The 50,531-nt window shown below is 34.4% G+C and carries 49 protein-coding genes, 8 tRNA genes and 1 pseudogene; 44 read left to right on the top strand and 14 right to left on the bottom strand.

The genetic code is table 11. The features are described from left to right. Positions 1–31: 31 nt before the first annotated feature. Positions 32–559 carry a YceI family protein gene (locus tag D1606_RS10750; protein WP_119416010.1) on the bottom strand — a complete coding sequence of 176 codons (528 nt, stop codon included), beginning with the start codon at positions 557–559 and terminating at the stop codon, positions 32–34. A gap of 93 nt (positions 560–652) precedes the next feature. Then, complete coding sequence (locus D1606_RS10745; RefSeq protein WP_119416009.1) at positions 653–1,519, bottom strand: VOC family protein; 867 nt, start codon at positions 1,517–1,519, stop codon at positions 653–655. 145 nt (positions 1,520–1,664) lie between these two features. On the opposite strand from D1606_RS10745, the gene D1606_RS10740 reads away from it, so the two are divergent. The 6 genes from D1606_RS10740 (at position 1,665) to crcB (ending at position 7,128) form a co-directional block, all read left to right on the top strand. After that, positions 1,665–1,970: a winged helix-turn-helix transcriptional regulator gene (locus D1606_RS10740; protein WP_119416008.1), complete on the top strand. Its 306-nt coding sequence runs from the start codon at positions 1,665–1,667 to the stop codon at positions 1,968–1,970. Between the two features lie 79 nt (positions 1,971–2,049). Next, a complete protein-coding gene (murB, locus tag D1606_RS10735; protein WP_119416007.1) occupies positions 2,050–2,982 on the top strand; it encodes a UDP-N-acetylmuramate dehydrogenase in 933 nt (310 codons plus the stop codon). A 105-nt stretch (positions 2,983–3,087) separates the two neighbouring features. After that, entirely contained in the window at positions 3,088–3,840 is a 753-nt protein-coding gene (locus tag D1606_RS10730; RefSeq protein WP_119416006.1) for an exodeoxyribonuclease III, read from the top strand. Between the two features lie 110 nt (positions 3,841–3,950). Then, positions 3,951–6,311, top strand: a complete 2,361-nt coding sequence (locus tag D1606_RS10725) for a penicillin acylase family protein (RefSeq protein WP_119416005.1) — start codon at positions 3,951–3,953, stop codon at positions 6,309–6,311. Between the two features lie 95 nt (positions 6,312–6,406). Next, complete coding sequence (locus tag D1606_RS10720) at positions 6,407–6,781, top strand: fluoride efflux transporter FluC (RefSeq protein WP_233548079.1); 375 nt, start codon at positions 6,407–6,409, stop codon at positions 6,779–6,781. Continuing rightward, the gene (gene crcB / locus D1606_RS10715) at positions 6,778–7,128 is read left to right on the top strand and encodes a fluoride efflux transporter CrcB (RefSeq protein ID WP_119416004.1); all 351 of its coding nucleotides are present in this window, start codon (positions 6,778–6,780) and stop codon (positions 7,126–7,128) included. Before D1606_RS10720 ends, crcB begins: the two co-directional genes overlap by 4 nt. Before the next feature lie 34 nt (positions 7,129–7,162). On the opposite strand, the gene D1606_RS10710 is transcribed toward crcB, so the two are convergent. Further along, positions 7,163–8,152 (bottom strand): P1 family peptidase, encoded by a 990-nt coding sequence (locus tag D1606_RS10710; protein ID WP_119416003.1) that lies wholly within the window; start codon positions 8,150–8,152, stop codon positions 7,163–7,165. 306 nt (positions 8,153–8,458) lie between these two features. Here D1606_RS10710 and D1606_RS10705 point away from each other — a divergent pair, with 306 nt between their 5' ends. The 6 genes from D1606_RS10705 to D1606_RS10680 all read left to right on the top strand — a co-directional run bounded on the left by D1606_RS10705 (position 8,459) and on the right by D1606_RS10680 (position 13,193). Next, complete coding sequence (locus tag D1606_RS10705; protein WP_119416002.1) at positions 8,459–9,568, top strand: GNAT family N-acetyltransferase; 1,110 nt, start codon at positions 8,459–8,461, stop codon at positions 9,566–9,568. 110 nt (positions 9,569–9,678) lie between these two features. After that, a complete protein-coding gene (gene mntR / locus D1606_RS10700; protein WP_119416001.1) occupies positions 9,679–10,101 on the top strand; it encodes a transcriptional regulator MntR in 423 nt (140 codons plus the stop codon). A 28-nt stretch (positions 10,102–10,129) separates the two neighbouring features. Continuing rightward, the gene (locus D1606_RS10695) at positions 10,130–10,987 is read left to right on the top strand and encodes a CvfB family protein (RefSeq protein WP_119416000.1); all 858 of its coding nucleotides are present in this window, start codon (positions 10,130–10,132) and stop codon (positions 10,985–10,987) included. Between the two features lie 216 nt (positions 10,988–11,203). Beyond that, positions 11,204–12,145: a DUF1002 domain-containing protein gene (locus D1606_RS10690; RefSeq protein ID WP_119415999.1), complete on the top strand. Its 942-nt coding sequence runs from the start codon at positions 11,204–11,206 to the stop codon at positions 12,143–12,145. A gap of 102 nt (positions 12,146–12,247) precedes the next feature. Next, positions 12,248–12,529, top strand: a complete 282-nt coding sequence (locus D1606_RS10685; protein WP_119415998.1) for a GNAT family N-acetyltransferase — start codon at positions 12,248–12,250, stop codon at positions 12,527–12,529. 181 nt (positions 12,530–12,710) lie between these two features. Then, a complete protein-coding gene (locus tag D1606_RS10680) occupies positions 12,711–13,193 on the top strand; it encodes a DUF4064 domain-containing protein (protein ID WP_119415997.1) in 483 nt (160 codons plus the stop codon). Between the two features lie 62 nt (positions 13,194–13,255). On the opposite strand, the gene D1606_RS10675 is transcribed toward D1606_RS10680, so the two are convergent. Then, the gene (locus tag D1606_RS10675; RefSeq protein ID WP_158582360.1) at positions 13,256–13,855 is read right to left on the bottom strand and encodes a TetR/AcrR family transcriptional regulator; all 600 of its coding nucleotides are present in this window, start codon (positions 13,853–13,855) and stop codon (positions 13,256–13,258) included. 226 nt (positions 13,856–14,081) lie between these two features. Here D1606_RS10675 and D1606_RS10670 point away from each other — a divergent pair, with 226 nt between their 5' ends. Further along, a complete protein-coding gene (locus tag D1606_RS10670) occupies positions 14,082–14,423 on the top strand; it encodes a hypothetical protein (protein ID WP_119415995.1) in 342 nt (113 codons plus the stop codon). Between the two features lie 58 nt (positions 14,424–14,481). On the opposite strand, the gene D1606_RS10665 is transcribed toward D1606_RS10670, so the two are convergent. Together D1606_RS10665 and D1606_RS10660 are read right to left on the bottom strand one after the other, a co-directional pair. Beyond that, positions 14,482–15,996: a succinyl-CoA:acetate CoA-transferase ScpC gene (locus tag D1606_RS10665; protein ID WP_119415994.1), complete on the bottom strand. Its 1,515-nt coding sequence runs from the start codon at positions 15,994–15,996 to the stop codon at positions 14,482–14,484. Positions 15,997–16,244: 248 nt separating this feature from the next. After that, positions 16,245–16,895, bottom strand: a complete 651-nt coding sequence (locus tag D1606_RS10660; protein ID WP_119415993.1) for a LytTR family DNA-binding domain-containing protein — start codon at positions 16,893–16,895, stop codon at positions 16,245–16,247. Between the two features lie 365 nt (positions 16,896–17,260). Here D1606_RS10660 and D1606_RS10655 point away from each other — a divergent pair, with 365 nt between their 5' ends. The 4 genes from D1606_RS10655 (at position 17,261) to D1606_RS10640 (ending at position 20,334) form a co-directional block, all read left to right on the top strand. Next, positions 17,261–18,046, top strand: a complete 786-nt coding sequence (locus tag D1606_RS10655) for a helix-turn-helix transcriptional regulator (RefSeq protein ID WP_119415992.1) — start codon at positions 17,261–17,263, stop codon at positions 18,044–18,046. Between the two features lie 104 nt (positions 18,047–18,150). Further along, positions 18,151–19,002 carry a membrane protein insertase YidC gene (gene yidC, locus D1606_RS10650; protein WP_233548078.1) on the top strand — a complete coding sequence of 284 codons (852 nt, stop codon included), beginning with the start codon at positions 18,151–18,153 and terminating at the stop codon, positions 19,000–19,002. Between the two features lie 178 nt (positions 19,003–19,180). Next, positions 19,181–19,426, top strand: coding sequence for a hypothetical protein (locus tag D1606_RS10645; RefSeq protein WP_119415991.1), 246 nt, complete (start codon positions 19,181–19,183; stop codon positions 19,424–19,426). Positions 19,427–19,569: 143 nt separating this feature from the next. Further along, a complete protein-coding gene (locus tag D1606_RS10640) occupies positions 19,570–20,334 on the top strand; it encodes a M15 family metallopeptidase (protein WP_119415990.1) in 765 nt (254 codons plus the stop codon). Positions 20,335–20,388: 54 nt separating this feature from the next. Here D1606_RS10640 and cls read toward each other — a convergent pair whose 3' ends face one another. Then, a complete protein-coding gene (gene cls, locus D1606_RS10635) occupies positions 20,389–21,846 on the bottom strand; it encodes a cardiolipin synthase (protein ID WP_119416011.1) in 1,458 nt (485 codons plus the stop codon). Positions 21,847–22,084: 238 nt separating this feature from the next. On the opposite strand from cls, the gene D1606_RS10630 reads away from it, so the two are divergent. After that, complete coding sequence (locus D1606_RS10630) at positions 22,085–23,437, top strand: L-cystine transporter (RefSeq protein WP_164489540.1); 1,353 nt, start codon at positions 22,085–22,087, stop codon at positions 23,435–23,437. 74 nt (positions 23,438–23,511) lie between these two features. On the opposite strand, the gene D1606_RS10625 is transcribed toward D1606_RS10630, so the two are convergent. Then, positions 23,512–24,753 carry a helix-turn-helix domain-containing protein gene (locus D1606_RS10625; protein ID WP_119415988.1) on the bottom strand — a complete coding sequence of 414 codons (1,242 nt, stop codon included), beginning with the start codon at positions 24,751–24,753 and terminating at the stop codon, positions 23,512–23,514. A 126-nt stretch (positions 24,754–24,879) separates the two neighbouring features. Here D1606_RS10625 and D1606_RS10620 point away from each other — a divergent pair, with 126 nt between their 5' ends. Beyond that, positions 24,880–26,175, top strand: a complete 1,296-nt coding sequence (locus D1606_RS10620) for an MFS transporter (protein WP_119415987.1) — start codon at positions 24,880–24,882, stop codon at positions 26,173–26,175. 24 nt (positions 26,176–26,199) lie between these two features. Here the strand turns inward: D1606_RS10620 and D1606_RS10615 are convergent, their stop codons facing one another. Next, positions 26,200–27,369, bottom strand: a complete 1,170-nt coding sequence (locus D1606_RS10615) for an MFS transporter (RefSeq protein WP_119415986.1) — start codon at positions 27,367–27,369, stop codon at positions 26,200–26,202. Positions 27,370–27,777: 408 nt separating this feature from the next. On the opposite strand from D1606_RS10615, the gene D1606_RS10610 reads away from it, so the two are divergent. Further along, positions 27,778–28,071 (top strand): hypothetical protein, encoded by a 294-nt coding sequence (locus tag D1606_RS10610; RefSeq protein ID WP_119415985.1) that lies wholly within the window; start codon positions 27,778–27,780, stop codon positions 28,069–28,071. 80 nt (positions 28,072–28,151) lie between these two features. Here the strand turns inward: D1606_RS10610 and D1606_RS10605 are convergent. From D1606_RS10605 to D1606_RS10595, 3 genes and pseudogenes are all read right to left on the bottom strand, one after another. Further along, a pseudogene (locus D1606_RS10605) lies at positions 28,152–30,314 on the bottom strand (heavy metal translocating P-type ATPase); the annotation flags it as partial. Between the two features lie 122 nt (positions 30,315–30,436). Continuing rightward, positions 30,437–30,646: a copper chaperone CopZ gene (gene copZ, locus D1606_RS10600; protein WP_119415983.1), complete on the bottom strand. Its 210-nt coding sequence runs from the start codon at positions 30,644–30,646 to the stop codon at positions 30,437–30,439. 14 nt (positions 30,647–30,660) lie between these two features. After that, positions 30,661–30,969 carry a metal-sensitive transcriptional regulator gene (locus D1606_RS10595; protein WP_233548077.1) on the bottom strand — a complete coding sequence of 103 codons (309 nt, stop codon included), beginning with the start codon at positions 30,967–30,969 and terminating at the stop codon, positions 30,661–30,663. 305 nt (positions 30,970–31,274) lie between these two features. On the opposite strand from D1606_RS10595, the gene D1606_RS18965 reads away from it, so the two are divergent. Next, entirely contained in the window at positions 31,275–31,412 is a 138-nt protein-coding gene (locus D1606_RS18965) for an Lmo0850 family protein (RefSeq protein WP_164489537.1), read from the top strand. Positions 31,413–31,554: 142 nt separating this feature from the next. Here D1606_RS18965 and rodA read toward each other — a convergent pair whose 3' ends face one another. After that, the gene (rodA, locus tag D1606_RS10590; protein WP_119415981.1) at positions 31,555–32,745 is read right to left on the bottom strand and encodes a rod shape-determining protein RodA; all 1,191 of its coding nucleotides are present in this window, start codon (positions 32,743–32,745) and stop codon (positions 31,555–31,557) included. Positions 32,746–32,972: 227 nt separating this feature from the next. Between rodA and D1606_RS10585 the strand changes: the two genes are divergently transcribed. The 7 genes from D1606_RS10585 (at position 32,973) to D1606_RS10555 (ending at position 41,419) form a co-directional block, all read left to right on the top strand. Further along, the gene (locus D1606_RS10585; protein ID WP_369973796.1) at positions 32,973–33,734 is read left to right on the top strand and encodes a hypothetical protein; all 762 of its coding nucleotides are present in this window, start codon (positions 32,973–32,975) and stop codon (positions 33,732–33,734) included. Between the two features lie 408 nt (positions 33,735–34,142). Continuing rightward, the gene (locus D1606_RS10580) at positions 34,143–35,213 is read left to right on the top strand and encodes a D-alanine--D-alanine ligase (RefSeq protein ID WP_119415979.1); all 1,071 of its coding nucleotides are present in this window, start codon (positions 34,143–34,145) and stop codon (positions 35,211–35,213) included. 22 nt (positions 35,214–35,235) lie between these two features. Next, positions 35,236–36,606, top strand: a complete 1,371-nt coding sequence (locus D1606_RS10575; protein ID WP_119415978.1) for a UDP-N-acetylmuramoyl-tripeptide--D-alanyl-D-alanine ligase — start codon at positions 35,236–35,238, stop codon at positions 36,604–36,606. A gap of 91 nt (positions 36,607–36,697) precedes the next feature. Next, entirely contained in the window at positions 36,698–37,393 is a 696-nt protein-coding gene (locus D1606_RS10570) for an alpha/beta hydrolase (RefSeq protein ID WP_119415977.1), read from the top strand. A gap of 337 nt (positions 37,394–37,730) precedes the next feature. Then, positions 37,731–39,245, top strand: coding sequence for a degradosome RNA helicase CshA (gene cshA / locus D1606_RS10565; protein WP_119415976.1), 1,515 nt, complete (start codon positions 37,731–37,733; stop codon positions 39,243–39,245). A 196-nt stretch (positions 39,246–39,441) separates the two neighbouring features. Further along, a complete protein-coding gene (locus tag D1606_RS10560; protein WP_119415975.1) occupies positions 39,442–39,921 on the top strand; it encodes a PH domain-containing protein in 480 nt (159 codons plus the stop codon). After that, a complete protein-coding gene (locus D1606_RS10555) occupies positions 39,914–41,419 on the top strand; it encodes a PH domain-containing protein (RefSeq protein WP_158582359.1) in 1,506 nt (501 codons plus the stop codon). Before D1606_RS10560 ends, D1606_RS10555 begins: the two co-directional genes overlap by 8 nt. Positions 41,420–41,456: 37 nt before the next feature. Here the strand turns inward: D1606_RS10555 and D1606_RS10550 are convergent, their stop codons facing one another. After that, positions 41,457–42,065: a rhomboid family intramembrane serine protease gene (locus tag D1606_RS10550; protein ID WP_119415973.1), complete on the bottom strand. Its 609-nt coding sequence runs from the start codon at positions 42,063–42,065 to the stop codon at positions 41,457–41,459. 68 nt (positions 42,066–42,133) lie between these two features. Between D1606_RS10550 and acpS the strand changes: the two genes are divergently transcribed. From acpS to D1606_RS10470, 16 genes are all read left to right on the top strand, one after another. Continuing rightward, positions 42,134–42,487 carry a holo-ACP synthase gene (acpS, locus tag D1606_RS10545; RefSeq protein WP_119415972.1) on the top strand — a complete coding sequence of 118 codons (354 nt, stop codon included), beginning with the start codon at positions 42,134–42,136 and terminating at the stop codon, positions 42,485–42,487. 55 nt (positions 42,488–42,542) lie between these two features. Further along, positions 42,543–43,826 carry an outer membrane lipoprotein carrier protein LolA gene (locus tag D1606_RS10540; protein WP_119415971.1) on the top strand — a complete coding sequence of 428 codons (1,284 nt, stop codon included), beginning with the start codon at positions 42,543–42,545 and terminating at the stop codon, positions 43,824–43,826. Between the two features lie 68 nt (positions 43,827–43,894). Next, complete coding sequence (gene alr / locus D1606_RS10535) at positions 43,895–45,013, top strand: alanine racemase (protein ID WP_119415970.1); 1,119 nt, start codon at positions 43,895–43,897, stop codon at positions 45,011–45,013. A gap of 211 nt (positions 45,014–45,224) precedes the next feature. After that, positions 45,225–45,512 (top strand): transcriptional regulator, encoded by a 288-nt coding sequence (locus D1606_RS10530; RefSeq protein ID WP_233548075.1) that lies wholly within the window; start codon positions 45,225–45,227, stop codon positions 45,510–45,512. A 4-nt stretch (positions 45,513–45,516) separates the two neighbouring features. Then, a complete protein-coding gene (locus D1606_RS10525; protein ID WP_119415968.1) occupies positions 45,517–45,867 on the top strand; it encodes a type II toxin-antitoxin system PemK/MazF family toxin in 351 nt (116 codons plus the stop codon). Positions 45,868–46,197: 330 nt separating this feature from the next. After that, the gene (locus D1606_RS10520; RefSeq protein ID WP_119415967.1) at positions 46,198–46,596 is read left to right on the top strand and encodes an anti-sigma regulatory factor; all 399 of its coding nucleotides are present in this window, start codon (positions 46,198–46,200) and stop codon (positions 46,594–46,596) included. Positions 46,597–46,840: 244 nt separating this feature from the next. Further along, positions 46,841–49,012 (top strand): Tex family protein, encoded by a 2,172-nt coding sequence (locus D1606_RS10515; protein WP_119415966.1) that lies wholly within the window; start codon positions 46,841–46,843, stop codon positions 49,010–49,012. Positions 49,013–49,101: 89 nt separating this feature from the next. Then, the gene (locus D1606_RS10510) at positions 49,102–49,557 is read left to right on the top strand and encodes a SprT family protein (RefSeq protein ID WP_119415965.1); all 456 of its coding nucleotides are present in this window, start codon (positions 49,102–49,104) and stop codon (positions 49,555–49,557) included. A gap of 101 nt (positions 49,558–49,658) precedes the next feature. Beyond that, positions 49,659–49,735: transfer RNA gene (locus D1606_RS10505), tRNA-Asn, on the top strand. 1 nt (position 49,736) lies between these two features. Further along, a tRNA-Glu gene (locus D1606_RS10500) sits at positions 49,737–49,808 on the top strand. Positions 49,809–49,816: 8 nt separating this feature from the next. Then, positions 49,817–49,893, top strand: a tRNA-Asp gene (locus tag D1606_RS10495). Between the two features lie 7 nt (positions 49,894–49,900). Continuing rightward, positions 49,901–49,975 (top strand) — tRNA-Gln (locus D1606_RS10490). A 24-nt stretch (positions 49,976–49,999) separates the two neighbouring features. After that, positions 50,000–50,075: transfer RNA gene (locus D1606_RS10485), tRNA-Lys, on the top strand. 62 nt (positions 50,076–50,137) lie between these two features. After that, a tRNA-Leu gene (locus D1606_RS10480) sits at positions 50,138–50,223 on the top strand. Between the two features lie 23 nt (positions 50,224–50,246). After that, positions 50,247–50,323, top strand: a tRNA-Arg gene (locus D1606_RS10475). Positions 50,324–50,350: 27 nt separating this feature from the next. Beyond that, positions 50,351–50,424, top strand: a tRNA-Gly gene (locus tag D1606_RS10470). Positions 50,425–50,531: the final 107 nt, after the last annotated feature.

Genomic DNA, 50,531 nt, shown 5'->3' with positions numbered 1-50,531 from the left:
CCTAATGTGAGAAGGCTAAGAGGCTCTTGTATTATTGAGCTGGATTAAGTTCTAATTCAATTTTGATTTTGATGTCTTCCCCAACAAGTACGCCACCAGTTTCAAGAGCTGCGTTCCAAGTTAAGCCGAATTCTTTACGGTTGATTTTTCCAGTTGCTTCAAATGCTACAACTTCTACACCCCATGGGTTAGTACCTTTACCACCGTATTCAACATCAAAAGTAACAGATTTTGTTACGCCTTTGACTGTGAAATCACCAGTTAATTTGTATTCGCCAGCCCCTTCTGATTTGATATCAGTTGCAACGAAAGTCATTTTAGGGAATTGTTCTGCATCAAAGAAATCAGCTGATTTTAAATGATTATCACGATCTGCATTGTTTGAGTTGATGCTATTTACATCAATGTCAAATTTGATAGAAGCAGATGTTAAATCTTCTGGGTTCATATCAATATCTGCTGTAAATGTATCAAAACCACCTTTTACTTTTGAAATCATCATATGTTTTACTTCGAATCCTAAGCTAGAGTGTGCTACGTCAACATTAAATTTTGTCATTTTAAATTCCTCCTAGAGTTAAATTTTTCTTTGTTTAATCATATTACATTATTATCTTGAAATCAAGATTTATTAATTAAAGATATTTAGTTGTTAAATATCTTTAACTGTAAATATCATTCCATTGTGATTAAAGTCTTTCACAATAATTTTCTTGTCAGTCTCTTCGTGTGAAATATCGTGTTCAACTAGATTTTGCTTTAACTTCTTCAATTCATCCATTGAAGAAAGGTTCAATGAATAGCTGATTAATCCATTAGCAACTGACGGTGCAAGTGGGGCACCAATACCATTCCATACATTTGTAGCAATATGGTGATGATAATCTCCTGCTGACATGAAATAAGCTGAACCCATAAAATTGGTTTTTAAATCTAAGCCGAGTCCATCTATATAGAAGCGACGTAATTCATCACTTAGGTCAGATACAGTTAAATGCATATGACCTAAAATAGTACCTTTAGGGAAGCCAGTCCATTCTCGATTTGGATCATACAATGCCATAATACTATTGAAATCGACTGGAATTGTATCGGTATCAATTGTACCGTCATCATGAATAGTCCATTCGTTACGAGGTCTATCTCTGTATATTTCAATACCGTTTCCCTCAGGATCTGTTAAATAGAAAGCTTCTGAGTATAAATGATCGCCTGCACCACTAAATGGTGCTTTTATCTTCATTAAATTTCCAATCATATACGCTAAATCTTCTCGACTTGGGACTAAAATAGCGAAATGATACAGTCCGGTAGTTCGAGGCGGTCTTTGAATTACATCTTTATCTGCGGTTAGGATTAAAATCGGTTCAGAGCTGCCTGCCCCGAAAATCACCGCTTGAGAGCTTTCTTCTATAATACTGAAACCTAATGCTTGATAGAACTTTTTTTGAGTTTCAAGTGATTGAACGCGCAATTGTACATATCCCAACTGCATCTTAGGGTCTAATTTAAATGTCATAGTGATTCCTCCTTTCAAAAAGTATTTAACTTACTTTTCGTAACTTACTATAAAACAGTAAATTGATTACGTCAAGTAATTAAGTTACGAAAAGTTTACTTTTAATCGAATTGTCGTTAAAATGTATTTATTAGAGGTGAAATTTATGAAAGAAAATGCATTATGTCCACGATTATCAAAAGCAATGGATTTAATCGGTAAACGGTGGGTTGGTTTAATCTTGTATGAATTATTAGAAGGTCCTAAACGGTTTAACGAAATTGAATCTTCACTTCCTATTAGTGGCCGTTTACTATCAGAGCGTTTGAAGGAATTAGAAAAAGAAGGACTTGTAGAAAGACAAGTTTACACAGAAGTTCCTGTTCGCGTTGAATATAGTCTTACAGAAATGGGTTTAAGCTTAAAAGATGCAATTGATGCAATTGAAATGTGGTCAAAAAGATGGCTTTAAGTGATTTTCACTTGTAAAATAGCCGTTGTATATTCATACTTAATGAAGGAAAAGAAAGTATGAAAGGAATGGACTTTCCATTATGAAAGAACAATGGGTCAATGATTTATATAAGATTGTAAATTCTAAAGATATTAAAATAGATGAACCACTAAAAAATTACACAATGACAAAACTTGGAGGTAATGCAGATATACTTGTAATGCCTTCAACAGAAGATGAGGTAGCTGAAGTTGTAAAATATGCACATCTCAATAATGTTCCGATTTTCTTATTAGGAAATGGCTCGAATATGGTGATAAGAGACGGTGGTATTAGAGGGATTGTATTAAATCTTTCTAAACTCGATGAAATTCGTATTGAGGGTACAACGGTGTATGCACAATCTGGTGCACTTATTAAAGACGTGTCAAAGGCTGCTGCTGCTAAGTCGCTAACAGGCCTTGAATTTTCTTGTGGAATTCCAGGTTCTATTGGTGGTGCGATGGCTATGAATGCTGGTGCATATGGCGGAGAGATTAATGATGTTATTGTTAGTTGTAAGGTATTGACTAAAGCAGGTGAAGTATTAAATCTTTCAAAAGAACAATTAGAACTTGGCTATCGTAAAAGTATTATCGCTAAGAATGGTTATTATGTTTTATCATCTATTTTCAAATTGGAAAATGGGGATAAAGAAACGATTGATGCTACAATTGCAGATTTAACATTTAAGAGAGAATCTAAACAACCACTTGAATATCCTTCAGCGGGAAGTGTCTTCAAACGTCCTCCAGGTTATTTTGCCGGAAAGCTAATCCAAGATAGTGGTATGCAAGGAAAAGGTGTCGGTGGCGCCGAAGTTTCAACAAAACATGCAGGCTTTATTATTAATAAAGGTAACGCTACTGCTACTGACTATATTGAAACCATTCATATGGTACAAAAAGCTGTAAAAGAAAAATTCAATGTAGATCTTGAAACAGAGGTGAAAATTGTTGGAGAAGATTTAGCTACTGATAAAGTAGATTAAACCTTCTATTACTGTAGGATAGTCTAAAATACAGAAGCATTTTTTATTAGCGCCTTTCGTTCGTATAGACGGAAGGTGTATTTTTACATATAGGAGATTTTGAATATGAAATTCATATCATGGAATGTAAATGGTATTCGTGCATGTTTGAAAAAAGGCTTTCAAGATTATTTTGATGAAATGGATGCGGACTTTTTTAGTATTCAAGAAACAAAATGTCAGGCTGGACAAGTAGATTTAGAAATTCCAGGCTATTATCAATTTTGGAATTATGCTGAACGGAAAGGGTATTCAGGTACAGCAATTTTTACAAAACATGAGCCAATATCAGTAAAATATGGAGTTGGGGATTGTGATACACAAGAAGAAGGCCGAATTATTACACTAGAATATGAAACCTTTTATTTAGTAAACGTTTATACGCCAAATTCCAAAAGAGATTTGACGCGTTTGGAATATCGTGTTGTTTGGGAAGACGAATTACGTGCTTATTTAAAATCATTAGATAAAGTAAAACCTGTTATATATTGCGGAGATTTAAATGTTGCACATGAAGAAATAGATTTAAAAAATCCAAAAGCAAATATAGGGAATTCTGGTTTTACAGATGAAGAAAGAGGAAGAATGACTAGACTGCTAAATTCCGGATTCACCGACTCTTTTCGTTATCTATATCCAGATGTAACCGATCGTTACACCTGGTGGTCTTATATGAATAAAGTACGTGAAAGAAATATTGGTTGGCGTATAGATTACTTTATCGTATCGAATCGCTTACAAGAGAAAATCATTAATGCTGAGATTCACGACAATGTTTTAGGTAGTGATCATTGTCCAATCATGTTAGAAATAAAATAGACATATTATCTGAGAGGGCTTATCCAATGAATGGATGAGCCCTTTTATTTATTTGGATTTAGGGATAAATTGAGAGGCCTTGGAATATAGAGAGTGTAGGGGGGATATGTATGATGAAAAGAAAAAGACGACTGTGGAAATGGGTTTTAAGTATACTCGGAATTCTTGTACTAATCGTAATAGCATCTGCCCTTTATGTGAATTATTATATCGACAAAACTTTACCTGACATTGAAGGGAAGGTCATCGTTAAAGGCATGGATGAAGATGTTAAAGTTACAAGAGACGAGAAGGGTGTACCTCATATACATGCAAAATCTGATGCAGATCTTTATCGTGCACAAGGGTATGTTCAGGCACAAGATCGCTTATTCCAGATGGATTTATCAAGGAGACAAGCAAGTGGAACATTATCAGAAGTAGTGGGATCTTCCACGATTAAGACCGACAAATTTTTTAGAACGTTTAGTCTTAGAGATGCTGCAAAAAAGTCATATGATGGTTATTCAAAAGAAGCTAAACAGGTTTTAGGTTGGTATGCAGAAGGGGTGAATGCATATATAAAACAAGCTAAAAAAGAAGGAACATTACCTTATGAGTTTAAGGTGTTAGGATATGAACCAACGCCATGGACAGCAGTAGACTCTTTAACAATTGGTAAATATATGGCATACGATTTAGGTGGAAATTGGAGTATGCTGGCATTTAGACATTGGGCATTAGCAAATCTAACCGCAGATGAAGTACAGGAATTAATGATACATTACCCTGAAAATGCTAAATCTATTATTGAAGAGAATATCGAAAATACCGTAAAAGTTTCAGGTCAATTTGATGCGTCCCTGATTCCAAATGAATTCAATGGAAGTAATAACTGGGTCCTATCTGGAGATAAAACACAAAGTGGTAAACCGCTCTTGGCGGATGATCCACATTTAGGATTGAGCACGCCATCTATATGGTACCAGATGCATCTGACTTCGCCTTCTCAAAATGTGAGTGGTGTAATTTTTGCTGGTATTCCAGGTATTATATTAGGACATAATGATCACATTGCTTGGGGTGTTACGAATGTAGGGCCAGACGTGCAAGATTTATATATTGAAATACCAAATCCAGATAATCCGACACAGTTTAAATATGAAAATAAATGGGAGCAGGCAGAGGTCCGCAAAGAAAAGATTAAAGTAAAAGGGGAAAAAACGATTGATTATAAGGTTGTTGTGACAAGACATGGTCCAATTATCTCGGACTTAGCCTTTAAAAAGGAAAAACCTACTGCAGTATTTTCGATGCAATGGACAGCGCTACAATCTACACAAGAGTTGCAAGCTATATTAAATTTAGATAAAGCAAAAAATTGGCATGAATTTGAAACGGCTTTAACGGATTTTAAAGCACCTGCTCAAAATTTTGTATTTGCATCAACCGACGGAACAATTGCATATAAAGCGAATGGTCTAATTCCAATACGTAAAAGAGGGGATGGACAATTCCCTGTACCAGGATATTCTGCAGATTATGGCTGGAAAGGATATATTGATTTTAATCAATTGCCGAAAGTAGTTAATCCAGATAGCGGTTATATTGCAACTGCGAATAATAAGGTAGTGGGTAGCGGGTATCCTTATCATATTACTGATTTTTGGGCACAACCATATCGTTATGAACGAATAGTTGAAATGCTAGAGGAGAAAGATGATTTTACAGTTGAAGATATGGAGAATATGCAATTAGATACAGAAAACCTATATGCAAAAGAATTCTTGCCAAACCTAATTGAATCTGTAAAAAAACAAGGGAAACTTGAGGATGTTATAAAGATGATGGAAGAGTGGGATTACCAAGATTCTGTATCAGAAGGTGCACCGCTCATATATAATCTGTGGATGATTAAAATACAACAACAGCTCTTTAAGAAATCAATGCCTGCGGATGTTTATGATATGATGCCCGGAAAGTATAATATTACAGATGAAATACTTCGCCAAGCGTATAAAGGAAAACCTGGTGAATTTGTCGATAAGGCTGGTGGGATTGACGAACTTGTTACGAAAGCTTTACAAGAAACTGTAAAGGATATAAAAGAATCTCATGGTGAAGATTTATCAAATTGGCGATGGGGTGATTATCATCAAGTAGTATTCAAACATCCACTATCATCTGCATCTCCAATACTCGCCAAACTATTAGATTCGAAGAAGACTCCAGTTTCTGGTTCAAAGGTAACTGTTCGAGCAGCTGCTTCCGATAAAACAGGCATTGTTAATCATGGAGCATCATGGAGATTTGTAGCTGATTTAAGTGATTTATCGAAAGCTTATCATATTGTTGGGCCTGGTCAATCTGGGCATGTAAGATCACAGTGGTACCATGATCAAGTAGACGATTGGGTGAACGGAACGTACCATGAAACAGTGATTAATGGTAAAATTTCAGATGGCTATACATTAATATTAAAAGCAAAATAAAACTGTTAGAAAGCGAGTTAGGAAAATTCTAAAAAAATATTTAGATGGAATGAAATAACTATTTCGTTTTAGCAGTTCAATTGAAGGTGTATTTTGTGTTAAAAAACGTAGTAGCGGTTACAATAGGTGGAATGTTGGGGACATTGATGCGGTATGGCGTTATAGTTATTGTTCCAACTGAGTGGATGCTGTGGATTGTAAACAGTGTAGGAAGTTTTTTGATGGGTATTTTAAATGGTTTATTCACACGTTTTCCACAGTATTCTGGGTGGAAGGTATTTTTGACAACTGGATTACTAGGTGCCTTCACGACATTTTCTACATTTTCAGCTAGATGGCTTCAACTAATGCAAACCAATGTGTTTATGGCAATTATTTACGCAATTATGATGACGGTACTTTGTATTGTATTGGCATCATTCGGCTTTTTACTTACAAGTCCTAAAAAGAAAGCAGGTGAGCGTTCGTGAACTGGCTCGCACTTGCTATTGGTGGAGGACTTGGAGCGTTAGCACGATTTAGTATTATTAAATGGATGGTGTATAAAGCTCAACCATATTATGTAGCAACATTTATCGTAAATAGTGTAGGTTCATTATTTATGGGAATGGCACTACATATATCAGTGAATCATCAAGAGTTATTGACAGCGTTCGTTGTGACGGGGTTTTTAGGAGCGTTTACAACATTTTCTACTTTTGCGTTCGATACTGTCCGTTTAATACAGGAAAAGGATGTACGTGGAGTATTTTTATATCCTGTTTTAACGTTATTTGTGGGTATTATCTTCGTCACTTTAGGATGGCAAATCCTATAAAAAGATTGGCTTTAGTAGCCAATCTTTTTATTTTTTACGTCAAATTTGCCTTTTCTACAATTCGATTTTTACGTCCAACTGTTGTTTCGGCATGTAGCAATGATTGATAGACAGATTCTTCTGTAGCCTCAATGGTTGCTTGAAAGAGATCATTCATTAGCTTCGAATCATCTCTCACAAATGCTACCGCATCTCCAATAGATGAACTAGATTGGTGTGGGATTGTGTATGCAGTTGAAAATGCAATAATAATATCGCCACTGCCATTATGGATGTGTGTACCTGTTCTTCCAAGTCCGATAGTTGCCCTTTTAGCTAGTCTTTTTAGTTGCCGATCACTAACGGGTGCATCTGTTGCGATTACGATGATGACAGAGCCATCAGGTTTTTCGATAGGTGAATCTTGTTGCCAACTGGCGAAACGACATTCACTAGCGTTACCAAAATTTGTGAGCAATAAAGCACCTACTGTAAAAATTTCATCATCTTGTTCGATAATTCTAGAAGATGAACCAATACCTCCTTTTTGTTCATAGCAGATCATGCCTTTTCCGGCACCGACTGCGCCTTGTTCAAAGGGTGCATGCTTTGCATTATGTATAGCGGAAACAGCATGTTCAGGTTTTACAGCGCGAAGCCTCATACTATTAAGATAGCTATCATTACATTCACCAACAACAATATTGAGGGAACTAGTAGAGTCGCCGATACTAGGATTTTGATGAAGTAAATAATCTAAAGTTCCTTCTAAAACGGACGCAACACTGAATGTATTTGTAAGCATAAGCGGGGACTCCATCAAACCTAATTCTTCTACTTGAACAAGCCCTACTGATTTTCCAAATCCGTTCAATACAAAGCATGCTGAAGGTACCTTCTGCTCAAACAGATTGCCTCCATGTGGTAATATAGCTGTTACACCTGTACAAATTGTATCTTCCGCATTTAATTTCTCATATAACGTAACGTGACCAACATGAACATCCGAAACATCTGTAATCATATTCCAACGCCCTTTTTTCATAAAACCACCCCTTCAGTTGATAGTATTTCCCTTAAATGTTTTAAAGGGATTAAGCATTTCTTTAAAGTTTCTAGTGAACATTAGAAGAATCTTTCTATGTAAGGTTCACTTTATACAAATATACAAAAATAGTAAAAAATTCTCAAATTGAATTTAGGATAGTATATTGAGGAATAAATGATTAACAAAACTACTAATTATTCCGGTATGATAGGGAATATAGAATTTATGATTTATGTATGAATAAGGAATCGTTGGACGATTGATATAGTACTTGTAGTGATTATGGTAATGGAGGCGAATAATATGAAACTAATTGAATGGACTATAGAAGAACAAGAACAACTAATCGAATTTATGACAACAAATGTATGGCCTTATCATGAGAATACACATCCTGCAAGAGAAATTATCGAAAAAGCAATTGATGAAGGTGGTTATGAATCAGATCAAGCAAAAACTTTTTGGTTAGTAAATGATGAGAACTTACAAGTAGGAATGGTAAAAATATACGATTTGCAGGATGAAATTCCATTGTTTGACTTACGTATAGCAGAAAAATGGCGAGGATTAGGCTATGGCACAAAAGCATTAAAATTAGTAAGTGAATATGTATTCTCGTTGCCAAATAATAAAATACGTATAGAGGGCCATACTAGACAAGATAATATTGCCATGAGGAAAACGTTTGAGAAAGCGGGGTTTGTCAAAGAGGCGCATCTTCGTCAAGCTTGGTACGTACCGAAGGAAAATTCATACTACGATGCGGTTACATATGGAATTACGCGTCAAGATTATTTGGAGGGAAAAACCACTCCTGTTAGCTGGGAAGACGAAGAAAAAAATGAAAATATAAATTATAAAGATAGATGGGATTTCCCAAGTAGCTTTGATTCAGAAAGATTAATCATTCGTATGCCACATATAGAAGATGTCGATTCTGTTTGGGAAGCTATTGCACATTCGGCGAAAAACTTAAAGCCCTTCATGAATTGGGCGCAGACAATGCCTAAGAAAGAGGAGACGAAAGAAAATCTTCGTCAAGCTATTGGTGATTTTATAACAAGGAAAGACTTACGATTACATGTATTCCTAAAGGAAAGTGGAGAATTTATCGGTTCTTCAGGATTGCATAATATTGACTGGACTATTCCTAAGTTTGAAATCGGCTATTGGGTAGATGCAAGACATGAAGGAAACGGTTATATGACAGAAGCTGTACAAAGAATTTCTCAATTTGCATTTAAAGAATTAGGTGCAAAACGGCTGGAAATTCGTTGCGATAGTGATAACATAAGAAGTCGGGCTGTCGCAACTAGAGCGCAGTTTGAATTAGAAGGAATATTAAAACAAGATAGTCGCTCAGCAGATGGAAAGAAGCTACGTGATACATGTGTATATGCAAAAATTCAATAATTTAGGCGATATATTATGAATTAAATTTAACGCTTTTACACTACAGGTTACGTTTTATAGTTTCATGTAGTAAACTAGAGAGATAGGAAATCGAAAGAGAGGGAATTGAGATGCCGACACCGAGTATGGAAGATCACATCGAACAAATCTATTTACTAATTGACCAGAAAGGTTACGCGCGTGTATCGGACATAGCCGAAGCATTGTCAGTTCTGCCTTCTTCAGTTACCAAAATGGTACAGAAACTTGATAAAGATGGTTATTTAGTTTACGAACGATATAGAGGACTATCTTTAACGCCAAAAGGGTTAAAATTAGGTAAACGACTAGTAGAGAGACATAGCTTATTGGAACAGTTTTTAAGACTAATTGGTGTAGATGAAGAAAGAATTTACAATGATGTGGAAGGGATTGAGCATCATTTAAGCTGGAATTCTATTGATCGAATAGCAGATCTTATCCAAGTACTAGAAGAGAATCCCGACTTTATCCACAAACTAGAAGAGTTAAAAGATACTCATTCCGGTGAATGATAGATGTCATATGAAAGGAGTTTGCATTATGACAGAGTTGCAATCAGGTGACGTAGTAAAATTAGTAGTAAAAGAAGAACAAGAGTCAAAATATGTATTAACAAATGATAATGTAGATATCCCGTTGAATATTTCGGAAGTAACGGAACCTTTAAAGGTTAATCAAAAAATTGAAGTATTTTTATATGCAGATCGAAGAGGTAATTTAGCTGCAACAACGGCCTTACCACATATTCTTAAAGGTGAATATGGATGGGCACGCGTGTTACATGTTAAAGACCGTGAAGGCGCATATGTAGATATCGGTACTTCAAGAGAAGTTCTAGTGCCAGCTGAAGACTTACCTAAGTTAAAATCACTATGGCCTGAACCAGGAAACCATTTGTATGTAACGTTACGTACAGACCGTGAAGGCGGATTATTTGGTCGTTTAGCTACCGAGGAAAAAATATTAGAATTATATGAGGATGCAGATCCTGAATTGTTCAATAAAAATATTTTAGCTCGTCCGTATCGTTTGTTACCGGTCGGAACATTTTTACTTGGTGTTGATACACCATATCGTATTTTTGTTCATGAATCTGAACGTGGAGCAGAACCACGCCTTGGTTCAGATATTAGCGTTCGAGTTATTGAAGTAAAAGAAGATGGTACTATAAACGCTTCTATGCTTCCCCGAGTTTATGAACGTCTAAGCGATGATGCAGAGCAAATTTTTAAATACCTAGAAGATGTTGGTGGAAAAATGCCATTTGGCGATAAATCTTCACCAGAGGAAATTAAAGAAATGTTCCATATGAGTAAGGGTGCTTTTAAGCGTGCGCTAGGTACACTTATGAAAGCTAACCGAATTACTCAAGAAGACGGTTGGACATCAATTAAATAATATATGAAGAGCAAAAGGAGAAAGTTTACCCACTTTCAGAAACTTTTTGCTCTTTTTAACGTATTATTAGTAAAGATATTTAGAATTACTTAATATTTCTTTTTGAACTGGAAAATTATTTTATGAAAGGATTTGGCTCAAATAATTTCATAATATTTACTAGAAGTGACTAAAACAAATCTAGAAATGATGAAAGTCTAAGGAGGAAATTCCACAATGAAAAAACAAATCTTTGCTGTCATTGCAGCGATGAGTTTGACAACAGCCATTGTTGCACCAACAACAAGTTATGCAAGTACAAATTCATCTCAATCGTCGGATGAAGTGGTCAATGAAAAATTAGGAGTTCCAATTGTTGTTTATGGCGGAAGTCTTTCAGAAAGCGAAAAAGTAAGTGTGAAAAATAGCTTAGGCATTGCAAATAACTCTGATGTCCAAGAAATTACAATTACAGGTGCAGATATCGCAAAATACATTGAAAATGGGAATTCAAGTGCACGTCTATATTCATCTGCTAAAATTACACCAAAAGATGCTGGCTCTGGCTTAGTTATCAACATAGTGACACCTGAAAATATTACAGAGGTAACTTCTGATATGTATAGTAATGCAATGCTAACAGCAGGGATTGAAGATGCTACAGTTGAAGTAGCTGCACCTAAAAAAGTAACAGGACACTCTGCACTTGCAGGCATTTACAAGGCATACGAAGTAACAACTGGTAAAAAACTAGATAAAGACCGTACAGATGTAGCGAATCAAGAGCTTTCAGTAGCCACTGATTTGGCTCAAAATTCTGGTGTGGACGAAGAAAAGGTAAGTCAATTATTAACAGACATAAAAAAACAAATTGCTGAACAAAAACCAGCAACAAAAGAAGATGTCGAAAAAATTGTTGATGAACAACTTAAAAAATTAGAGATTAACTTAAGTGATAAAGACCGCCAATTATTAATTGATTTAATGGATAAAATCAGTAAACTTGATATTGATTTTAGCAAATGGTCAACACAATTAGATGATTTAAGTGGTAATATTAAAGATCAATTAAATAAAATAAACGAAGACATTAACATTAAAAGTGACTCAGGTTTCTGGGCGAGTGTGAAAAGCTTCTTTCAGAAAATAATTGATGGTATTAGCGGATTATTTAGCTAATTCTGTCCTGAATTTGTACCGAATATAAATCCCGCATCACACACTAACATACTTTAGCGATAATATGCTAAACTAAATTTATTACATGGGGGGTGTGAAAATATGGAATTTAAATTAAGTAAAAGAGATGCTGAAGAATTTGCCTTTGAGTATGAAAAAGAAGGTAAAGTACTTGCAGAAATTATTTGGACACAGTTAGGCGACATAATGGTAGTTGAGCATACTTTTGTTGATAGCTCCTTACGCGGTCAAGGAATTGCAAAACAACTCTTAAATCGGGCTGCAGATTATGCTCGTGAAAACGAATATAAAATTGAAGCCGTTTGTTCCTATGTAGTCAAAGCTTTTGAAACATCACATGAATATGATGATATAAAAGCATAAGTGTTTCGTAGTAACTTTTTTAACGAATGTTAGTAAGCTAAACAGCATAAATTTATAAGGATTATCAAATAAGTGAAAATTACTTATAAGATAGTCCTTTTTTGTATAGAATAAGAAAATCTGAAACTTTTTGAAAGTAGTAACGTATAGTAATCTATAACAATAATATAGAGGTGGTTTAGTGAAAAGAACGATTGAAATAGTTTTAGGTAGTGTAGGTACGCTCTTCAATCTGATTGCAATTGCAATTATGGGGTTAATCGTAAAACTTGTTTCAGAAGTGAAGAATAACACGCAATTACAAGATGAATTGGTTACAGAATTTAAAAATCAATTAACAAATGACCCTCAATTCAAGGATACTGATATACAAGCCTTTGCTGAAAGTATGGTATCAGCGATAAATTTTCTAGGCCCTTTTGGTTGGTTTATCATCATTTGCTTTATCGTTAGTGTTGTTGCAGGAATAGTGGGGATAGTTCAAGCAGTAAGGACAAAGAATAGGGCGAATTTTGCAGGAAGTATGTTTATAGTGGCTGGAGTATTTGCTGGAATACTATCTTTAACGTCTATTGTTTACTACATTGCTGCAATTATGTGCTATGTACGAAAACCAAAAGCAGAATCTAGCGATGTAACTTATCCTAATTCCTCTGTCATTTAGATTAAGAGGTGATCTCAATAAACAATCGTTCGGATTGGTAAATGAGATCGCCCTTTACTTTTTTATACGAAAAATTTTCCTTCTATTAAGCAAATAAGCGTATTTCGAATATTTGGGGGAACTTTCTCTAACTTGATCGTAGGATCATAAATTTGCATATGGGTTATCATTGCTAAGAAAGAACCAATTATCCCAACTTGAAATAGGATTAAATCGATTTTAGGTAAATCTCCTTTATCCATTCGATTAACAAGTTCCAAATCTGCATTAGACATACTGTATATATTCGCAATATACTGTTCGGAAAGTTCTGGATGTTTTGTTGATTCATTGAAAATGATTGAATATTGAGGACGATTATAAAAAACTTTGTCTATCAATTCGTTAGTCCATACACTCAACAGTTCTTGATTAGTTAACAGTTGGTAATTTTTATTTTCCATAAAGGGTATGCATTCAGGTTCAACTGTTGATAATAGTAATGTCATTTTGCTTTTAAAATATTTATATAAAGTGGCTTCAGATACTCCTGCTTCTTTCGCAATGATAGCTGTAGTGGTTGCATCGTAGCCTTTTTTATAAAATAAGTTGCGGGCAGTTTTAATAATCTTTTCTTTTGTTAAAGTACCTTTTTTCTTTTTAACAGATTGCACTTCTGTCATTTTGCATAACCACACTTCCATTTCGTGCATTTTCTTATTATGATAGCAGAAAAAAAGCATAGGTCATAGGAGAGAATTATTTTATCTCTTCATAGAAATTTCTATAGGCTAGTGGGATATAAAAACAGTCTTTAAACGTGACAAATTATTATAAAATCAACTTGATAATGTGTATTTTCTAAAAAATAGGGTATAGTTAATTTAGAACGATAAATGGGAGGAAATGATGGATATGGCTAAAGGTAAATCTCTATTAATCGCTGGATTAGCGGCAGGTGCTTATGCGTATTTTCGCAAAAAGGAAAATCGTGATAAAGCAGTAGAAGCATTTAACAGTACGAAATCGAAAGTAAATAGCTTGTTAGATAAATCATCCGATTCATCAGTTAGTGTAGTTAAGGATTCTTTTAATACTACAACAGCGGATGGTTATGCTAATGATCATCATACCTACAATGACGATGATACAAAAATGATTTCGGAAGGTTCTGCAACTGCAATTCACTATGAAAATGAAGAACAACATGAATTTTTGAATGGTATCAAGCCACCTAAAGATTTAAACTAAGTATTTTATGTAAAAAAAGGCTCAGCTATATATGCTGAGCCTTTTTCATTAATCGCTGTTAGTTTTCTTCTTCTGGAGCAAGCATTGTACCATATTTAGCTAAGTTTGTATGGAATGAAAATGCTTTTTCTAATACGTGAGGAGTTTGTCCACCACGAGTTTTTGCTTCTTCGTAGTATGCACGAAGAGCAGGTTTGAATTTAGGGTGTACACATTTTTCAATAATAAGCTCTGCGCGTTCACGAGGAGTTAAACCACGTAAGTCTGCAAGACCTTGTTCTGTTACGACAACATCAACATCATGTTCTGCATGATCAACGTGTGATACGAACGGAACTACTGATGAAATTTTGCCATCTTTCGCAGTGGATTTAGTAACGAAAATTGAATAGCGACCATTGCGTGCAAAATCGCCAGATCCGCCAATACCATTCATCATTTTAGTACCTGACACATGAGTAGAGTTTACGTTACCATAAATGTCAAATTCAATAGCTGTATTCATGCAGATAGGACCCAAGCGACGAATAACTTCAGGACTATTTGAAATTTCTTGTGGACGTATTATTAATTTATCTGCATATTTATCTAAATGATGGAATACGGATTCCATTTTTTCTTTAGATAATGTAATTGAACAGCAAGAAGCAGCTTTTACTTTACCAGCATCAATTAATTCAAATACTGCATCTTGTAAAACTTCAGAGAAAACTTCAAGATCTTCAAATTCAGATTTTACCATCCCAGATAATACTGCATTTGCTACTGAGCCAATTCCTGATTGAAGAGGAGCAAGTTTATTTGTTAAACGGCCTGCTTTAATTTCATCTCGGAAGAAGTCTAAAAGATGATCTGCCATTTGTTGTGTTTCATCGTCAGGAGGAAGTACTAATGATGGAGAATCCTCTTGATCTGTAAGGACAACAGCAATTACTTTTTCCATATTCAAAGGAATACCTTTTTGACCAATACGATCTAAAGTATGGACAATAGCAAAAGGTTTGCGTTCTCCTTGAGGTTCAGGAAGATAAATATCATGAAGTCCTTCAAGTTCTGGATATGAAGAAAGGTTTAATTCAATAATAACTTTGTCGGCTTCTTCAACAAAGATAGGTGAGTTACCCACTGAAGTTGTTGGAATCAACAAGCCGTCTTCGGTAATTGCAGTCGCTTCAATAATTGCAACATCAACTTTTTTTATAGCACCTTGACGTAAAAAGTCAGCAGTCTCTCCCAAATGTTGATCCATAAACGATAGATCGCCTTTATTAATATGACCTCTCATAGTACGATCCACTTGGAATGGTAAGCGTTTTCTAATAATTCCAGCATCAGACATCTTAGCATCTGAATCATGACCAAGTGATGCACCAGTGTACACGTCTACTTTGAATTTTTCAGTTTTACCGCGTTCAGCTAAAGCATTTGGTACAGCCTTGGCATCCCCACCACGAGTAAAACCACTTAATCCTAAAGTCATTCCATCTTCTATTAGCGCTGCTGCTTCAGCGGCTGTCATAATCTTATTAGCAAGTTGTGGATAGCGAAGTCTTTCTTCTACATTTACTGTCATTGAAATCTCTCCTTCTGTTTAATAGAAAATTTCATATCAATTGTGAAAAATTTTTTCACTTGAAGCATGAAGCATAGGTGTTTAAATATTGCCAAAATTATAGTATCACCGAATTATCACAATTTGTTCATAAGTGCATGAAAAGGTTTAAAAAGCGACTGAAACAGAAATGTTTTGCATTAAAGAGAAAAGGAGCTGTACCAAAATAGTTTTGGTCAACTCCATTAAAATAACCGTGGAATTTATTTCTAGAATCCCAATGAACGGCGGAAATAACTTGCATAGCGTTGGCTCACAGGGATTCGTGTGCCATCCTTCATAATGAGTAGGAATGTAGAATGTGAATCTGGTTGAATTTCTTCGATAAAATCAATGTTTACAATATATGAACGATGACATCGAATAAATCTATCATGTGATAGGAATAACTCAAGATCACTTAAATTTAAGCGATGATAGCCTTCTTTTTGCATAGTTTTGACGAAAGTTTTACGAAGCTGAGTTTCTAAATAGATGACTTCATTATGCTTCACTGGATACCAGCAGTCGTCAATTTTAATCGTGATGTAATTTGTTAAGAAAGGAGAAGGCTTTTGTGGGAATACTGCTGTGATTGCTCCTTTTATTTCCCCTTCTTCCACTAATGGAATACTCATTCCATAATAAGGAACACCAAATATTTCAGGTTCAATAAAAGAATTTATTTTTTGTCCATAATCAAGTGCTTTTTGAGTTGCAGAACCTTCTGGTATAGCATCACCAGGCTTAATCTTCAAGTCAATTTTCTTACTTGGTTGATAATATAAATATTTTTTTGTATCTGAAATAACGATTGAAGTGTTATCTGGGAAAAATTCCTTAATAACTTGTATCAATTCCTCGATAGATCGTGGATCCATTAACTTATACCTCGTTTCTTTCCATCTTGAGAATTCTTTCACATATTATTACTATAGAGTATTTATAAAATTAAGTATAGCTAATAAATGCATGAGTTCATACAAAAATGTGACATAAATTTGTCCATATAAATACTATAATTTGATAACCGATAAAAATAAAGATAAAAATTTATTAAAAAATTTCAGTATATGTATTATTTTTACATAAGTATATTTTATTTTTTTAAGAAGATTGACCCATACATAAACGTAAATTTTCTTCTTACTTGGTTAATAAAACTATTTTCATATTACCATTTTCGTTATATAGTAAGAATAATGTAACAGAAAATTGTTTAATATTATAGAAAGATGGGGAGTTTATGCTAGAACACCAATATTCCATTTCAGAATCTATCTCTAAAAGGTACTTTAAGGAAATTGAAATGATGAATCAATACGAAGGTATAGAGAAATTCTTTGATATTGAAGCGCAATTATTGAGGCAAATTAATCAATTAGAAGCCGAGGCTGCGAAGAAATCATTGCAGGAGTTACTTAATATTCTATCTATACGCGCAGGTAAGCAATTCTTTAGAGCTGTTAGACATTATTTTGTTATTCTATCGTCAGTTGTCACTAGAAAACTAATAGAGAACCAGGCACCATCAAAAAAGGTTTTTGCTTTTAACGTGGCATGTGTGGAGATGATTGATGAACGCATGAATGATGCGGAGTATTTACAATTTGCAGATGACTTAATAGAATTTTATATTTATGTTATATCCGAAAGAAAACAACCTTACTATAAACATCAAACCGTTAATAAGGTGATCATGTTTATCGACGATGAGATTGAATCGGATTTATCTGTAGAAGATATAGCATCATACTTTAAAATTAGCACAAGTCATTTATCACGAATTTTCAAAGAGCATGTAGGGATAACCTTAGTAGAGTATTTAAATGTTAGAAGAGTAGAAGAATCACAATATTATTTACGACATACAAATAAAAGTATTTCTGATATTTCGGAGCAATTCCATTTCTGTAATCAAAGTTACTATACTCGTATTTTTAAAAAATATGTGGGTGTTACACCAAAACATTTTAAAGATAATCCAGAACTTGAGTATTTCCGTTTCCAATTACCTGAAAGACTTTTATAATTTAAAAATTACATATATTATTTTTCGTGCATTACTTTGATTTGATTAGTATCCTCTATATAATGTATACTTCACTATAGCTTGAGAAATTGTAGGTGAAAATATTGAAGAAAAAACTTTGGTTAATCTCAATGCTTGGTTTAGCGCCATTCGTGTTAGCTGGATGTGATTCAGTCAAAAACCAAGAAGGCTTTTTTTATAGTACATTTGTAAAACCAATGGAATTCCTGCTAGATTTCTTCGGTAATAATGTATTTGGCGGTAGTTATGGACCTGCTATTATTCTCATTACCGTTATTATTCGATTAGTCTTAATGCCTTTCATGCTTAAAAACTACAAGAATCAGCAAGGCATGAAGGACAAAATGGATAAATTAAAGCCAGAAATGGACGAAATACAAAAGAAATTAAAAGCAGCGAAAACAAAAGAAGAGCAAATGGCATTACAACAAGAAATGATGGGCTTATATAAAAAATATAACGTTAATCCTATGAACATGGGATGTTTGCCTGTTATTATTCAAATGCCAATAATTATGGGACTATATTATGCAATCCTATATTCTGGTGAAGTACAAGCGCACCCATTCTTATGGTTTGAGCTTGGTAAACCGGATATAGTTATGACGATTATCGCGGGGGTAGTTTACTTTATCCAAGCACAAGTATCGTTATGGACAGTTCCAGAACAACAAAAATCTCAAATGAAAATGATGATGTACATTTCTCCAATTATGATTATGTTCATCTCATTCTCTAGCATGGCAGCATTACCACTTTACTGGTCAGTCAGCGGTGCAATCTTGATATTCCAAACATATCTAGGACGTAAATTCTATTCAGTACACCCTGAAAAAGAAACGAAAGAAGTTTCAAATGGATCAGAAGAAAAAAGAAAGTTAACACCAGCAGAGAAACAAGCTGCAAAATCAGCAAAGAAAAAAAGTAAAAAATAAGTTAAACTTAAACGGGGTGATTCATGCACCCCGTTTTTTATATAAAAATCTATTTTTTAAGAAAATAGTGTGATAAGTGAAGTTTTACGTTAACTTTATTATTGAAATAGATTTTTATTATTATGTCTTAAAAAAACAGTTATTAAAACCTATATAAAATGATTAGGAGAGAGATAATATGAATGCAAAATTAGTATCAGGCATACTAGTAACTATTACAAGTTTACTTGCCGTATTTTTTGTGATTAAACAAAATTTTAATCTTGCGGTTCTGTTTATATCATTAATGTTTGCAATTACAAATACATTTCGTGCAAAGGATATGGAAAAACAGGGTTTTACTAAAGAAGCAAAATGGATGAAGGCTATGGCCTTATTCTTTGGAGTTGCTACTTTAGCAATCCTCGTTATGATAATTATTTGATCATAATCGATATCGAGCATGTTGATGTTTGATATTGATTTTTGTAAAGTAGAGAATATAAATTGAACAATGTGATTTTCCTAGCTGTTCTACCTTAGTAGAATATGAGATAAGGTTATTTGTTAAATAGAGGTGTATAAAAGGTGAGGAAAGGGAAGTATTACCGATTTCCGATAGCTATTGCTTCAATTATTGCTATTTCTGGGAGTCTACTTGCAGGTTGTGGGGAAACACAACAAGCAAAACAATCTACCAAAGAAGAACAGAAGGCTGTTAGCCATGATACAACAGAAAATAAGAAAGCTACAAATTCATCAGATATTACAAAAAAAGAGCAAAAAGTAGATGCAGGCGGTTATATTGAAGGTAAAAAACTACCGAAAAAGCCGACTTATATAAAAGGAATTTTAGTTGCAAGTAAACAATATCCATTACCATCCAATTTTGCTCCAGGTGAAAATAAAGATGCACGAGAAGCTTTTGATGAGTTGAATGCAGCAGCATTATTAGAGGGATTTAAATTTGATGCGTTTAGTACATACCGTTCTTATGATCGCCAAGTTGAATTGTATGAAGCATATGTAAAACGTGATGGAAAAAAGGCAGCTGATACTTATAGTGCTCGTCCAGGATATTCTGAACACCAAACTGGATTAGCTTTTGACATAGGTGAAGTAGGAAATACAGCAGCATATGCTGATAATAAATTTGCAAATACACCAGCAGGCAAGTGGATTGCTAAAAATGCCCATAAATATGGCTTTATCATGCGTTATCCAAAAGGTAAGGATGATGTGACAGGCTATATGTATGAATCATGGCATTTCCGTTATGTTGGTAAAAAAATTGCTACTGAAATTTATAACAATGATGGAACGCTAGAAGAATATTTGGGTATTAACAAATAAAAAAATAAAGCCTATAGTAACTAGTTATTTGCTAGTAATGCTATAGGCTTTTTCTTATAAAATTGGTGATAATAAACGTGAGATAGATTCTTTCATTTTAATAATGCGAGTACGATTATTATATAATTCAGGTGTTAGTTCTGTTGACAGTAACATATCTTCTTCAAATAGTTCTGCAAGTTGATGCGATGTTTCGCGATGATAGATAAAAGCATTGACTTCAAAATTAAGCTTAAAACTTCTAAAGTCAATATTCGCAGTTCCAACAGTAGATGCTTCATCATCGATAACAATCATTTTTGTATGCAAAAAACCATTTTCATAAATATAAATTTTTGCTCCTGCTTTAATTAATTGCCCCACGTAAGAATAAGTTGCCCAATACACAAATAAATGGTCAGGCTTATTTGGAATCATAATTCGCACATCAATTCCGGATAAGCAAGCAATACGTACAGCGTCCATAAAACTATCGTCAGGAATAAAATATGGAGTTTGGATATAAATATATTTTTTAGCCATACCGATTAATTTTACATAGCCATTTTTGATCTGTTCCCATTCAGAATCGGGGCCACTAGATACGATTTGTATTCCAACTTCCCCTTTTCGAGCAATGGTAGGGAAGTAATGGTCGGAGTACTGAATATCCTTCGAATCTGAAGCTTGGTTCCAGTCTAACAAGAATCTTGTTTGCATAGGATGAACCGAGCTACCCTCTATACGCAAATGTGTATCTCGCCAATAGCCGAATTTTTTCTTTAGACCAAGATACTCGTCACCAACATTGAAACCACCGATATAACCAATACGTCCGTCAATAATGACAAGTTTTCTGTGATTACGATAATTCATCCGAGGATTTATAAGGGGGAGGATCGAAGGAAAGAAAACTTCAACTTCTCCACCCGCTTCAATTAGCTCTTTGAAGTTGTTTTTATGAACTCCTCTGGAACCCATCTCATCAAATAGGAGACGAACTTTTACCCCTTGTTTAGCCTTTTTTATCAGCAATTGATAAATACGAGTACCTAAGTTATCTAGCCTAAAGATATAGTATTGAATATGAATATGATGTTTAGCAGCTTCAATATCCTTTAGCAATTTTTTGAATTTTTCTTTACCATCACTATAAATTTGAACAGCATTATCTTGTGTTAAGACTGCGTGATTTGTTGTTAAATGCATGTAAATGATGTCTTCATAAAGTGCTGCATCATCAAGCCGATATTCAAAAGAACCATTACGAATGGCTTCCATTTGATAATCAATTAGTTTATCTATACCAATTTTTTTTCGGCCTTCCCAACGAAACAGATGCTTTTTCCGTAATTGACGCCCCAATAATAAGTACAATATAAATCCTACAACTGGTAAAAAGAATAGTACAAGAATCCAAGCCCACGTTGAACTAGGCTCTTTTCTTTCTAGAAAGATAATAATAGCAGCAAGAAAGATGTTCGATATTAAAATAGTGGAAACGATTAAAGATGTTAAACTGGTTGTATCCATTTCATCACCTTCTTCCATAATCTTCTCTAAGTATAACGTAAATCACAGATTTTAAGAAAGGAATAGCAAGTGGGTAGATGACAAAGGCTATGTAACATTTTAGATTTAAATAGATTCAATAACCTACTTGACCAATAGGAATTATTAGTATAATCTAAGAATTGTATTTTTATTAAAATCTTAATCAGGAGGAATTATATTGAATACGTTTTTAATTGTGCTTAATGTAATCATTCTAATGATTCTCATTAGTTTACTAATAGTGATGCATAAAAAACATGTATCTTTTTCTAAGCGAGTATTTACAGGTCTTGGGCTAGGGATTGTCTTTGGGCTAATACTGCATTTCACATATGGGCCAACATCAGAGGTTGTATTAAAATCAGTAGATTGGTTTAGTATAGCAGGTTCAGGATATGTGAAACTTTTACAAATGGTAGCAATGCCATTAGTTTTGATATCCATTGTTTCGGCTTTTACTAAAGTTGTTGCTGGCAAAAACTTTGGTAAGATGGCAGGTCTTATTTTACTTATATTAGTTGGTACTACAGCCATTGCTGCATCTGTCGGTATTGCATCTGCATTAAGTTTTAACTTAGATGCAACTCAACTTGTACAAGGGGATGCAGAACAAGCACGTGGTGAAGAAATTGTCCAAAAATCAAATGATATAGGCGATAAAACTATGCCACAACAAATTTTAGATTTACTACCAGCTAATCCGTTTTTAGATTTAACAGGTGCTCGTTCATCCTCAACAATCGCAGTTGTTATTTTTGCAGCGTTTTTAGGATTAGGTTATTTAGCCGTAAAACGTAAGGACGAAAAAACAGCAGCTTTGATCAAAACCGGGATCGATGCAATTTATGCACTTATCATGCAGATTGTTAAAATTGTTTTACGTTTAACACCATTCGGAATTTTAGCTATTATGACATCAACGATAGCAACATCAGATTTTGGTGCTATTTATAATATGGGCAAATTTGTAATAGCTTCATATGTTGCTTTGGCTGTTATGTTTGTAGTTCATCTGATTATTGTTGCTTTAACAGGGATGAGTCCAATCACATATATTAAAAAAGTATCTCCGACTTTACTATTTGCATTTACTTCACGTTCAAGTGCTGGTACATTGCCACTTAATATACAAACACAAACTAAAAGATTAGGTGTATCTGAAGGTATTGCAAACTTCGCAGGATCGTTTGGTGTATCCATTGGTCAAAATGGCTGTGCGGGTGTTTATCCAGCAATGTTAGCCATTATGATTGCACCTAGTGTAGATATAAATCCATTTGATCCAGGGTTTATTGCCACTTTAATACTTGTGGTTGCGATCAGTTCATTTGGTGTTGCAGGCGTTGGAGGTGGTGCCACTTTTGCGGCAATTATTGTGCTTTCAACTATGAATCTACCAGTTGCTTTAGCTGGTGTTCTAATCTCTGTAGAACCATTAATCGATATGGGACGAACAGCGTTGAATGTTAATGACTCAATGGTAGCAGGTGTTACAACTGCTCGTATTACTGGAGAATTAGACAAGGATGTCTATAACTCTAAAGAAGCTCAAGATTTAGCTGAGGTTTAAATTTATTTAAATTTTGGCTTTATCATAAATTTAAAACCCCGTTCCTATAGGCGAAAAGGAATGGGGTTTTTATGTTACAATTGATCAACTTTTTTACAAAGAGAAGCGTATGTTTTATTTATAAATTGTTTATAAGGCGTATCTATCAAGGGGTCTACAATATCAACAGCTTTTTTAGCTTCTTCTAATGCTTTAGATAATTGTCCTTTTTGTTCGTAGCAAAGAGATTTATAAGAATATTTCTCCGCTAACATCGATAAATCGTAAGGATGATGTATAGAGTTGGGAATCTCTTTTAGCTTTTCGAAGGTTACCAACGCTTCATCGAACTGTCCTAAGTGATACAATGTTTTTCCTTTTTCAAAACAATAGAATAAAGCAAGATCCTCATTTGTATCCTCGATTTCCCTATCATGTCCAAGGTATTCAAGTGCTTTTTCATAATCATGGGTAAAAGAATTATAATAATGTAATTGAATAATAATTGTATAAAGAAAGGATAACTTATCTTCTGTAAAGGCTGCATATTGTTCTATTTTTTTTATATAATATTCTCTTGCTGCGTCATCATTGTCGATCATCGCTTGAAAACAAGCAACTCGAAATATGTCTTCAATTTTATAAAACAATCTTTTTTCTTTAGAAAGTTGTAATGCTTGTTCAATGTAGTTCATACCTTTTTTTTGCTCATTAATTGCTAAATAGCTAATCCCAATTATATATAGTAAATCGAGTGTAGTAATCGTATCGATAATATAGTGTTCACGTTTAACCTCAGCTTCGGTCGCTATTGCAATATTCAGTGCTTGTTCATATTGATGTTCATAAAAATAAATAGAAAAATGTAAAATTTGGAATCTAACCCATTCATTCATCATGTTAATTTCTTTGAACATCTTTAGACCACGTTCCAAGGTAGGTTCCCAATTATTCATTTTTAAATGAGACTGAGCACCTGTGTAATAGAACAATAATTTTCCTGATTCATAGCAAGCAGGAAGCTTTTCTAAATAGGGTTCGATTAAAGTGATTATTTCTTGGTAAGGGGCTTCTTCAAACTCCACATTATTATCATAAATTTTCTTAACTTTTTCTGACAGTTCACGTAATTCAGTAATAGGTACTTCTTCTAATAATGAACTGACATCCACCTGCAAACGTTCAGCTAAATATTGTAAAGTATCCATTGAAGGATTTGCTTTATCATTTTCAATCAGACTTAACATACCTTTTGTAATATGTTCTCCAGCTAGTGTAGCCAAGGTTAACTTTTTTTGTTTTCGTATTGTACGTATTCTACTTCCGAGTGATTCCATGGGTACACCTCATTTCTTTTGTTTAATTATATTAAACTTTTGCTTGCGAAGAAAGTAATAAGTGTGTTATTGTTTGTTTAATTAAATTAAACTTTTTAATTTTATTAAACAAAGGGAGAGGGAAGAATGAATGAAACACTCAAATTAAAAAAGGCTAGTTATCATTTATGGACTTTTACAATTAGCAAAATTATTTCAATTTTAGGTGCTCAAGTTTTAGCTTTTGGTATTAGTCTATACATTTTAAAAATGACGGGATCTGCGACAAGCTTTGCTACGGGGATGATTTGCTCCATATTGCCAAGGGTGATTTTATCGTCCTTTGCAGGATTACTTGCAGATCGTTATTCGAAGAAATTGATTATTTTGCTTTCTCAAGGATGTACCATTTTATTAATGGGCGGTTTATTAATTTATGGCTATACTTCAGGGATTACCGTTATATCTATCTATATCGTAACAGCTTTGTATTCCATCACATCGACTTTTAATAGTGTTACTTTTTCATCTTCAATAGCTTGTTTAGTTGATAAAGAACGTATTCAGAAAGCTACATCATTCAATCAAATGTCGATGTCTATTGCAGCCATTGGTGGACCTGCAATTGGAGGAATGCTTTATGGATTTGCGTCAATTGAAGTATTTTTGATCGTGCATATGGTCGCTTATATGCTTGCATTTATATTAGAATCTACAATGGATTTTAAATTGTATAGTAAGAAACAAATAGAAGAGCAAGAAAGTATGGGGATGCTTAAAAGTATAAAAGAAGGATTCTTATATGCAAAAACTAAAAAAGCTGTTGCTACTATTCTTTGGGTGGCATTATGGATCAATTTCTTTTTTAGTGTCATAAACGTAGGAGGCACGTATATTCTTGTGGAAGCCTTGAAGATTAAATCACAACATATTGGCATTATTGAATCAGCTGGTGCAGTCGGTATGTTACTAGCTTCTATTTTTCTTTCTACAAGGAAACAGTCAAAATATCCTTTGTTGCAATCAAAACGATTTATTATTTTGATGGCAGCTACTGTAGGATTAACATCAATTCCTTTATGGACAGATCTTGCTTATCTTGTGAATGTTATCTACTTTATTTTCATTTTCTTTAGTTTTTCAGTTTTTGGTGTTTTTACAAACACACCAATAGGCGTTATGTTACAAACAGAAGTAGAAGAAGAATATAGAGGACGCGTTTTTGGTATTTTAGAGGCAATGTCTATGGGGATGATGCCACTAGGAACAATAATTTTCGGGTTATTATTTGATCGTGTAGATTCTCAATGGGTTTTACTAGGATCCTGTATTGCCTTATTGATCATTACTTTCTACATGATGCGCCCATCAATTATTAAACAAGTATATCCTGATTTAAAAGAAAACAACATTAAACTTAAAGAAAAAGTTCAGCACTCGTAAAGAATGCTGAACTTGCATAAGACATTACGCCTTTTCTTGAAGGCGTAATGTTTTTTTACTTGCTTTGAAAGTAAGAATGATGAAGATACTCAACAATGCAAGTATGCCTGAAATTTCATATACGGTATTTGGTTGCTTTGTTAAAATCCAAGTAAAGAATAGTGGCCCTAGAATACGTCCTATATTATCCATTGAATAAGAAAGACCAGCAGCAGTACCATACTTTCCACCAGATTCTTTAGAAGAAAGAGAAGTATTTAATGTACGTGCTAATGCATTTCCTGCGGTAAATACACAAAGGGCAAGCCCAGCAAACCATAAACTTTTTGTGAAAGGAAACATAAGTAAACCTATAGCAGTTACAACTTGAGCTCCGATCAACCATTTAGATTCTGAGCCATCCTTGATATGACGAACAAGACCACCTTGAACCATGAAATCTACAAATCCACTAAATAGGAAGAGAGAACCTAATTGAGCAGCTGTAATATTGATTTTTTCCATTTGGAATAATTGCAGTGTAGATTCGACTCCAGCAAGTAAGAATGTCACCATAAAGGAGAAGATAAATAAGTAACGAACACGGTACTTAAACAATGTAGAAGTCCCTTTTGGGATGATTTCTCTTTTTGCTGTTTCAGTATGACGTTCTGGCTCTTTTAAAACAATACTTGCATAAATGAATAAAAGGAAAGTCAATATTCCTGAAACAGTAAATGGTGTACTTAAGCTAATTTTCCCTAGCAAACCTCCTAAAGCTGGTCCGAAGATAAAGCCTAATCCAATGGACATTCCCATAAAGCCCATATACTTATTGCGATTTTCTTCAGTAGACATATCTCCTATAAATCCTGTAACTGCTGTATATAAAGCTCCGGAGAATAATCCTCCAATAATTCGGGAAATATATAGCATAGTCAATGATTTCATAAACAATGAGATCAATAAGAAGCTAGCACAGAATCCAAGTAACCCAATTAAGATCAATTTTTTTCTACCCATTTTATCACTTAACATACCCCAGAAAGGAGCAGTGAAAAAACTTGCCAAAGAGTAGATGGTCAATAAACCACCAACGTGCATTTTCGCAAAATCTTGTTGTACAATTACCTCAGGTAAAATAGGGATGATTAAGCCGAATCCTAAGTATACAAAAAATTGCACTGACATTAGCAAGATAATAGATTTTTTCATAATAACCCTGCTTTCTATATACAAATGTAATCTAATTCATTCTACCCTAATTCAAGACGGATTTTGCAAAAATATTCTTGAAAAGGTAAGCTTGCCAATACACTGTAAGTAAGTGCAAGCAGTATAGAACGTAAGATAGTTTAATGCTAAAACTTTATTTTTGGCAAATATTAAGTTTAAAGAAAGTATGTATACTGAAAAGTTTTATAGCTCATAATAGTTAAAATCATACTAGGTTAGAGTCTATGATTGGAATGCTTATTCAATTGGTATAGTAAAAAAGGGGCTCGATAATGCTATTGTTTTGCTATTTTGATATCACAATTTACTCAATATTGAGGCTTTTTAAAGTTTGTTTTTTGTAGTGCTATAATTAAGTTGATTCAAATAAAGGAGGATTTCATAACGATGGAAATCACAGCAATTGCTACTATTACAAATAACGAAGGTACAAAATCCATTCTTGATTTAGATATTCCTTTACTTATTGATTTGGTACCTGCGCGTACATTTAAGGTAAAAACCGTATTACAATCACTTGGACATACAGATGTTGAAGTTGAATCTGTTAATATGGAAGTTTTTAAAGCAAAAAGTACATTAAACGGTACAAAACAAGAAACAACTATTGAATTTAGCTACGCTTTGCGCGGTGGAGACCGTTTATTTGAACTAAAAGAATTACACGGCATTATTAAATAGGTTTAGATTTTAACTAAAAAGCAAAGAAAATATATCTACATTGACTAGCAAAAAGGAACGCATCATAGCGTTCCTTTTTGTTATATTTTTACTTTCTGTAACCGAAGAGCATTTAATACAACGGATACGGAGCTAAATGCCATTGCGGCACCAGCGAGCCATGGTGCGAGCAAGCCAGAGGCAGCTATTGGAATGCCGACTGAGTTGTAAGCAAGTGCCCAAAACAGGTTTTGTTTAATATTACGAACAGTTAAGTGACTAATCCTCACAGCATCAACTACTTTTAATAAATCGCCTTTCATAATCGTAATATCGGCTGCTTCAATGGCTACGTCGGTACCTGTACCCATAGCTATCCCAATATCAGCCTTTGCAAGTGCAGGTGCATCATTTAATCCATCTCCAACCATTGCAACATGGCGGTTTTCTTTTAAAAGTCTTTCAATTTCTGCAGCTTTTTCTGTAGGTAAAACACCTGCAATGACATGACTAATACCGACAACATTTGCGATAGTAGTAGCTGTCTTGGCCTGGTCACCTGTAAGCATAATCGTTTCAATTCCCATTTCTTTCAATTTAGAAATAGCCTCTTTTGAAGTTTCTTTCACTGCATCTGCTACAGCAATTGTTGCGACATGTTGTTTGTCAATCGCTACATACATAACTGTCTTGCCTTCGTCTTCAAAATGACTGTTACAGTTAATCTTAAAATGATGATGATTGAATAATTTTCGCGTTCCAATCACAATTTGCTTATCTTCGACAGTTGCTTCAATTCCTTGTCCGGGAATAGCCTTAAATGATTGAACTATTGGTAATTCACTAAAGTCTTCAGCGTATGTTGTTATGGCTGTTGCAATAGGATGTTCAGAATTTTTTTCAGCTGCTGCTATAAGAGGAATTATGGCTTCTTTTTCAAATTGATTGAGTACTAAAAAATTTGTCACAACTGGTGTCCCTTTTGTGATGGTTCCGGTTTTATCAAAAACAATCGTGTCTATCGTATTTGTATGTTCAAGAGCTTCGGCAGTTTTAAAGAGTACTCCATTTTCAGCAGCACGACCAGAACCAGCCATAATGGATGTTGGTGTTGCAAGACCGAGAGCGCATGGACATGCTATTACTAGTACAGCTATCATTCGTTCAAGAGACTGTGTAAAATCGCCCTCTGTGAAAAAGAAATAGCTAGCGAAAAATGTGATTACAGCTATCGTAACAACAACTGGTACGAAGATTGCTGAAATTTGATCCGCTAATCGTTGAATAGGCGCTTTTGAACCTTGAGCTTCTTCCACTACTCGTATAATGTTTGAAAGAACTGTATCATGACCCACTTTAGTTGCTTGCACTCTTAATGTTCCGTTTTCATTTATAGTAGCTGCATACACTGTGTCACCGCTAGATTTATCAACAGGTAAACTTTCACCAGTCAACATTGATTCATTCACTGCAGAATCCCCAGAAACTACAATTGCATCAACTGGAATAGATGATCCTGGTTTGATGACTAGTATATCTCCTAATTTAACTTCTCGAATAGGTACTTCTAATGGTTTACCATTGCGTTCTACAAATGCAGTCTTCGGTTGTAATTGAATGAGTTTCTTTATTGCATCAGATGAATGGCCTTTTGCACGTGCCTCAAATAATTTACCCAGTAAGATTAATGTAATTAAAATTGCACTTGTTTCAAAATATAAATCTAAATTATGCATACCAATATGCTCTCGATTTTGAAGTACAATATAAACACTGTAGAAGTATGCAGCAGATGTACCTAATGCTACAAGTACATCCATATTGGCACTTTTATTTCGAAGTGCATAATAAGCACCTTTGTAAAATTGCCATCCGATTCCAAATTGAACGACTGAAGCAAGAGCCCATTGAACATAAGGGTTCATCAGAAATTCAGGAACATAAATGCCTTTTGTAAATGAAAAATGTGCGAACATGGTCCACAGAAGAGGAAGTGAAAATATTGCCGAGATGATAAAAACACGTGTTTTTCGTACAATCTCCACTTCACGATGGTCCTGTTCTTGATCGTCTTTATGAATAACAGCATCATAGCCGAGTTTTTGTATTTTGGCGATTAATGCTTCTTCATTTAATTGTTTACTGTCATAGGATATATGACCAGTTTCAAGTGCTAAGTTAACGGTTGCTAGTTCTACACCTTCTAACTTATTGAGTCCACGTTCAATACGAGCAGAACAAGCTGCGCAGGTCATCCCTTGTATATCAAGTGTCACTTCTTTGTTTGTAGTATTTGATGTTGCCATCGAAAACGCTCCTTTTATATACCTATATAGGGTATAGAAACATGTTAAAAATAACTGCAAAAAATGCAGTTATTCGAATCTTATTTAACAATATATCCTTCTTCTTCAATTGCTTCTTTAATATTTTCAGTTGTGACTTTTGAATTGTCATAATCTACATCTACTAGGCCTTTTTCTAAGTTTACGCTTACATTTTGTACGCCATTTAAACTTCCAACGCCATTCTCTACAGCTTTTACGCAATGTCCACAAGACATGCCTTCTACATTTAGTTGGATTTTTTCTGTCATGATAAAAACACTCCTTATTTTCTCATTAGTTTTTGGAAGGTTGTAACTAGTTCATCTAATACGGTTTCATCACCATCAGCTAAACGCTCTTTAACGCAACCTTTTAGATGTCCATCGAGTAATACTTTGGCAACACTATTTAAAGCAGATTGTGTAGCGGAAAGTTGAGTAATAATATCATCGCAATAGACGTCTTTTTCAACCATTCCTTTTATACCGCGAATCTGACCCTCAATTCGATTTAAACGAGTAGTTAAATCCTTTTTTACTGAATCTGGATGATGACTTTTACGACAAGAATGATTTGTGCATTCTTCTACCAAACGTATTCGCCTCCTATTTAGCTATACGATAGCATACCTAATAGGGGTATGTAAATGAATAGAAACTGAACTATTTGTAAAGAAGTGACAATCAGTCAAAAGGATGATTGCATGGACGTATTGAATATATTATGATAAGTATCTATGTTAATTATGTAACAATATTGAAATTATTTATTGAGATAAAAAATGTTATGATAGAAATGTATAGAAGGTAATTTAATTGGTTATTATAAATTAGTAGTAGCAACTTTTGCATAGGAGCTACGTCATATAAAATATAAGAAATAGAAGAGGTGGAAGGCATGTCAAGAAATGTAGATGTAACAAAAATAATTGCGAATTTATCAAAACTTGGCGTTAAGGCAACGACTACAAAGTCACGCTTAGAATTACTAAAAGCATTAGCACCACCAAAATCATCTCCACAAACTCAAAACTAACTCTAAAAATTAATTGACTTCGGTATTGCATAGCCGAAGTTTTTTATTTATGCAAAGCAAATAAAAAAACAGCTTAAGAGAGGTAAAATACATTCTCTTAGGCTGTTTTTTATAAAAGCAATATATAGAGGGATTTTAAACTTTAAAAATCATCATCGTCATGATTTCCGAACATATAAGTTTGATGATGGAATTTCATACTAAATACTAATCCTAATGCCAGTGCATTCCCCATCATTGAACTACCGCCATAACTTATAAATGGTAAAGGAATACCTGTGATTGGTAGAACTTGAGTTGTCATACCGATGTTTTCAAAAACATGGAAAGTTACCATCGCAATAATCCCTGCGCAAACATATGTGCAGAAGGGATCTTTCATTTGTAAAGTAAGTTTTGTTAAATGGAAAATTAAGAAGAAGAACAAACAAATAACAATACTTGCTCCGATAAACCCGTATTCTTCACCGACTACACTAAAGATAAAGTCTGTATGATTTTCAGGAACATATACTTCACGGTGTTTAAAACCTTTCCCAAATATTTCACCAGATCCTATAGCGTTTAAAGAAGAAATTAGATGATATCCATCTCCTGATGAATAAGAGTAAGGATCTAACCAAGAATAGATACGGGCAAATTGATATGCTTTAAAACCAAGTTTCTCAGTTAAAAAATCTTGCATATATAATGCCATCCATAGTAAAGAGCCGCCTAATGTTACGGCACTTATCACAACTGGTAAAATAATCTTCCAAGATATACCAGCAACGATTATAACAGCTGCTGTAATAGCAAGGAAAACTAATGATGTACCAAGGTCAGGTTGCTTCATAATGAATGCCAATGGAACCATTAATACTAAAAGGATCTTTCCCAAAAGCTTAAAATCTGTTTTTAAAGATTTGATTGGGTTACTTTCATGGTGTTTACTTACAGTTCGTGCAAGTGCAAGTATAAAGAATGTCTTCATAAACTCAGATGGTTGAATATCGGCAAACCCTAAGTGGAACCAACTCTTGGCACCATTTCTTGGTTCAGCAATTTGTCCAACACCACCTGGAGAAACCATTAAAATAATCAGGATGAATATCCCTAATCCATATAAATACCACGCCATTTTTTTATATTGGTCTGGTTCAAAATACATCATAACAGCAACGATACATGCACCTACAAAATACCAAAAGAGTTGTTTTGGTACAAAATTAATACCGTACTGTCCTGAAGTTTGTGCAGATGCAATAGCAAGTACACTGACGATGCAAAATAGCATCATTATAAAAGCGAGCGTCCAGTCGAAACGATCGGAAAAAGTTCTCTTTGAATTCATAGTAGTCACCTAATCTAGTAGATTTAACATAAGGTTGTCTAAGCCTCTCGGACCCTTCAATTCCTAGGTCGGAAATCTTGTGTTTTTGATCCGGAATAAGGAGCCTCAACCTCTCAATTATTATAGCCTATATTATTGTACCATGCTCTTGTACAAAGTTGTGACGAAATCGAATCACAAATGTTTCAAATTTTGCATTTACATCTTATAATAAGAATGGAAATGAGGTGATCGACTTGGCAAAAAAAATGCGAGATGCTGACGACTTTTTACATCACTTATATGTACATATGAACGAATTAAACCAATTTGTTATTTTTAGTGGTTTAACTTTCCGTGAATTTGTCTCTGCAGTCGGTCCGCTTCAAAATATTTTGCTTCTAAAGAATGAATACGAAGACGGTTCATTTAACATGCATACACGGTTAGAGTTCGTAGAGGATAAGGGGATTGCAAAGTTCGTCAAAAAGGCTATGGATTCAAAGAAAGACTTATGTTGGATTGATTTTTCAGATGAACTGAAGTTAAATTTGTTAACACCACAAGAACAAGCTGAATTGCTCTATATTGGACATAAAAAAGAGCCGCTTCGCTCACCGTTCTATCATCAATTACAAAATAAGTATGTCTATTTATCGAGCGAAGAAGAAAAAATTTCAAAAATATATTTTCGCGATTTAAAAGATGTCCTAAAATTAATAACACAAGTATTTAATGGGGTTATACAAGAGAAAGAACGCCCTACAACTTTTTGGAGAAGAAAGGTAAGCAATCTAGTTCCTTTCTTTACAGAAGAAATGATTCGGAATTTTCACGAGGATGTAAAAGATGGTGTATTATTTTCTATATATAAAATAGAAAAACCGAAGATTGCGTATGTTATGGAATTACGTAATATCTCAGATGACTATTTTCCAGATGAAATATGGGACGATTTGAATAGTATATTGAAGCAAAAACCTGATAAGATCTTAGAAATCCATAAATAACAGCTCTTATTTATATCTTCCTAATAATGGTTTTTATTTATAACATATTAAAGATTCCTACATATGATAAGTAGGAATCTTTTTATTTTTGATGCAATATTTTTTCAGAGTGCTATTATAGAAATGTTATTTTTTTAAGTATCTATTTATAACTCAGAGTTCTGTCAACAAGTAAGGATATTTAGAACGTGACTATGTTAATTGTCCTATCTATTATTAGAATATGGATTCTGCAAAAAAGACGGTCTGTTGCAATATGCAGAGCGCTACTTTTTAAAAAAGAAAATTAAGTGCATTTACTCGATAATCATGTAAATAAGTGATCTATGTTTAGACAGTAATCACTTCATGAATCATTATGGTTCATGCTAAACTATGAATAGAAAAAATCTGGAGGAATTTAAACCCATGAAGAAAAAATTAGGCTTATTATACGGCGGTAAATCAGCAGAACACGATGTCTCTTTATCAACTGCAAAGGCCGTTATACAAGCATTACACTTTGATAAATATGATGTTTTCCCAATTTTCATCACACGTGAAGGTGAATGGAGAAGAGGAGAGCAACTTTCAGTACCCGTAGAAAGCATTGAAGAATTACAATTTGGCAAAGATGTTAAAGTATCAAAGCCAAATGATATATCAAGTTTCTTATTAGAAGAAAATGAAAAACCATTCGATGTCATTTTCCCTTTGTTACACGGTACTAACGGTGAAGATGGAACAGTTCAAGGATTACTTGAAGCATTGAACTTACCTTATGTAGGAAATGGCGTTTTAGCATCAGCTGCTGGTATGGATAAAGTTGTGATGAAACAATTATTTGAAATTGCAGGGTTAAACCAAGTTCCTTACGTATATTTCATCCGTAGTGAGTGGAAAAAGAATCAAGATGCTTTGATCGCTAAAATGGAAGAAAACTTAACTTGGCCAATGTTTGTTAAACCAGCAAACTTAGGATCAAGTGTTGGTATTAGTAAAGCAACAAATCATGAAGAACTTATAAAAGCAGTTGAACTTGCTTTAAAATATGACCGTAAAATTGTCGTTGAAACAGGTATTATTGCACGTGAAGTTGAAATGGGCGTTCTTGGTAATGATGAACCTAAAGTTTCTGTACCGGGGGAGATTAAACCTGTAACAGATTTCTACGATTATGATTCAAAATATAATGATGATAAAACAGATTTGTTGATTCCTGCGCCTGTAACAGAAAAAGTAATCGAAAAAATGTCTGATATGGCTATCCGTGCGTTTAAAATTTTAGATTGTTCAGGTCTTGTACGTTCAGACTTCTTTGTAACAGCAGAAGATGAAGTATATATCAATGAAGTAAATACAATGCCAGGTTTTACTCCTGTAAGTATGTATCCAATCTTATGGCAAAATACAGGTTTAGCTTATGGTGATTTAATCGAAGAACTTATTACATTAGCGATTGAACGCCATGCAGAAAAACAACAACTTCAATACCAATAAGAGAGATTGAGTGTGATCTATTGTGAAAAAGACATTACAACAAATTGCCAAATGGTTAAAAAGTGATCAAGATATCCGAGAAGATATTATCGTGACAGGTGTTTCTATTAACACACGTACATTACAAAAGGGTGATTTATTTATCCCATTCCATGGTGAAAAAACAAATGGCCATAAGTATGTTAAACAGGCATTTGAAAATGGAGCAGCAGCTTCGCTTTGGCAAAAAGATGAGCCTAATCCACCTAAGGACGTACCGTTAATTTTTGTGGATGATTCTGAGAAGGCATTACAAGAAATGGCACATGCATATCGAGCAGAACATCAAGCGACATTTATCGGTGTTACTGGGTCAAATGGTAAAACATCAACTAAAGACTTAATCGCTGGAACACTTTCTCCATACTTTAAAGTTCAAAAAACAGAAGGTAATTATAATAACCAACTAGGTTTACCGCTGACTATTTTATCTTTGGATGAAGATACTGAATTTGCCATTTTAGAAATGGGTATGGATGGTTTTGGCCAAATTGAATTTTTAACAAAAATGGCAAAACCAAAATATGCAGTTATTACTAATATTGGTGAAGCCCATATGTTAGCACTTGGTTCACGTGAGGGAATTGCAAAAGCTAAATTTGAAATTATTCAAGGACTACAACCTGATGGCAAGTTTTTCTATGATGGGGATGAACCGTTATTAAGACCTCTAGTCAAAAATGCTTCAAATTTAAATGCGATATCATTTGGTTTAGAATCATCAGATGACTTAAAGGCATCGCATATTGAATCTACTGAAAGCGGTAGTTCTTTCAATGTTGAAGGTACCATTAATGGAGAGTTCTTTATCCCAGTACTTGGACGCCATCAAGTGAAAAATACATTAATCGCCATTTTAATAGCCCATGAAATTGGTTTAACAGATGAACAAATTCGTGAAGCTTTAAAAAATGTATCGCTTACTAATATGCGTATGCAATTAGTGAACGGTGATCAAGGTATTTTATTTGTAAATGATGCATATAATGCTGCGCCAACTTCTGTTAGAGCTGCTTTACAATTCATACAATCAACTAATTTGCGACCAGACAAATGGGTGGTTCTTGGTGATATGTTGGAATTGGGTGAATTAGAGCGACAATTCCATGAAGATTTAGCTGATGCGATTGATCCATCTAATATTCATCAAGTATGCTTATACGGTCCTCGTATGAAATGGTTATATGATCAACTACAAGGTAAAGTGGCGGATGAAAATTTACTTTGGACAGATGATAGTTATGATAGAATTATCGAAAAAATACGCCAAAATGCGGGTGAAAATTCAATTATCTTATTAAAAGGTTCACGTGGTATGGAATTAGAACGTGTACTGCAAGCATTCACTCATTAATTTATAGATTAAAACAAGGGTACCTAGGGAAAACTACTTTTTCTAGGTACCCTATTTTTATAAATTGCAATGGATGATGGGAGGAAAATAAGTGAAAATAGGTGTATTACTATTGCACGGATTTACAGGGGGATCCTATGAAATAAAGTCATTCTCAGATTATCTTGAACAAAATACTTCATGGACAATAGAGGTACCGATATTATCAGGGCATGGTGAAAAACTAAATTTAGATTTGTTCACGGCAGAGCATTGGTTAATGGATGCAGAGATTGCTTATAAACGTCTGTCTAAAAAGGTAGATGAAATTTTCATCGTTGGATTTTCTATGGGTGGAATTATCGCCATGTATTTAGCTTTAAGATATAAAGTAAAAGGACTCGTTCTGTTAAGTCCTGCTGCAAGGTATATTCGTACTAAACAATTAGTTGTTGATTTAAATGATTTATTTTTGGATTTTATGCATGGAGATTATAAAGAAAACGAATTCTTTAGGCTATATGAAAGAAAAGTAATAGATGTTCCCATATCAGCTGTTAAAGAGTTTACCCGTTTGGTACATAAAATGTCTCCGTATTACGAGAAAATAAAAGTGCCTGTATGCATTGTTCAAGGAGATAAAGATGAACTGGTACCCTACACAACAGCATCGTATCTATACCATAAAATAGCAAGTAGAAAAAAATTATTAATCATTTCACCAGAAGGGAAGCATTTAATTTGTTATTGTAAGGATGCAGAAAAATGGTTTAAAAAGGCATTAGCATTTCTTTATAGCTGCAAATAATAGTCTGAACATTTTGAATGATAGTAAATAATTGCGCGAATGAATTACCCGTGATAGAATATTGAAAGCAATGGATACATTTTGTGTAGACTCTCCGAGAAGATGGAGAGTACTTTTTTTTGAACATTACGGTTTATTCTAAATTTATGTGTGAATCACAAAGAATTGAACCGCTCGGCAAAGACCGGGCTTTCCCTTTTCATATAAAATTCCTCTGTCATAACAGAGATTTAATAAGTAACGGAAACGTTCCTAACATAAGGCTCGATTTGCCCTATTTTCATCTGAAAATGTAACCATTTGTCAAATGCATAAGCAAAGAAGGAGAATGAGAAGTTTGACAAATTTTTCAGAACTAAATATTAGTGCTTCTACTCAAAAATCCCTTAAACGTATGGGTTTTGAAGAAGCAACACCAATCCAAGAAGGTACTATTTCATATGCTCTAGAAGGCCGTGATATTATCGGTCAAGCACAAACTGGTACAGGTAAAACTGCCGCTTTCGGTATTCCACTAATCGAAAAAGTAGACCCAAAAAAGACTGTAGTACAAGCTCTTATTATTGCCCCTACTCGTGAACTAGCAATTCAAAGCTCAGAAGAACTTCATAAAATTGGTTATGATAAACGCGCACGTATTCTTTCAGTATATGGTGGTCAAGATATTAGCCGTCAAATCCGTGCACTTAAAAACAAACCACAAATAATTGTAGGTACTCCTGGTCGTATTCTTGACCATATTAAACGTCATACTTTAAAACTTGAAAATGTTGAAACACTTGTTCTTGATGAAGCAGATGAAATGCTAAATATGGGATTCATCGATGATATCAATGCAATTCTAGAAAATGTACCATCAGAACGCCAAACATTATTGTTCTCAGCAACAATGCCAGCTCCAATCCGCAAAATTGCTGAAACTTTCATGAAAGAACCAGAAATTGTAAAAATCAAATCAAAAGAAATGACAGTTGAAAATATCGATCAATATTTCGTAAAAGCTCAAGAACGCGAAAAATTCGATGTTCTATCACGACTTTTGAATGTTCACCAACCAGAACTAGCAATCATTTTTGGTCGTACTAAACGTCGTGTTGATGAATTATCACATGCACTTAATATTCGTGGCTATCTTGCAGAAGGTATCCATGGGGACTTAAGCCAAGCAAAACGTCTTTCTGTACTACGTCAATTTAAAGAAAATAAAATCGATATCTTAGTTGCGACAGATGTTGCAGCACGTGGATTAGATATTTCAGGCGTTACACATGTATATAACTTTGATATTCCACAAGATCCAGAGTCATATGTTCACCGTATTGGACGTACTGGCCGTGCCGGAAAATCAGGACTAGCAGTTACATTTGTAACACCACGTGAAATGGGTTATTTACGTATTGTAGAAGAAACTACTAAAAAACGTATGACTCCATTAAAACCACCTACTGCTGATGAAGCATTAGTTGGTCAACAAGCACTTGCAGTGGAACATTTGAAAGAACTTGTTGAAAAGAATCATTTAAGTGATTATCGCGCAATGGCTGAAGGATTATTAGCTAATCATGATGCAATTGATTTAGTAGCTGCAGCACTTAAATCACTAACTAAAGAACCAGATGATACACCAGTGAAAATTACAGAAGAACGTCCATTACCAATGCGTCGTTCAGGTGGAAATGGTCATGGTCGCAGTGGTAGTCGCGGTGGTTATCGTGGTAACCGCGGAGGTAATAGCCGTGGTGGAGATCGCGGAGGTCGTCGTGGTGAACGTAACAATCGTCGCGATGGCGGACGTCGTGACGGAGGACGTCGCGATGGTGGACGTCGTCAAACACGTCGTAGCGAAGACTAAAATACAAAACAAAATAAGTTTCACACAAAGACCTTCAAATCATGTAATTGATTTGAAGGCCTTTTTATTTTTTAAGGACGATGAAACTTATTTGAAAAGTTATTCGTAAATAAGATGATCATAAAATACTGATAATGAAACATTTAATTTATTGGACTATAATTATGTTTAATCTACTTACAGAGAGGATTTGAAAATGATTTCACAACCTAAATACAGAATCCCTAAAAAAGGTTTAACAGTATGGCGTATTCATGCTGCGATTGAAGCAGTTATTTTACTCGTGTTTGTCATTGTAGCAATTGTTTTAGCTTATGTCTTTGATTGGCCGAAGTGGATTTATTTAATTAGTATAGTTGTAATGATTGCTGATTTGGTTTTTGGAATATATTTTTTTCCAAAGATTCGATGGGAGCATTGGCGTTATGAAGTAAGGGAACAAGAAATTGAGATACAACAAGGGTTATTTATTGTGAAGCGTACGCTCGTTCCGATGGTACGTGTTCAGCATGTGGACACTTCACAAGGTCCTATTTTAAAACACTATCATTTAGCCAGCATGTCAATATCTACTGCTGCAACTACGCATACTATACCAGCATTAACAGAGCAAGAAGCTGATCAATTACGAGTACATATTTCAGAATTAGCAAGGGTGGCTGAAGATGATGTCTAGAAATGTGAATCGACTGCACCCTATCACTATTATGATTAGTTTTTTTGCTAGTTTAAAAAGCATTGTTATACCAGGAATTATTATTTTGCTAGGAAGTGGATTAAACTATTCATTTAATCCATTTAGTAAGCAATTTATAGATACACTTATTGTTATCGTAATAATCCTGTTTGTTTTATGTATGATATTAATAATTTCTTATATCAATTGGAAACGATTTGTCTACTGGTTTGAGGATGAGGAGCTACGAATTGAATATGGCTTATTTGTAAAGAAAAAAAGATATATCCCATTTGAAAGAATTCAAAGCTTGAATTATAAAGAAGGTATATTCCACCGCCCATTAAAACTAGTTAAAGTAAGTATTGAAACTGCAGCAGACAGTGGAGGGAAATCCGAAGCTGACTTAACTGCAATTACACGAGTTCAGGCTGATACAATTGAAAAAGAGATGAAAAAAGCGAAAAAACAGCTTAGTGAAGTAGAGCAGAATGAGCGTGTGGATTTCTATAATTCGCCAAATCATCAAAGCGTTCGTACAATTATTCATCGAATGTCTAAGAAAGATTTAATATTATTAGCGACCACATCTAGTGGCATAGGGGTAGTCTTTTCAGGTTTAGCAGCTATTATGTCTCAATTTGATGATTGGATAAGATATGATGAGCTTTATGGTCAGCTTCAGTCTTTCGTAAAATTAGGGACCATAATAGTTATTATTGCAGTACTTATATTTTTACTTATTTCGTGGTTTGTATCTGTAGTTATAACTTTTTTAAGCTATTATGAGTTTGTTGTAGAAAAAGAAGAAGATAAGCTATTTATCTCGAAAGGGTTATTAGAAAAGAAAAGAATCACAATACCGATGAAACGAATTCAGGGGGTTCGTATTGTGGAAAACCCTTTCAGACAACTTTTTGGCTACTCAACTATTGTCATTGAAAGCGCTGGAAGTTCTGGTGAAAAAGGCGAAAGAAAAATTGTATTGTTACCACTTGTAAAGAAACAGTTAGCATTTAAAATATTAGAAAAGTTATTTCCGGAAACACAATGGGATTTACCGTTGGAGCGTGCACCTAAAAGGGCAAAACGTAGATATTTATTAACGTATTTATATTGGCTAACACCTATAGTTTTAAGCATTAGTTATTTCGCATTTCCATATGGTTTATGGGTTCTTATTATATTACCGCTAGCGCTAATATTAGGTGCTTGGCAATATAAAAGCGCAGGATATGCGGCCAACGAACAACAACTTACGGTTGTATATAGAGGTATTAGTAAAACAACATTTGTGACATTCAAACAACGTATACAAGCAATCTCACTTTCTCAAAGTTATTTAGCAAAAAGAAAAAGTTTGGGGTCTATGACTGTTCACATTATGTCAGGTTCTTCTGGTAGCGTAGCTTCTATTAAGCATTTTGACCAAGAGAATTTAGAAGGGATTTTTGAATGGTATCAACCAAACACTCATAGCCTTCAAAATAAAAAATAGCTGTTGAGATTATAAATCCTCAACAGCTATTCGCACTTTAATTTCTCTTAATCCATCTTAAAACTCTTTTGGGGTGAAAATCGAAAAGACCAATAATTAGTCCAGTAACGAGCCCTACAATATGTGCGGTACCATTCACGTCTGATTGCAGGAATGTCATAATAATCGAAATTACAATAATCGGCATAATGATTTGCTTCAATTGTGGCATTGTTTTTCGAGTATAGTAGACTAATGCAGCAAATGCACCAAAAATACCAAAGATAGCTCCGCTAGCACCTATGCTTGCATAATTTAATGGTTGTGTTAAATATGAAATAACATTTCCCATAAATCCAGATATAAAGTAAATAGTAAAGAATCGCAACTTACCTGCAATACGTTCTAACTCAGGACCAAATACATATAAAGAGAACATATTAAAAAGTAAGTGAAAGAAACCGCCATGGATGAACATAGATGTGATTAATCGCCAATATTCACCGTCAGCAATTAAATAATTTACCGATGCCCCCAGGTTTAGAATATTCAAGCCAAGTGAAGGAATCATCCCAAGAAGATACACAATAATATTGATCGCAATTAAAATTGAAATGACTGGATATAATTTTATGTATTGCGAAAGATTTTCTGTTCGATTAAACATGTATTCACCTCGATTTTAATAAGATTATTATACATTGTTTTATTAACTGAATAAAAGGAGAAGCAAAAATGATTAAAGGAATTGGACTAGATATCGTAGAAATAAATAGAATACAGAAAGCAAATGACCTAAGCCCAAGGTTTAAAGAAAAAATTTTAACAGCACGAGAACAAAAAATTTTTAATCAGTTAAAAACAAGACGTCAACTAGAATTTTTAGCAGGAAGGTTTTCAGCAAAAGAAGCATTTTCTAAAGCAAACGGGACAGGAATAGGGAAGGAGTGTGCATTACAAGATATAGAAATTTTGCCCAATGATCAGGGACAACCAATTTTGTATTTTAAGGAGAATTTAGTTCAGGGTTTTGTTAGTATTACACATTCAAAAGAATATGCGGCTGCACAAGTTATTCTGCTCGCATAAATGTTAAGGCTCGTTCATAGGATACGATAATGGAAAATGTAGAAAGGATGGGGATTTGCGAAAATTTCTCACAATAGGACTACTATGTCTTACAGCAGTATTATTACTAACAGCTTGTGGATCTAATTCAAAAGAGGATGTTGTAAAAAAGACAAGCAAGAAATGGACAGCCGCTAAAGGCTATGAAGTAAAAGCGGTAATGGAGATTAAGACAACAGGAGAGGCAAAAAAATACGACGTAGATGTATGGCATACGAAACCTGAATTTTATCGCGTTTCTGTATCAGAAGAAGGTCAAGATACTTCCCAAATGATTATACGAAACGAAGAAGGTGTTTTTGTAGTGACGCCTTCATTGAAAAAAACGTATAAATTCCAAAGTGATTGGCCAAAACAAAATAGTCAAGGGTATTTGTTGAATGCATTAGCTGACGATTTAGCTGCTGATAAAACAGCTGAAATGAAGGAAACGAAAAACGCTTATATTTTCAAAGCGAAAACACGTAACAATCATTCGAAAATTCTTCCAACACAACAAGTCTATATTAATAAAAAGACATTATTACCATCAAAAGTTATTGTTTTAAATGAAGCAAATGAAGAACAAATTCGCATCACATTTAAAAAGATTTCTTTAGGTGTTGCTAAAAAAGCTTCTGACTATGCAGTAGAAGATTTTACAAAATCAAATGATAACAAGGCTGAAACAGAAGATGCTAAGACCGATGTGACGTCTACTGAAGAAACTGATAAAGAAGCGTCAAGTGGAGAAAATACAAACGGAAACACAACAGATGATAAAACAACAAGTGAAAATACTTCAGAAGAAAAGGCGACTGAAGAATCTTCTTCAGATGAACATTCACAATCTACAAATGGTACAACTTCTTCAGAAGAAAGTAATGCAAACACAAGTGAGGAGACAATTGCTACATCAGGAAATACAACTGAAGAAGCCACTGACAGTTCTCAAAACTTAGAGGATACTGCTGATAATGGTGATTTTGAAACATATTATCCGGTATTAAAATGGGATAACGTCAAATTAAAAGATGAAGATTCTTTACAAATGGATAATGGTACACGTAAATTCTTATCTTTTGAAGGAGATAAGAGCTTCACAATTATTCAAGAAAAAGTAACTAAAGCAGAACAATTGTATATCCCTGTATTCTCGCCTGGAGATCCAGCAGATTTAGGATTTACAATTGGAGCCATTACAGATCATTCGATTACATGGGATACAAATGGCGTATCTTTCTTTATTGCCTCAAACGATTTAAGTAAAGAAGAATTAATAGAAGTAGCCTCTTCAATGGTAAATGGTGAAGTAAAATAGCATTATAATTGACCAAAATTCTTTCAGGGACGATAATAGAAAAAAACGAACAAGAAGGTTAGAACAATATGACTGAGCATCTACAATTCCGTCCCACAAAAGCGATTATTAATTTAACAGCAATACAAGATAATATAAAAAATTTACGTAAGCATTTGCATTCAAAGGTAGATATTATTGCAGTTGTAAAAGCAAATGCTTACGGTCATGGTGATATACAGGTTGCTAAAGCAGCTTTAGCGGCAGGAGCAACGATGTTAGCAGTTGCGACACCAGAGGAAGCATTACATGTTAGAGAGTCTATTAAAGACACACCAATATTAATATTAGGGGCTGTTCCGGTCAGCTTTGCATCTTACGCAGCGAACGCTAATATTACTCTTACTGTATTTTCACCACAATGGATTCATGAAGTATCATCATTTTCTAAAGAATTTAAAAAAACATTAAAAGTGCATATAAAAGTAGATAGTGGAATGGGACGTATAGGGGTCCGTTCAGAAAAAGAATTAAAAGCTGTATATGATGCCATTTTAATGGATAATAATATAGAAGTAGATGGTATTTTCACTCATTTTGCTACTGCAGATGAAGAAAATACATCACAATATGACCGCCAATTAGCGATTTTTAAAGAATTAGTAGCATCTTTACCTGCAAAACCTCGACTAGTACATGCAGCTAATACCGCAGCAACTTTGGTCAAACAAGATGTTCAATTTGATGCAGTGCGTTTTGGTATTTCAATGTATGGCTTATCACCATCACCATTTGTTGAAAAACATTTACCTTACCCACTAGAACCGGCATTAATGTTAGAGAGTGAATTAGTACATGTTAAAAAAGTAACTAAAGGAGATACTATTAGTTATGGTGGTACTTATGTAGCTCAACAAGATGAGTGGATTGGTACAGTGCCTGTAGGTTATGCTGATGGGGTTATTCGTGGTCTATCTGGTCAGGAAGTATTGATAGATGGTAAAAGAACGCCGATTATCGGAAGAATTTGCATGGATCAAATGATGATTAAATTACCTAGAGAAATGGCTGTCGGAGAGAAAGTAGTTTTAATCGGAAAACAACAACAAGAAGAGATTCGAATACAAGAATGGGCAGATCGCCTACATACAATCGTATATGAAATACCATGTATGCTTTCTTCTAGAATACCAAGAATTTATAAGTAAATTGTAACTTGTATGGTAATGTGCTATTAGCTTATGATACGACATTTTTACCATATAAATAGTGAATTGTTCTATAAGTCGACAAATTCAGAAAAAAATCAACGTATATGTCAAATGCTTACTCATTTTGTCTTTTCAATGTCTTTTATTAATGATAGGATAGATAGTAAGTTAGAGGTATTAATGTGATTGGTTTGTGGAGGTGTTGGCTTTGAGTCAAAGAAGAATAGAAGAGGTCTTGATTCGGTTACCTAAAATAAAGGTTTCTGAGAACATTGAACAAGCTTATAAAGAAATTACGAATACGAAAAATACAGATGAATTTGTTTATATTCCTACAAAACGGTTTATTCATACAACACAAAAAAATCATATGCGAGAAGCGATGGTTAAAGGATATGCAGAAATGTCACAGATTAACTTATCTATATGTAGTGAATGCTTACATGTTGAGTATGAAGCAGAACATATGGTGGAGCGACTCGTAAGCGGAGGATGAAAACTTGAACGTAAAACGTGGTGACGTTTTTTTTGCGGATTTATCACCAGTAGTCGGGTCTGAGCAAGGTGGTACTAGACCCGTACTGGTTATACAAAATGATATTGGGAATCGATTTAGTCCAACAGTAATTATTGCTGCAATAACTGCGCAAATTCAAAAAGCAAAACTACCTACACATGTTGAAATTGATGCAAAAAAATATGGCTTTGAAAGAGATTCTGTTATTTTATTGGAACAATTACGGACCATTGATAAATCGAGATTGACTGATAAAATTACACAACTAGACGGACCACTAATGGAAAAAGTAGAAGAAGCTTTGGAAATTAGTTTAGGGCTTTTAAAATTTTAAATAGCATACATATTGAAACACCAGAATTAGTTGTTCTGGTGTTTTTGTTTTGATGTCCGTACAACTAAACTAAACATATTTATCTATATTGTTTCAAAAAAATATTACTGAAATAACAGTGTAAAGTTAGTAAATATATTATACAATTAGAAAAAGAATGTAGTTAAATAGCTAATGTTTTATTTTTTGTATTGGAGTCAATTTTATAATACCGATGTATGCATGAAAATCTGATTCTTTTAGATCGTATTTTTAAGCTTGAAGATAATTTATGAAATTGATTCAAGTGGGAAAGCTATGAAGTATAAGTGATTTGGGGGCGAGTTAGGAATGGAAGGGTCTTCTGTAGATATTTTGACAGAATGGGATATTGTTGCCGCACGCCAGCTTGGACGTAAGAAAGCTAAGTCAATTGGCTTTGGTTTAGTTGATCAAGCACGAATTACAACTGCTATCAGTGAATTGGCTAGGAATATATATTTGTATGCAGAGCAAGGAAAAATTGAAGTACATAGAATAGTAGAAAAGAATTGTATTGGGATCTCTATAATTGCATCAGACTCAGGACCAGGAATAGATAATGTAGAACAAGTTATGCAAACTGGTTATTCAACTTCACAAGGATTAGGCGCTGGATTGCCAGGTGTAAGACGCCTGATGGATGAGTTTGAGATTCGTACAAACTTAAATGAAGGAACAATAATTACGATTAAAAAGTGGCTAAGGTAGTGAGCGAATGACAAAAAAGATGCTTGCTGAGGGAGTTAAACAGAGTCCTATTTTTTTAAATAATTATTTTGAATCTGAAAAAGGGTCGTCGAAAGTACTTTAGACAATCCTTTTTTCTTTTGGATACAGTTCGTATTGATTATTATGTATGTTAGTGGAAAGAGAGCGAAAATGCTTTCTCTTTGAAGAAGTGTAAATTCACAATATGGTAAAATAGGAAACACTAAGGAGAGGTAGTGAACTTATGAACGATAAAAAAATGTTTCAATTAATCGCATCAGAATTAGGTATACGCACACATCAAGTAGAGCAAGTTATTCAATTGCTTGATGCTTCAAATACAGTTCCTTTTATTGCTCGTTATCGAAAAGAAGCAACCGGTTCTTTAGATGAAGTCCAAATTAAAGCAATCGAAGACAGATATCACTATATTCAACAATTAGAACAACGTAAACAAGAGGTTATTCGCCTAATTGATGAACAAGGAAAGTTAACTGAAGAATTAACGAAAAAAATTAATGAAGCAACAATATTAAAGCGTATTGAGGATTTATATCGCCCATATAAGCAAAAACGTCGTACTAAGGCAACAATTGCAAAAGACAAAGGTTTAGAACCATTAGCAGATTTATTAATGACTTTTGGAAAAACACCTTTACAAGAATTGGCTATTTCATTTATCAATGATAAGGTCGAAAATGCTGAGGAAGCTATTCAAGGTGCGAGTGATATTTTAGCGGAACGTTTTGCAGATGATGCAGCAATTCGTGAGAAAATCCGCAAAATTTCATGGCAAAAAGGTAAGATTCAAGCGACTGTTAAAAATGCAGAATTGGATGAAAAAGCAGTGTTTGAAATGTACTATGAATATGAAGAACCTATAAACAAAATCGTGCCTCATCGTGTCTTAGCTATTAATCGTGGTGAAAAAGAAGATGTGTTGAAAGTAAGTGTTCAAGTACCAGTAGAAAGTATTCATCAAGTTATGAGAAATGAGTGGATACCACAATCCTCTTCACCGGCTATTGTGCAAGTCGAATTAGCAATTGAAGATGCATATAAACGATTGATCCAACCATCCATAGAAAGAGAAATACGTAATGAATTGACTGAAAAAGCAGAGGCGCAAGCTATTCATATTTTCTCCGAAAACTTACGAAACTTATTGTTACAACCTCCTATGAAAGGACAATATGTACTTGGAGTAGATCCAGCATATCGGACGGGTTGTAAACTTGCTGTTGTAGATGACACTGGTAAAATGATAGAAATCTCAGTTATATATCCTCATACTGCAAAAGGTGATGTGGAAAAATCTAAAAAAACATTCAATGATCTATTAACACGTTATCCAATATCTATTATAGCGATAGGAAATGGCACAGCTTCACGTGAGACGGAGCAGTTTGTGTCTAATTGCTTAAAAGACTCTGATAGTAATGCAGCTTATGTAATTGTGAGTGAAGCAGGGGCAAGTGTTTACTCTGCGTCTGAAGTTGCGCGAGAGGAATTCCCTGATTTACATGTAGAACAACGGAGTGCGGTATCGATTGCAAGACGTTTACAAGATCCATTAGCTGAACTTGTGAAAATTGATCCGAAAGCAGTAGGGGTTGGACAATATCAACACGATGTATCTCAAAAAAAATTAGAAGAATCGTTAACTTTTATCGTAGAAACAGCTGTAAACCAAGTTGGAGTAGATGTTAATACGGCATCACCATCATTACTTCAATATGTTTCTGGTCTTTCTAAAACAGTTGCAGAAAATATTGTGAAAGTACGAAGCGAAAATGGAAAATTTACTGCTCGTACACAATTGAAGAAAATTCCACGCCTAGGGGCGAAAACATATGAACAAGCCATCGGTTTTTTACGTATTCCTAGCGCAAAGAATCCACTAGATGCAACTGCCATTCATCCAGAAAGCTATGATTTAGCAAAGCGAATTTTAGAAGTAGCGCATATTGATAAGGCACAAATTGGTACTGCTGAAGCAGAACAAGCTATTGGTAACTTAGATATTGGACGATTGAGTCAAGAATGGGGAATTGGCGAAGTAACATTAAAGGACGTCATTAATTCATTAATGAAGCCATCAAGAGATCCAAGAGATGCTTTCCCTCAACCGCTCCTTAAAAAAGATGTTTTGAAAATGGAAGATTTACAACCAGGTATGGAGCTGCAAGGTACTGTTCGGAATGTAGTTGATTTTGGTGCATTTGTCGATATAGGCGTAAAACAAGATGGGCTTGTACACATATCAAAATTGAAAAAAGGATATGTTAAACATCCATTAGACGTAGTTTCGCTTGGTGATATTGTAACAGTCTGGGTAGAAAAAGTAGAGGTTGCAAAGGGTAGAATTTCGCTAACAATGCTTCCACCTGAGTTACAACAAATTAGTGAGGCGTAACTGTTTTAGAGTATCAAAATAAAATCATATTATTATTTATTCAATACTCCGCATTTGTGGAGTATTGATTTTTTGCTTGGAGGTATACTATGACAGATCAAGAGCTATATCAATTAGTTTGTAAGATTTCTGAAGATGTGTTTCATAAGCCTTTTTTACATCAGGCCTATTTTAATAAGAGACTACGTACGACCGGAGGAAGGTATTTGTTGAAGTCTCATAATATCGAAGTAAATCCTCAAGCTTACAAACAGTATGGTCTTAAAGAAATCGAGGGAATTATTCGTCATGAGCTATGTCATTATCATCTTCATATAGAAGGAAAGGGTTATCAACATAGAGATGCAGATTTTAGGATTCTTTTAAAACAAGCAAATGCTCCACGTTTTTGCTCTAATTTAAGAAAAGAAAATAATAGAAGTAGCAGTAAAAAATACACGTATATATGCTTGAAATGTGGTACTCAGTATGTAAGAAAGATTCGAATGAATACGGATAAATACTGTTGTAGCAAGTGTTTAGGAAGACTTAAGTTAAAAAAATAAAGTTTTTTTAAAAAAACTATTGACGAATAAGATAAAGCTTTATATAATATTAAATGTCGACAAGGTGATAACACATTGAAGCGACAAACAATAATGGTTATTCCGAAGTAGCTCAGTTGGTAGTAGCATCTGACTGTTAATCAGAGGGTCGTAGGTTCGAGTCCTACCTTCGGAGCCATGGCCCCTTGGTCAAGTGGTTAAGACACCTCCCTTTCACGGAGGTAACATGGGTTCGAATCCCGTAGGGGTCATTATTTTTGGTTCGATAGTTCAGCTGGTTAGAATGCCTGCCTGTCACGCAGGAGGTCGCGGGTTCGAGTCCCGTTCGAACCGCCACTTATATTGGGGTATAGCCAAGCGGTAAGGCAACGGATTTTGATTCCGTCATGCCCTGGTTCGAATCCAGGTACCCCAGCCATTTTCTTTTTGTTATTTCAGCTATGAGTCATTAGCTCAGTTGGTAGAGCATCTGACTTTTAATCAGAGGGTCGCTGGTTCGAATCCTGCATGACTCACCATTTTATTACTTGACAATTAGTAAAAAGTATATTATAATAGTTTTTACTTGATAAGTGATGAAGCGGTCGTGGCGGAATGGCAGACGCGCTAGGTTGAGGGCCTAGTCGGGGTAACTCGGTGGAGGTTCAAGTCCTCTCGATCGCACCAAGAAAATCACAAATATATAATATGCGCCCATAGCTCAACTGGATAGAGCGTCTGACTACGGATCAGAAGGTTGTGGATTCGACTTCTGCTGGGCGCACCATATTATTACTTATTTTAATATTACTACGCGGGTGTAGTTTAGTGGTAAAACCACAGCCTTCCAAGCTGTTGTCGGGAGTTCGATTCTCCTCACCCGCTCCAATATATGAACCTTGAAAACTGAACAAGCAAGATGTTAATCAATAAACCTTATTTTTAACTTTTGTTAAAAATAAGGACAAACAATAGATATCATCATTTGATGATAC

This window comes from Rummeliibacillus sp. POC4 (genome assembly GCF_003576525.1).
GTDB lineage: Bacteria > Bacillota > Bacilli > Bacillales_A > Planococcaceae > Rummeliibacillus.
This window is presented reverse-complemented; position numbering and strand designations above follow the sequence as displayed.

Coding starts and splice junctions, on each gene's coding strand:
- D1606_RS10725 (WP_119416005.1), top strand. CDS start 3,951: ATGATGAAAAGAAAAAGACGACTGTGGAAATGGGTTTTAAGTATACTC.
- D1606_RS10510 (WP_119415965.1), top strand. CDS start 49,102: ATGACAGATCAAGAGCTATATCAATTAGTTTGTAAGATTTCTGAAGAT.
- acpS (WP_119415972.1), top strand. CDS start 42,134: ATGATTAAAGGAATTGGACTAGATATCGTAGAAATAAATAGAATACAG.
- D1606_RS10740 (WP_119416008.1), top strand. CDS start 1,665: ATGAAAGAAAATGCATTATGTCCACGATTATCAAAAGCAATGGATTTA.
- D1606_RS10710 (WP_119416003.1), bottom strand. CDS start 8,152: ATGAAAAAAGGGCGTTGGAATATGATTACAGATGTTTCGGATGTTCAT.
- copZ (WP_119415983.1), bottom strand. CDS start 30,646: ATGACAGAAAAAATCCAACTAAATGTAGAAGGCATGTCTTGTGGACAT.
- alr (WP_119415970.1), top strand. CDS start 43,895: ATGACTGAGCATCTACAATTCCGTCCCACAAAAGCGATTATTAATTTA.
- D1606_RS10615 (WP_119415986.1), bottom strand. CDS start 27,369: ATGAAAAAATCTATTATCTTGCTAATGTCAGTGCAATTTTTTGTATAC.
- D1606_RS10665 (WP_119415994.1), bottom strand. CDS start 15,996: ATGACAGTAAATGTAGAAGAAAGACTTCGCTATCCACAACTTGCTAAT.
- D1606_RS10560 (WP_119415975.1), top strand. CDS start 39,442: ATGATTTCACAACCTAAATACAGAATCCCTAAAAAAGGTTTAACAGTA.
- rodA (WP_119415981.1), bottom strand. CDS start 32,745: ATGAATTCAAAGAGAACTTTTTCCGATCGTTTCGACTGGACGCTCGCT.
- D1606_RS10580 (WP_119415979.1), top strand. CDS start 34,143: ATGAAGAAAAAATTAGGCTTATTATACGGCGGTAAATCAGCAGAACAC.
- D1606_RS10625 (WP_119415988.1), bottom strand. CDS start 24,753: ATGGAATCACTCGGAAGTAGAATACGTACAATACGAAAACAAAAAAAG.
- D1606_RS10660 (WP_119415993.1), bottom strand. CDS start 16,895: ATGGATCCACGATCTATCGAGGAATTGATACAAGTTATTAAGGAATTT.
- D1606_RS10645 (WP_119415991.1), top strand. CDS start 19,181: ATGAATGCAAAATTAGTATCAGGCATACTAGTAACTATTACAAGTTTA.
- D1606_RS10745 (WP_119416009.1), bottom strand. CDS start 1,519: ATGACATTTAAATTAGACCCTAAGATGCAGTTGGGATATGTACAATTG.
- D1606_RS10620 (WP_119415987.1), top strand. CDS start 24,880: ATGAATGAAACACTCAAATTAAAAAAGGCTAGTTATCATTTATGGACT.
- D1606_RS10730 (WP_119416006.1), top strand. CDS start 3,088: ATGAAATTCATATCATGGAATGTAAATGGTATTCGTGCATGTTTGAAA.
- D1606_RS10695 (WP_119416000.1), top strand. CDS start 10,130: ATGACAGAGTTGCAATCAGGTGACGTAGTAAAATTAGTAGTAAAAGAA.
- D1606_RS10610 (WP_119415985.1), top strand. CDS start 27,778: ATGGAAATCACAGCAATTGCTACTATTACAAATAACGAAGGTACAAAA.
- D1606_RS10655 (WP_119415992.1), top strand. CDS start 17,261: ATGCTAGAACACCAATATTCCATTTCAGAATCTATCTCTAAAAGGTAC.
- D1606_RS10750 (WP_119416010.1), bottom strand. CDS start 559: ATGACAAAATTTAATGTTGACGTAGCACACTCTAGCTTAGGATTCGAA.
- D1606_RS10670 (WP_119415995.1), top strand. CDS start 14,082: ATGGATATGGCTAAAGGTAAATCTCTATTAATCGCTGGATTAGCGGCA.
- D1606_RS10550 (WP_119415973.1), bottom strand. CDS start 42,065: ATGTTTAATCGAACAGAAAATCTTTCGCAATACATAAAATTATATCCA.
- D1606_RS18965 (WP_164489537.1), top strand. CDS start 31,275: ATGTCAAGAAATGTAGATGTAACAAAAATAATTGCGAATTTATCAAAA.
- D1606_RS10520 (WP_119415967.1), top strand. CDS start 46,198: ATGGAAGGGTCTTCTGTAGATATTTTGACAGAATGGGATATTGTTGCC.
- D1606_RS10690 (WP_119415999.1), top strand. CDS start 11,204: ATGAAAAAACAAATCTTTGCTGTCATTGCAGCGATGAGTTTGACAACA.
- cls (WP_119416011.1), bottom strand. CDS start 21,846: ATGGATACAACCAGTTTAACATCTTTAATCGTTTCCACTATTTTAATA.
- D1606_RS10685 (WP_119415998.1), top strand. CDS start 12,248: ATGGAATTTAAATTAAGTAAAAGAGATGCTGAAGAATTTGCCTTTGAG.
- D1606_RS10705 (WP_119416002.1), top strand. CDS start 8,459: ATGAAACTAATTGAATGGACTATAGAAGAACAAGAACAACTAATCGAA.
- D1606_RS10675 (WP_158582360.1), bottom strand. CDS start 13,855: ATGACAGAAGTGCAATCTGTTAAAAAGAAAAAAGGTACTTTAACAAAA.
- mntR (WP_119416001.1), top strand. CDS start 9,679: ATGCCGACACCGAGTATGGAAGATCACATCGAACAAATCTATTTACTA.
- D1606_RS10630 (WP_164489540.1), top strand. CDS start 22,085: ATGATTCTCATTAGTTTACTAATAGTGATGCATAAAAAACATGTATCT.
- D1606_RS10555 (WP_158582359.1), top strand. CDS start 39,914: ATGTCTAGAAATGTGAATCGACTGCACCCTATCACTATTATGATTAGT.
- D1606_RS10515 (WP_119415966.1), top strand. CDS start 46,841: ATGAACGATAAAAAAATGTTTCAATTAATCGCATCAGAATTAGGTATA.